The sequence below is a fragment of the Paenibacillus lacisoli genome, from assembly GCF_030580655.1.
In the GTDB taxonomy this organism is placed as follows: Bacteria; Bacillota; Bacilli; order Paenibacillales; family Paenibacillaceae; genus Paenibacillus; species Paenibacillus lacisoli.
Map to the genome: position 1 here is coordinate 57,672 of NZ_JAUQTB010000005.1, position 57,671 is coordinate 115,342.

A 57,671-nucleotide genomic window follows, 5' to 3' on the forward strand; every position below is an offset into this window, starting at 1 on the left:
CATCCGTCACCTTCGTGCTGCCGTTCAAAGCATACGAAACCGTCGATATGGAAACCCCGGCTTTTTTAGAGATATCTTTAATACTGACCAATTTCCCTCGCTCCTCTGTTTTGAAGCCCTTGACGTCATTCAAACCTTTACATCGGTAATGATTCATCTGAAGATCAGAGCCAATCCTATGGAAAAGGGCGATCCGGAAGGATCGCCTGAAGCCTTTTATATAAAAATCTCAACCTGATTATGATCCGGCTTCATTTCCTGTTCAAACAACTGCTTGCTGATTCGGACCCCGCCCTCGCGATAAGGGTTGTTCACAGCGCCAGCTTCCAGCTCCTTGCCGTTCAGCAGCACCCGGCGTCCGCTCTCTCCGTTTAGATGATAAACGAAGGTCACAGCCACACCATCATATTGGAACTCGAAATGCAGACCGTCCAGCTCCTCCGGCAGAACCGGATCCACGACGAGATCCTGCTCCTCCTGGCGGATGCCAAGGGCATTAGAAATCAGCTGGTTCATATAGATCCCCGGACCGCTGGAGTAAATTCTCCATCCGCCTTTGACCTGAACCCGGCCGCTGCGAAGGTCATCAAAATGCGACTGGGCTTCATAACGGGTATTGAATTTACCGTCTGAGCTGCTGAAATAGGCATTACTTTGGCGCAGTTCCGCGTTCGGCACGACATCACGGATTCCCACCGGATTAATGACATTCAGACCGTTCCACACCTCGTCGCTGCGGCCGATCTTCGCCATCGCTTCAATGAAACGGATATGGGCATGAACATACTGCAGTCCCACTTCACGCCCAAAGTTCGAGGCCTGCTCTGCACGTTTGAAATGAGTGCTTACACCGCCGGCATATTGAGCCGGACGGTTCATGAGGCGCACGCCATCCGGGAAGAACAGCTTCTCCTTGATCAGCTCATACAGGGACTGCGCATGTGCCGGCTCCAGCAGTCCTGCAATCATACTGCGCGTCATCGGCAGCAGACGGTACTGGATGCCCGTCTCCTGGTCGGTCGGATGCAGCATCAGTTTCACTTCCGCCGGATCCTCCATATACAAGAAGCCTGGAATGATGTCTGTGCCCAGCATGTACTTGTCATAATCGCGCTTGATGCCGTCTGCCAGTTCCTGCAGCTCTGCCGCCAGGTCCGGCTTGGCAGACTGAAGTGCACCCGAGAGCTGATTCATCGTCTGGTAAGTCAGCGCTACAGTCCAGCTGCTGACCATATACTGCTTGAGCTGGGCATTCGCAGGCTGCAGCGTATCGTCCCAGTCCCCGTCTCCATAAGAAGACAGGTATGTGTCATGCAGGAAATGGCTGCGGATATATCCGATTTCCTTGTTCACATGATCGAGCAGGGATGATGTGCCCTCGGTAAATTCGAACTTGTGTTTAACAGTATAAGGAAGCTCTTCCCCCAGAATTGCAAAGTCCTGTGTCGCCAGCAGATAATCACTCAGTACCTTCAACGGCCAGACGATAATATCCCCGTGGCTCTCCTCCTGCTGAACCTTGTAGTAATTATCGAACATAAACCACTGCGGCCAGTTGCCATCATCCTCATATTGATGGGAATAGACCATTTTGATAATATCGCGGACCTGTTCATATTTTTGCATCGCCATAAAGTACTCGGTCGGTCCCTGGCAGACGTCACGGGTTCCCCATGCCGCACCGCCATACTGCTCCAGTCCGTGCGGAACCGAATAATGAACGAGCATATTATGGGTGTACCACCAGGCCAGTGCGTTTACTTTGAACAGCTCTTCACCCTCGGCGCCGCCGGCATCGGTCAAACGGAATCCGTTCATGACCTCCCGGAAAAATTCGCGGTACGCTTCGATCTCATTCTTCGCGCTGCGCGCCTGAACCGGAAGGCTCTCCCCATTAAGCAGGCCCTGCATGGTCAGCGTCCATTCCGCGCTCTCTTCCAGCTTCAATGCCACCAGTGATCCCTCGCCGGACCGCACACCGCTTGCGATTGCGGTTTCGTCGCCAACCGTCACAACGGTGCCATCCAAACGCATCGTATATTTCAGGTTCGGATATGCTTCCTGTACAAGCCCATCCTGGCTTCCGTAAAAGGTCAGCACACCTGCCGACTCTGTCATCCGGACTGGCGTTTCGTATTCATTAACATTCATTGTCACTTGCGTAGTTACGAGAAACTTGTAGGCTCTTCCGCTCGTTGAGCGTACATGAAGCCGTACCTCCGGTGTATCTACGGTTGTGTAATTGGTGATGATCAGCGTATCGGTCTCGGTTTTATAGTACCAGCGCACATAGTTAAAGCCGATTTCATAGAGAGAAGGCATCGTCAAAAGGCGGTAGATTCCGTCAATCTCGATGTAAATCCGCTGTCCTGCTGTTTTAGGTACGTTCAGGGGACTGCGGGCGTTACTCATCATTTTGTTAAAGTTCGTGTTCCCCACAACCAAGTGAGAGTTAAAAATGCCATACATATAGGAAGTCGTAGTTACGGCACGGGTTCCCAGTTTGACATTATCCCCGCTCATCAAAATATGTCCGTGCGGGCGCTCTACCAGCAGCTCTTTTTCTTTCAGTACGACATGTTCATACGTATCTGTGAAGAATGCAAGCAGCTGTCCATTCTCCCTTTCCACCTGATGTCTTGACCTACTTGGGAATAGGGCTTCCAGTTCTTGTTGCGTCAAGGGAAGCGTCTGGAGCGGAGCGCCAATCTCATTATTCAGGCGGATCTGTGGAAGTTCACGCAGCGGTTCGCCAGCTGTCTCCAGGTCCTTTTGCACCTGCTCCCAGGCTTGCAGCACCTCTTCCCTATACTCAAGGGAGGTAACCGCTTCAGCATGATCCGGCTTAATCAGGCCGTAGAATACGAACCGGGATTCCCCGTCCAGCTTGACAGCTTCAGACTGCATTGCAATATATGCGAATTCATATTGATAGACTTCGTTGGCCAGGCACGGCTTACTGAGACAGACCGGCACATTCGTTTCCTTGTAGGAGAGACCGAAGAACTGGAAACCGTCCGTTGAATAGCCTACAGCGCGGGACAGCGAACCCTGCTGTATGTATGGGAATGCGCCGCCCTGCGGCTGGTTCTGCCGCGAGCAGACCACGTACCCGTAATCCGGGTCCTCAAATACGGTATGATCGATGTATTGGGACAGGTAGGCTTCATTGCTCCGTACAGCACCAGTGTCTGCATTACCCATATCCTGACCGTAAACGATGTCAATCTGAACGTCCTTCCCGGATGTACGGATATCCCAGAACCATACTCCTTTCGCGCTGAGAGTAAAGGTTACTGTGTATTTCACATTCTCTGCTTCGCCGTTCCAGGTAATGTGTCCCTCACCTGCGCTTACCCGGCTGTTCGAATGAATACCCAGCAGCGGATAGAAACGAATTGAAGATTCGTCATAAATCCGCAGATAAAGATTATTTAATGCTCCGTCCAGGGGACTGCTCATCATCTGGTTAATCATCGTTCTGCCGCTGACTGCCTGGAACAGGTCACCGCTCTCCCAGAATGTAAATTGCAGATCGCCAGCCTGGACGTGAAGCTTGGAATTCGTAATGGTTGTTGTCATGGTAGATTCATCCTCCTATCCTATCCCGAAAGCTCTTTTGGGCTTTGCAGCCGTATACAGTACTTTTTCATCATGTCATCATCCTGCTGTTCAGTTCTCTCCAGCCATGAATTTTCTCTGGTATGCGCATGGTTGGCGGCTCATTATGCCGGTCTGAACGGTTGAGCGAAGAGGGGCGTGCTGCCCTTTTCTCCTTTCTCAGGAGCTTGCACAAACCTGCTAGCCTCTTGTGCAAATTCCTCATTCAGAAGAACCGTCAACCGGTTCTCCCTCATGTGGACAGGCTGACCCTCGGATACAGCAGAGATCAGCCTGTCATCACGTGTGGAAGGAAAGAACCCGGGATGTATCAGTCTTGCTGCACACCGGGTTCCTTCAACTCGGACTGCCTTAACCATCAGATTTTATTAGGGATTATTGTGCAAATTTTTTGTTCAGATCATCAAGAACCGGTTGAACGAGAGATTGCTTGCCCTTCACCCAGTTTTTCCAGTTCGTTTCGAGATCCCCATCCTGCAGGATCAAGTGAGCGTACTCGTTCTGGTACTCAAAGGTTCCTTGGCTTTTTTCTTTGGAATCATACAGCTGTACATCCCAATCATAGGTCGCCAGCTTGCCGCCTTCCGTACCCAGCTTCGCTTTTTCCTGGAACAGCTTCACGGCACGGTCACGGTATTCTTTTTTAATTGCAGGGTTAATGGCACTGAAGTCATCGCCAAGAACGTATAGTCCTTCAAAACGGGCCGGGTATTTGTCTTCCAGGGAAGTTCCCTGCGGAAGCAGGCTGACCAATTCTTTGTTGTCGCCGTATTTCCAGTCCTTGCCTTCAAAGCCCATGTTCAGGAGCAATTGTCCTTCCTGGCTGGTCGAGTAATCAATGATATCCATGATACGCTCGAATTTCTCATCGCTGATGTCCGGCGAGAAGATCAGGGAAGACCAGAAGTTCGGCTGCTCCAGGTTGCGGTATTTACCGTCATCACCAACTACGAGCGCTGTGTGGACCAGATCATCACTGTTAACACCAAGGTTTTTCTTCATGTCTGTATCTACATCTTTGCGGTATGAAGCCAGTCCGCCGAGGGATGCAATTGCCGCTACACCTTTGACTCTGAAGTTATCGCTGGCTTCACTGCTCTTCCAGGTATAGAACTCCGGATTCATCAGACCTTCCTTGTATGCCTTCTGCATCAATTTCAGACCTGTCAATGTTTCGGGATCAGCTGGTCCCCAGTGGAATTTGCCGTCTTCCCCGCGGTAATAAGCAGACTCGACGCGGGAATGCTCGCTGTTCGCCATGATAATGTTAGTCAGGGCATCATCCGAGTTGTAGGAGATCGGAACCAGCTTGGAGCCCACTTTGCCCGGGTCCTTTTCTTTGACCAATTCGGCATAATGCATCAGTTCACTTGTTGTATAAGCATCTTTCAATTCAAATCCGACAGCTTTGGCCCAGTCCTTGCGCAGAGCGATAACGCCGATTTGATTGACGAGCGGATCTGCAGGTTTATTCTGGTAATACACCGGTTTAGGCAGAATGTACGTGCCGCCTGTCATTTCTTCCAGTTTGTCTCCAAGACCTGTCAGCTTGTAGGCCGCAGCCACGTTCGGCCAGCGCTCTTTCCAGTCATCCGGGAATTTATAAAGCAGCCCTTGATCGACATAGTTCATGAAGTCGCCGTGCACATAGTTCCAGCTCGCCACATCAGGCAGATCGCCGGAGTTAACCCACAGACGAAGCTTTTCCGGCCAGGAATCCCACTGCACATAGTTGTAATCCCAATCCACATTAAACTTGTCCATCCAATACTTGTGGAACTCATTATCCATCTGTCCGTCTTTAACTTCGATCGTTTGGGCTACGGAAATCTTCAGCTTGTCTTTGTAGTTTCCATCCGCATCCTTCTCATTTCCACCGGAACTTTTGCTATTCGAGCAGGCTGTTGCAGTCAGCATAACCAGTGACATCGCGACTGCCAGAAGAGGCTTGAAAGGCAGCTTTTTCTTCGTTTTCATGTTTTACCCCCACTTTGGATTTGTTTTTTGTGGTTCAACATTCAAGATGCAGCTAGGTTTTGATCGCCCCGGTCAACACCCCCTTGGCAAAGTGCTTTTGCAGCAGCGGAAAGAAGCACATAATCGGCACCATCGATACGAATACCGAAGCCATCTTCATTCCCGTGGAGAAACCGGATTTATTCAGCGAGTCTACACTGGATGCGTTCGAGACGTTAGTGCTGGATTCCACAATGATGGTCCTCAGGACATTCTGCAGCGGCAGCATATCCGATTTGCGCAGGAATATCATCGCGTCATACCAGCTGTTCCAGAAGGCCACACCATAGAACAGGGTGATCGTCGCCATAATAGGGGCTGCCAGCGGAAGCACAACGGAGAACAGAATTCTCCACTCACCGGCGCCATCCAGTCTTGCTGATTCCATCAAGGATTCCGGAAGCCCCTGGAAGTAGTTCATCATGAGAATCATGTTGAAGGCACTGAAGCTTCCGACCAGAATGACGGACCACAGTGATCCGGTTAAATGCAGCGACTTCATCACCAGGTACAGCGGAACAATACCGCCGTTGAAGATCATGGTAAACAGGACCAGGAAGAAGATCGGCTTCTTGCCCGGGAATTTGCTGCGGCTGAGTCCATAAGCCATGGTACTGGTCAGGAACAAGCTTAACGGCAGGCCGACTACCATGATTTTAATCGTGTTCCAGAAGCCGGTAAGAATCCTGCCATCCTGGAACAGCGCTCTGTAGGCATCCAGCGTCGGATGCTTCGGAAACAGCATCATCGGGTTGTCCGCATATTCCTTTTGCGAGGCGAAAGAAATTGCAATTACGTTCAGGAACGGAATCAGAATGACCAAGGCCATCACCAGCAGAACAGCGAACAGGAAGTAGTCCAGGAACGTCATTTTGCCAATCCGGTATTTATGCCGTTTAACAGCAGGGGTACTCATCTCTTTTGCACTCCTTTCTTAGCGGAATAATCCGTCTCCGCCCATCATTTTAGCTATCCGGTCTGCAGCGAGCAGCAGGATCATGTTCACGAGCGAGCGGAACAGACTGACTGCAGTAGAGAACGAGAAGTCCGTTGAAGACTGGAACGTAATCCGGTAAATATACACGTCCAGTACCTGGGATACATTCTGCGTCGCTGCATTCGCCAGGTTGAAAATTTGGTCAAAGCCGGCAGACATCAGGCCGCCCACATTCAGGATGAACATGACCGTAACGGTCGGCAGGATGTTAGGCAGTGTAATCCGGAAAATCTGCTGCATCCGTGAAGCTCCGTCAATCTGAGCGGATTCATATTGATCCTGGTCAATACCTGAGATGGCTGCCAGGAAAATGATTGCGCCCCACCCTGTCGATTTCCAGATATCGGTGAGGATCAGCATCGGCAGGAACATTTTCTCGGATCCCAGGAAGTTAATGGTCGGCAGTCCCAGCAGCTGCAGAGTACCGTTCAGCAGTCCGTCATAAGACAGGACATTGATAACGATACCGGATACGATAATCCAGGACAGAAACTGCGGGAACGTAAATACGGTCTGGAACAATTTCTTTGTCTTCCGCATCCGCAGCTCGTTTAGCAGAAGCGCCAGCAGGATCGGAAACGGGAATGTAATAACAAGCTTGATAATATTGACGTACAGTGTTCTCCACACCGCATCGGCGAATGCCGGGTCACGGAACACGTAAGTAAAGTTCTCCAGTCCGGCCCATGGGCTTCCCCATATCCCCATATTGGCTTTGTAATGCTTAAATGCCAGCGATAAGCCGCCCATCGGCAGATAAGCAAACAGGATCAGCCAGATTAATCCGGGAATAAGCAGCGTGTACGTCATGCGATGCTTCCAAATCTCCGTGAATATATTCGTTTTTTTGGAACTCGCCTTTGCGTTTTTGTTCGGCCCTACGGCTGCAGGTTTCAATTGGCATCTCCTCACTATTCTCGGGTCTTGTCTTCAAACAGAAAATTCTTCGGTCTTGTCTTCAAACAGAAAATCAAAAGCGGTGTGCAAATGCTCTTCCCAGAAGTGCCAGTCGTGTGTGCCCGGTCCTTCAACGTAACGAAAATCAAACGGGCTGTTCTCCATGTAACCGGCAAATTCCCGGTTCATTCCCACAAACGGATCCTCCGAACCACAGCAGCATAATACCGGTGGCAGCGTGCATCCTGCTTGAACCAGCTGTCCAGACAGCGCATACAAATCCTGCCCGGGCTTAACCGCAAGCTCTGTTCCGAACACAGCCTGCATCTCCCTGACCATGCCCTCCGGCATCGCCGGATCAGCCAGACGCTGACGGATATCGGTAACACCGGAGAAGGACACCACCTTGGCATACCGCTCCGGGTAGGTCAAGGCGCATTTCAGCGCACCATAGCCGCCCATAGACAGACCGGCTACATAGGTGTTCTGCGGATCGCTGTTCAGATGCAGCAGGCGTCCGCACAGATCCGGAAGTTCCTCCGTGATGTAGGAAAAGTAGTCCAGTCCGTATTCCATATCCGTGTAATAGCTCCTATTCACTTCCGGCATGATAACTGTGCATCCATACCTTGCCGCATACATTTCAACGGTGGTCAACCGCTGCCAGGTACTGGAGTTATCACCTGCACCGTGCAGCAAATACAGCGTGCTTGAAGTTGGAATTCCGGTATCGACTGGAGAAATCACATGGATGCTGGTTGTCATCCGCAGGGTTGGCGAACCTGTATCTATTTTTAAATGCGCCATATGTAACCCCTTTCATTTCAATTCTCTGTCGTGTGTCGACTTTGGCGAACATCTGCTCAACAAACAGTGAGCATCACGATTCGGCCCTCTCAGAAAATTGAAAGCGATTTTTTCGAATCGTTTCGATAACATCATAATCCTGATATCTGAACCTGTCAACAACCTTTTTAAAAAGTTTCATTCCGTAGTTTTTTTGTTTAAACCCTTTAAAAACACTGCTAATACGCAGAAAAATAATTCTTTCGCATTATTGGCAAGCGCTTTCATTTTACAATTGACAAAAATGCCTTATTTGTAATAATCTCAGGAATAAACATCAGGAATGGAAACGTTTCTATGGAAATTATCAATTTTCCCTCATGTATGCAGGATATAGCTGTATATGATGGCAGGAAAGGAAGTCATAAGGATATGTTTTTTCAACGATCCCGTTTTACACAACAGATTTCCAGCCGGAATCTGAATGTACTGTCTGCACGGGTGATCCAGCACGGCGAACTGCTTGATCAGTGGAACCCTGGAACCGATATCCGCAGGCTGCAGCATTCCGTAAGTAAATCCTTTACATGTATGGCTGTCGGTTTAGCGATCGCAGAAGGCAAGCTGTCCTTGGAATCACGTCTGACAGACTTTTATCCGTCCTTTGGCGGGCAGGTACAGAGCTCTCCTTCCCCCCCCGGCGAGTTATCCCTGTATCATCTGCTCTGCATGGCTTCAGGACATGACTCACCGCCCCTCTGGGCGGAAGAACGTGATACGCTTCAGGAAAAGGACTGGGTGAAATACTATCTGTCGCTTCCTCTGGACCGGCTGCCCGGAGAGACCTTTACCTACAGCAGCGGTGATACCTTTATGATCTCAGCGATGGTTCAGGCCGCAGTCGGAGAAACCGTGCGGGATTACCTGACTCCGCGGCTGTTCGAGCCGTTGGGAATCCATGATGTTCGCTGGGATACCTCTCCGCTGGGTATCACGCTGGGATGTACAGGACTCTGGGTTAGCTGCGAGGAGCTGAGCCGCTTTGGTCAGCTGCTGCTGCAGAAGGGGCACTGGCAGGGAAGGCAGCTGATTCCGGAGGAGTGGATCACTCTGGTTACGCGGAGACACATTGATACACCGGGAACGGCAGATTGGGGCGTCGGGTACGGCTGCCAGTTCTGGATGTGCTCCCATGGCGCTTACCGTGCTGACGGCATGCACGGACAATTCTGTATTGTACTTCCGGAACAGGACGCGGTAGTTGCCATTAACAGTGAAGAAGAGGATATGCAGGGGATCCTTAATGTAGTCTGGTCTGAAATTTTACCGCAGCTGTGAACTACGGCGTTCCTCATCAGAAAAAACGGTATCATCCGGGGATGATACCGTTTTTTCTTATTCATTTTATTTCCTTATTCATCCTCTTCCGCATACTGCTTATTCACAATCACGTCAGCCACTACCGGGAAATGATCCGAAGGCATTTTGCCCTCCCGATGATCAGTAATGATACCAAAGCGGCTGACCCGGACACCGCGGGATACAAAGATAAAGTCAATATCGCTGTCGAATAAAATATCATGCTCTGGTGCGGAAGCCACATAGTCCGGGAAAAGCCGGGCCGCCGTCTCGCGGGAATCGAAGCCCTGAAAGGTGAATGCAGGTCCAAAATGCCGGTATTCCGCCGCAGCCGATGCATCGCGCAGCAGCGGCTCGGCTTCGCCTTCTTCTCTGCCGGAAAGTATGCGGTAGGTCTCTGAATTATGGGTCACATTAAAGTCTCCGGTAAGCACCGCCGCAGGCAGTGGACCCATTTCTTTGATCCGCTGCTTAATCAGATGCGCACTTTCCTTTACAGCCTCCTGGCCAATATGGTCAAAATGTGTGTTGAGATGAACAAATTCCTCTCCCGTGTAGATATCACGGAACCGGCACCAGGTCACCATCCGAGTGCACCCTGCATCCCAGCCGAGCCTGCCTGGTGTCTCCGGCTCTTCTGACAGCCAAAAATGTCCCTGCTGCAAGGGCTCCAGCCTTCTCTTCAGATAGAAAATACAGGCATACTCGCCATCCTGCTTTCCATCCTCCCGGCCTGCGCCAATCCAGCCGTATTCAGGCAGCAGTTCCTCCAAATCCATCAACTGGTTATGCAGCACTTCCTGCATGCCGACGAGATCCGGACGGTGGAAGCGTACGACGCCCGCCACCAGCTCTCTGCGGCTGTTCCACATATTATCGCCTTCCCGGTCATAGTCATTCTTGATGTTATAGGTCATGAAGCGAAGCTCCAGGTCCGGGATCACATGATTATTGCTCATTCATAGGCACCTCATTCCCCAGATTTTTCTTCAGATCACTTGGTATGATCTGCCATGAACCTATCACTATCTCGGGGCCAAGTCAAAAAAGATGATCCTGCAAATGAAAACAACCTTACCCGACAAGCTGCCGGAATAAGGTTGTTATAGTCACATCAAGCTGGTTTGAACGGAAAGCTGTTACTTAACTAACTACCGGTTCAGCTTAGCGATCAGAGCGCGAAGTGCCTTCCCGCGATGGCTGATGGCCTGCTTCTGTTCCAACGACAGCTCTGCCATCGTCTTGCTGTACTCCGGCAGATAGAATAACGGGTCATAACCAAACCCGCCTGACCCGCCGCTCTCGGCTGTGATCCAGCCTTCCACCCTGCCGGATGCCTCCACCGATTCACCACTAACCGGATCATACAATACGAGCGCACATTCAAAATGAGCCGGGCTCAGCAGAGGCTGCTCCGTATCTTCACCGGCAAGCTTGGATTCGAGCACATCCAGTAATTTGAGATTATTCTCATCATCACTTGCACCTTCTCCCGCATAACGCGCCGAGTAGACACCGGGTGCTCCATCCAGGAGCTGTACACAGAGGCCGGAATCATCGGCAAGAACCGGAAGCTGCAGGGCGTCCCCCACCGCTTTGGCTTTCTTCATCGCATTCGCGGCAAAGGTATCCCCGTCCTCTATGATTTCAGGCAGCCCCTCATAGTCGTACATGCTCTTGACTTCCTTACCCAACGCGGCAAAAGCATGCGCAAATTCACGGACCTTGCCCTTATTCTTCGTGGCAACAATAACGACCGGGCTGTCCATTTTCATCATGCTTTCACACCTGCACTGCGCTGCGTAATTTTATCGGCGATCGGTCCCAGAATTTCTTTCTGGTGGCTGATCATCTCCTGGATCCCCAACTCGCCCAGGCTGATCAGCTGATTCAGCTCTTCACGGTCGAACGGGCTGTCCTCGCCTGTGCCCTGAAGCTCAACAAACTTACCGGCTCCAGTCATAACCACATTCATATCCACCTTGGCCTTGGAGTCTTCATCATAGTTCAGGTCAAGCACTGGAGTTCCATTGACCACCCCTACGCTGACCGATGCCAGAAAATCCGTAATCGGAAACGTCGACAGCTTGTTCTGCTGCGAAAGCTTGTTCATAGCCATGGCCATGGCTACAAATGCCCCTGTAATGGAGGTGGTGCGTGTGCCGCCGTCAGCCTGAATCACATCACAGTCCAGCGTTATAGTGCGTTCACCGAGTGCCGGCAAATCAACGACGGAACGAAGCGCACGCCCGATTAGCCGCTGAATTTCCATCGTACGTCCTGTCAGTTTGCCCCTGGCGGACTCCCGCTGGTTCCGCGAATGGGTCGCACGCGGCAGCATGGAATATTCAGCAGTCACCCAGCCTTTACCTTGGCCTTTCATAAAGGGTGGAACTCGTTCTTCCACCGTCGCTGTACACATCACCTTCGTATCGCCAACCTGGATGAACACCGATCCCTCTGCGTATTTATTTACATTGGCTGTTAAAGTAACCGGGCGCAGCTGGTCGCTGTTTCGTCCGTTAGATCTCATCTGTTCTGCCTCCTACGTATGCTTCTCATGAACCTTCTGTATCCATCCTATTTTACCAAAGAGGCTCTGCAAAAGCATCTTTACCTTGAATTAAAGAGGGATTTCATTCAAATGCTCCGGCTTCGCTACCGGCTTGCCGTAATCCTCGTTGCTCTCACCGAGGACAGTCTGTTCCCCGTTTAACTCAATTTTGACTTTGGCTGTCCGGGCGTTTCCGCTGTTATCCGCCGCTGTCAGAACGACACTCTGCAGGAATTCCTCCGGTATCTTTTGCCCTTTATCGAACATGCTGTCTTTCAGCGATACCGTAACAACACCATCTTCCGACTGCTTTACTGACTCCAGGGTGGTGCCGTCCGTCATCACCATATTTAATCCATCCTCCTGCTGCGGTCCCTGAATCAGCTCCTGCAGGGCCGCTTCCATCCGGTCAGTACGATCATTAACCAGGCGCGTGACCGGGACGTAATAAGTAACCCCTCCAGGCGAAGCTGCTGTAAAATAAACCGTCACCGGACGAGAAGCTGTTACGCTCACACCGTTGCCGATCTCCAGATTGATGCCGAGCGAACGGTTTAACGGCCGGTCCACCGGAATACCGCCCTGCGGCATTGCTGTCAGTTTTTGCCCGTCAACAGACAGCTGTACATTCTGAATATCCGGATTACCGGTGAGCGTCCAGGTGAGAGCCTCCAGTATTTTGCGCTCATCCTTGGCCTGATATTTCGTAAATGCCCCGGAGAAGTCGATGGACGCCGTCTTCTTTTCCTTATCAAGGGTCACTTTATTAATCGCCGTGCCCTGAGGAAGCACGCCCTGAAAGCCTTCCGGCAGAAGACCGGAGAAAGGCCCGCCCAGTACCAGACTTTCTAATGCTGTTTTGGCATCTGCTGTGCTGTCGCCGGAACCGATGGGCAGAGATACCGGAGCAAGTCTTCCATTCTCATCCTGGAGAAACACACTGCTCAATTCCCCGTCCGCTGCCGGAGCAGAGGCCTGTACAGCCTGTAGCATGGCGGCTTCCACCGAAGCCGGGGGCGGATCAACCGGTGAGGCACCAGGTTTACTGCCAAAACTGCAGCCTGACAGCACAACCGGAATCCCCAATAGGCCTATGACGGACCACGAGCGAAACGTTCCTGTGTTTATGAACCCGCGAAGAAAGTTTGTTTTCATTATTAATTCCTCCCTAAACCATTTTGACAGTTTGTACTTTTATGTATACGAGCTCTTTTCGAGAAAATGACTAAGGGGAAAAATTACCGTTTTTTTGGAATAGGTTACGAAGAAATGAAATCATTGTTATGAATATCTCATTTTTTTTCAAAATTCGACAATCAGCTATAACATTTCAAGTCGTTTTTTACGAAATATAATGAGTCGGACCATGGGTTGTAAGAACTATATCAGGGATGGTTATTAATACCTATCAACACTATCATTAGTTTTTTGCTCAGCTTTTACATATGTAGAGCAGTTGGTAATTAGTGAGACAGATTTTGCAGTAAATGTTTTCCTTCCCCTCTGTCCATTCTTGATGCATAATTTAATTGTTTTCCAGAATGTACCTCACCCAGAACCCTGCATCACACCAGCTCTTCCCAGCCTACTGGTTCGAACACCACTATAAATACAGGAGTGAACCCCGTGAGAAAGTCCAAGCTTAGAAACATGTCATTTTTCGCTAAGAATGTGACAGTATCATTCATTAGCACGATCCTGATCGGCGCTCTGCTGATCACCTCGAGTTATATTTTCCAGAGAAATGTCCTCATCGACCAGCTGCATGGGCAAATTTCTACTGTAACCGAGCATTGGGCTCAAGGCATTGACACGAAAGACGTAGAGCAGGCTGTGTCCGAAAAGAACTACAACGGAACTGTCACTGTGAAGCTCCGCGATTACTTTGATGACATCAGCAAGGACAATCCGAATGTAGCCCAGGCCTACATCTTCGGAACAGAGCTGCAGGACGGCACCAAAACCTCTGTTGTCGCCATGCCAACCTCTCTGATTAAGGCATTCTCGGAAAGTGAGCCTAAGCTGAACCCGGGTGACTTGTATCCCCAGCCGCAGGTGGTTGCAGATGGTATTGCCGAGATGCTGAACAATGACAAGCCTACTTTTACAAGCTTCTATGAAGACGGCTTCGGAACCTGGACCTCTATCCTTTATCCAATCAAGGACGACAGCGGCAAAATCTTTGCTTACTTCGCTGTTGATGTCGATGCCAGTGCCGTTCCGGCCGGTCTGCACAAGCTGCTGGTCAGCAGCATTTCCATTCTGGTCGTTGTGCTGATCATCTTCATGCTCCTTCAATATTTTATCGTCAAACGTACCATGGCTCCGATCCGTGCTCTCATGGCCGGTATTGATGAAGTGAGCCGCGGTAATCTGGATGTCCGCATTAAAACAGGCAATGACGATCTGGGACAGATCAATGACAAGTTCAATCTGATGGTCAGCCGTATGAACAACACGATGAATAAGGTACAGCAGACTTCCAGTGCCGTTACGGAAGCAGCACGCGAGCTGCTCGCCATCTCAGAGAAGAACAGCAGCAACGCCGTTGTCATCAATGACAACATTAACCATATCGAGAGCGGTGTCCGTACACAGGAACGCACGACGACCGACAATGCCCGTTCTGTCAGCGAGATGGCTACGGTTATCCAGACGATTGCTTCCAGCTCTGCCAATGTAGCTGATGAGGCTTATTCCATGGAGCAGCGCTCTATCCGCGGCAATGACGTTGTGAACAAAGTTGCTGAACAGATGACTTACATTACGAACTCTGTTACCGATACTTCCCGCGCCATCAAGCTGCTGGAGAGCCGTTCCAGAGAAATCGGAGATATTCTCGGCATCATTACAGGCATCTCCAGCCAGACCAACCTGCTGGCCCTGAATGCTTCTATAGAAGCAGCACGTGTAGGCGAGGAAGGCAAAGGCTTCGCCGTCGTTGCTGGTGAGGTACGCAAGCTGGCGGAGCAATCCGCTGAATCTGTAAATCAGATCTCCGGTCTGATTGAGGATATTCAGAAAGAAATCCGGCAGGCTGCCCAATCCATGGAACAAGGTATTACCGAGGTTGAAACCGGTCGTGAGGTGGCGGAACAGACCGGAGAACTGTTCGAGGATATCCTGCAAGCAACACAGAAAGTAGCATCCCAAATCCAGGAAGTATCCAGTGCTACCCAGCAGATTTCTGCAAGTACCCAAGAGTTGTCTGCGACAGCAGAAGACCTGTCCTCCACGGTCAGCAAAACAGCCGACAGCTGCACACAGATTTCCAAGGCGCTGGATGAGCAGACCTCTTCCCTTGGCTCGATCGTAAGCTCGTCCAACAAGCTGAGCGGCATGGCCGAAGAACTGGAAGATTTGATTCAGCATTTTAAAGTTCGCAAAGAAGAAACACCGAAGGAAGATTAATCAGCGTTGATAGCCCAAGTTTCAGACATGGAATAGAGAGACTATAGAAGAATGGAGAGAGGAAACCCATGGTCACACCAGACACAATTCAGCTGCCGGTCCTTCAAATTCCTTTTGACCAAGGACGCCAACAGCAGACTTACACTTACGATAGCGTGCAGATTGCGCTGCAGCCGGCTTTGTCGGAGGCACTGAGACAACAATACAACGAAGATGAACGCAGCACTTTTCTGCTTGCTGTGTACTTTGCGTGGCAATGCCGCCTTTCCGGCGGTGAAACCGAGTTAACTGCAGGGCTTCGCAGCAGCTCCGGAAACGGGGCGCTCGAAGCTATGGTGCTTGACCTGAAATCCATTTCCACCATCGCTCAGCTTCATCAGGCGGTGACCGAAGCTATGGCTGCCGGTCTGGTTCCTGTAACGGATCAGACGGTTGAAACCCTCTTTGGGTTCAACCAGCTGCATGCCGCTTCAGCTCCGCAAATTGTTAACTGGCACGTTGAGGAGAAGGAAGGGCAGTTCAGCTGTCATATTCAATATGACAGCTCCCTGCTGCGTGCAGAAACGATGCAGCGCTATAGTGATTACTACATTACATTACTAGACGCAGCCCTGCAGGATACGGAGCAATCTTTCCGGGCCATTGATATTCTCAAGGAATCTGATCGTGAAAAGTATGCGGAGCTGAATGCAACGGATGCAGCTTATGATCAGCGTCAGACCTATCATGGCATGTTTGAACAAGCGGTTACCCTGTATCCGGACCACAAGGCCATTGCCTCTTCAGAAAAAGTTTACACTTATGAGGCCCTGAACGAGCAGGCGAACCGCCTTGCTCATCACCTGCTGTCCCGGGGAGTAGTTAAAGGCGACTTTGTCACCATCTTTATGGACCGCAGCCTGGAGACCGTCATTTCTCTGCTCGGTATTATGAAGGCAGGCGGTGTCTATGTACCTCTGGACCCTGCTCACCCTTACGACCGTAACAGCTATATCGTGGAAGATACCAAATCACCGTTCATTGTAACCAAGTCGGCGTATCGGGAGCAGGCGCTGCAGCTATCCGGGGATATTCCTACCCTGCGCGGTGTCATTGCCTTGGACGAGCTGCGTGCTGATCTTCCTTCCCACAATCCTGATTTGCCGATTGAAGCAGATGATCTGGCTTACGTCATTTACACCTCGGGCACTACAGGAAAACCTAAAGGAACTCTTCTTGCCCACCGCGGTGTCGTTAATCTTGGCGAGGTCGTCCGCACCAGCTGCGACATTCAGCCGGAGGATGTACTGACCCAGTTTGCCACATACAGCTTTGATGCATCCATTTGGGACACGATCGGCGCCTTGTTCTACGGGGCACAGCTGTACCTGCTGTCTGCCGATGAACGGGTGTCGGTTGAAGATTTTGCAGATGCCATTGAACGGACAGGCACGACGATCATTACGATCCTGCCTACCGTCTTTTTCAACCAGCTGGCAGCTCACTTGTCCGATGAAGGCTTCCGCAAGCTGGAGAAGGTCAAGCTGATTACGATTGCTGGCGAGGCTCTGTACGGGGAACAGGTTCGAGCCTTCCAGCGAAAAGTAGGTGACCGGATGGGAATCATGAACATTTACGGACCTACCGAAGCAACTGTGGTAACGACTCTCCATAGAGTGGATGGTCTTGTTCCGGATTCACTGGTCAACATTCCGATCGGCAAGCCGATCCATAACTATAAAGTGTACATCGTGAATGAGGAGAACCAGCTCGCTCCGGTAAACGTTCCGGGTGAAGTGATCATTGCTACGCCGGCTCTTTCACGCGGTTACCTGAACCAGCCTGAACGGACGGCCCAGGTATTCGTCAGCAATCCATTTACCGAGGCAGATTCCCGGGCTCACGGCTCGGTCTATAAGTCCGGAGATATCGCAAAGCTGCTGGATGACGGCACGATTGAATATGTGGGACGCCGTGATTCCCAGCTCAAAATTCGGGGACACCGGATTGAAATCGGGGAAATTGAAGATAACTTCGCCAAAATTGACGGTGTGAAAGATGCTGTCGTCGTCGCTAAAAAAGAAGCGGACGGCCAAAATATGCTGGTCGGCTACTTTACTTCTGTTGACGGCTCCGCTATCGCTTCGACGGATATTAAGGCAGAGCTTACGGACAAGCTGCCTTCCTATTTTGTACCTAAATATATCTGCCAGCTGGATGCTATGCCGATCTCGCCAACGGGTAAAATCGACCGGAAATCCCTCGTCTCCTATCCGCATGAAGAGCAGGAACCGGAAGGGCCATGGGAAGCACCGCAGACCGAGACCGAGAAGCTGATTGCAGCAGCCTGGGAACAGACCCTGGGCAGAGCCCGCGTAGGTCTTCATGATGATTTCTTCCGGATCGGCGGCGATTCCCTGTATATTATCCATACATTGGTCATCCTGAAGCCTGCTTTCCCGGGACTGAAGATTGGTCACTTTTATGAATACCGGACACTCCAGGAACTGGCCCGCTTCGTGGATGAGGCGGGTGCACAGGAAGAGCAGCGGACGGCTGTAAAACCGGCTGACGGAAGCTATATCGATCTGAATGAACATCCGGTAGAACTGGTCGCAGGCGCCTCCCTCTCCACTGTGCGTACGCCGGAGAAAGTGCTTCTGACCGGTGCAACCGGCTATCTAGGCTCTCATCTGCTGTATGAGCTGCTCCAGCAGCCAGGCCTTCAAGTTTATGCCCTTGTCCGCCGAACGGCGGAAGAATCGGGAATGGAGCGTCTCCGCTCCACTTTCATTCGTTACTTTGGAACGGATGCAGCACGGCTGATGGAAGGTCGCGTTGAAGCTGTCGAGGGTGACCTCGAGCAGGAGAAGCTGGGTCTGAAGCAGGAACAGATCGACATGCTGATCGGGAATGTAGACAGCATCCTGCACAGCGCGGCCGATGTCCGTCATTTCGGTGACTCGGCTCAATTTGCCCGTACGAATGTGGCAGGGACCGAATTCCTGCTGGAACTGGCTTCTGCCAGACCAGGCGTATCTTTCCATCATGTGTCGACGCTTGGCATTCCGGAGGACCTAGCCCTGAGCGGACAATGGGATGAGGTTGTAGAGCTCGGGTATTTCCCAGATGACATGCATGTAGAGAATGTCTATACAGACAGCAAGCTCGAAGCCGAGAAGATCCTCTTCAAGGCAGCGGGCCAAGGCGTGCCAGTCAGCATTTACCGTGCCGGCAACCTGTCAAGCCGCTCGGCAGACGGCTTCTTCCAGCACAATATTGACAGCAACGCCATGTACCGGATGGTCAAAGCCATGCTGCTGCTCGGCAAGGCACCTGCAGCCGACTGGCAGATGGATTTTACGCCGATCGATTATGCAGCACGTGCTATCGTATCGCTTGCTCTGAATCCGGATAGCAGCGGCCGGGTCTTCCATATCTGCAATCCGCAGCCGCTGGCTTACAGTGAGCTGATCGCGTACATCAATCAATGCGGTTATGCTGTTGAAACCCTGCCATTCAGCGAGTATCAGCAGTGGCTGTTCGATGCAAGCATCGAGAAATCACAGGAAGGCGTCCAGCTTGCGATCGCTCAGCTCGAAGGTGACGGAGCCAAAGACTTTGCTTACCAATACGGCTGCCCGGTAACGAAGGCGATGCTGCAGCCAGCGGGTGTCAGCTGCCCTCCTGCGGATTTGTCTTTTGTTCGCAAAATGATTCAGCATGCGGCATCCATCCAGTACTTCCCGGCATCTACCGCCGTTGATCAGGAAGCGGAACTGATGACTCCTTAAAAATTCTTTAGAAACAGCGGTACCTTAGGGTACCGCTGTTTTGTATGATTTGAAATGACACCGTTGCTAAATTTGCAGCTAATAGCCGATACTACCTTCACCGGCCCTGCAGGCCAGCAACCTGATCTGAGGTGAACGAACACGATGAGACCAAGCGTTAATTTGGAGCAAATGCCGTACAGCCTCAACAGCCAAAATGTAGCCGATGCAACCCTCGCTTGGCTTGACCAACGGGGGGTCGTGCCGCGTGATATTGCTGAGCTGGTCCTCCTGCTGCAGCAGAAGTATTTCCCTGATCTTACGGTGGAGGAATGTGAAACCCATGTCGTTCAGGTGCTCCAAAAAAGAGAGGTTCAGAATGCAGTGTTAACCGGGATCCAGCTGGATCTGCTGTCCGAGCAGCGAGCCCTGCTGGCACCGCTTCAGGATATGGTCCAGCATGATGAGAGCCTGTACGGGGTCGATGAGATTCTGGCCTTCTCTATTATCAATGTCTACGGAAGCATCGGCTTCACAAATTACGGATATATTGATAAGCTTAAACCCGGTATTCTTGCCAAATTAAACGACCCTACTGACGGGCGTATTCATACTTTTCTGGATGACCTGGTAGGAGCGATTGCCGCCGCTGCGAGCAGCCGGATTGCCCACCGCAAGCAGGCTGAACATGAACAGCAGCCGGAAGAGAACGCTATGTTGGAGGGATACGGGAATCCGGCAGCCATACCGTAATAGACAGCCAGGGGGAAACGATACATGGAACAGCTGCGTTTGATGCAAATGACAGACCATGAGCAAATGATGGCCTTATGGGAGAAAAGCGACGGCGTTGTCGTCAGTGAAGCAGACACACCAACAGAGCTGGCCCAGTTCCTGCAGCGGAATCCCGGGCTGAGCTATGTCGCCGAACAGGACGGACAGATCATTGGTACGGTGCTTGGCGGTCATGACGGACGACGAGGCTTTCTGTATCATCTGGCGGTAGAGCAGGCTCATCGCGGCAGACGTCTGGGCCAAAGACTGGCCGAGGCCTGTCTCCACAGCTTAGCCGAGCAGGGTATTACGAAATGCCATATCTTCGTTGTCGCTGACAATGAAGATGGACAGCGTTTCTGGACCCGCTGCGGTTGGGAGAAACGGGACACCTTCTTCGTCTACTCCAGGTCACTGGCCTAGCGGCTATGAAAACGGCATCCTTCAGGGCGTTCGTCCATCTCCGCTTCCCCGCGCCGGACAAGCTCGATCAGATGAGCCAGCGCTTCAGACATGGCAAACCGGAATTGATGAATGCCGAGCTTATCCCCGAATAAGCGAATACATACTTCATAGCCCGACAGGGCTCCTTCCTGCAGCATTGCAGCAATCCGGGTCAACCGCTCTTCATGGTGCTGAAGCAAGGCCTCTGTTCTCGCCTCAAAATGACCAAATGGATTGCGGTGTCCCGGATAAGCGTTCTGCACCTTGAGATGCCCCAGCTTCTGCAGTCCGTTCAAGTAGGAATGAAGCGGCTGCGGATCACTTCCCGGCAGCAGGCTTACATTCGGTGAGATCTGCGGCAGAACGGCATCTCCGCACAAGATCAGCTGCAGCTCCGGCTGATACAGGGATACATGGCCCGGTGCATGTCCGCCTGTCTCTACAGGCTTCCACAGCCGGCCACCCATCATCAGCGGTTCGGCTTCGTCTAAGAACTGGACATGGGGTGCCGGTGTCACCTGGCTGTCAAAGCTCTCCAGATGCTCACGCAGCGGTATCTCTAGTGCTGAGGGCATTCCATGCCGGCCAAACCATCGCGGCATATCTTCATTCAAGGAGGATTCCGATCCCCACATGTAGTTGGCTTCCTGCCAGCTGCGCTGTGACATTAAGACCGGAGCGCCGCTGCGTTCCTGCATCCAGCCTGACAATCCATAATGATCAGGATGATGATGGGTTAGGACAATCTCATGAATATGCGTATATTGGATACCGAGCTTATCCAGCACTTCATCCCATTCCTTCTCCGTCCCTTCACTGCGCGGACCCGGATCAATGACGGTAACCCTACCGTCTATACCCTGAACCAGATAGCTGTTCACCCAGCGCAGCGGAAAGGACATCGTAATCTTCACCTGTTTAATTCCGTCTTCCCATTCTGTGATTTCAGGCATTTTCTTCATTCTTATTCTTCCTCTCTCAAGCCCAGCCGCATGTGCTATACAAAGTGGCTCTTAATGTAAATATCTATATGTATATCGTGCCTGCAGCCTTCCTGCAAGCTGGATGCTGCGGTATCTATGAGCTGCACCCCGCCTGCTGAAGATCCTGCAAACCATCGAGTTCGGACCCTCAGTTGGGCCGGGTCCCTGCAAATATCATACGCCGTGACCCTTCCGGGTCGTAGTCCCTTTCATCGTAATCACCATGCACCTCATCTACCTGCAGGCCTGCCTTATCCAGCATAAACCGCAGTCTCTCCTCCTCGTACAGCTTCACCCGCTCGTGATAGATGCGCGGTTCTTCACTGCCGCTGGAAATCCGGATATCCTTGATGACAAAACCGTTCTTGATACTGCGTTCCTCCACAATATGATGCCCGTCTTCCTCCCGCTCGGAGCAGAGGACAAGCGTATTTTTAACGTATACCGGATTCATATAATCAATCAGAAAAGCCCCGCCCGGCTTAAGCAGCCGCCGGATTTCGCGCAGCACTTTCATCTGTTCCTCATCCTCACGGAAATAACCGAACGATGTAAACAGATTAACGACGGCATCAAATTCCAGATCCAATGGTACCTCGCGCATATCTCCGTGAATCCAGTTTACATGATCCGAAGGGTCACTTGCGCGTGCTTCCCTCAGCAGGACATCCGACAGATCGACTCCGGTTACCTGGTATCCCGCATCAGCCAGAGCCATCGAATGACGCCCCATGCCGCAGCAAAGGTCAAGCACCCGGGCTCCCTGCGGAAGATCAAGCCAGGACACCATTTGTTTTGTTTCCTTCCGGGCCCCCTGGACATCCCGGTGTTTATACACGAGCAGATAGTCTTCGCCAAAGCTTTTTTCATACCAATCCTTCATTATTATCCCTCCGGAGCACCTGTAATCATTGTAGCATTCCAACTTTGCTTTTCGTCCAGCCAGTTGGATTCGTTCCCTATATATTGTACCCTTGAAGAGAATAATCGAACGCTTAAGGGAGGTGCAGGCACATGCCGCACATCGGACTGACAGGCTGGGGAGACCATGAAGACCTGTATCCTGCCGGTACCAAGCCCAAGAATATGCTGGGGATCTACAGCAGCTACTTTACAGTCGTCGAGGTGGACAGTTCCTTCTATGCCGTCCAGCCCCGCGATCGGATGGCCCGCTGGGTTTCCGAGACACCGGGTGAGTTTCAGTTTATTGTCAAAGCCTATCAGGGTATGACCGGCCATCTGCGCGGTAAACCCTACTTCAGTAATGACGATGATATGTATACCGCATTTCTTGAATCTATTAAGCCTATGAGGGAAGCGGGCAAGCTGCAGGCTGTCCTGTTTCAGTACCCGCCCTGGTTTGACTGCACCCGCGAACACGTCGCCTTGTTGAGAGAAACCCGGCGCAGAATGGGAGACATCCGCTGTGCGCTCGAATTCCGTCATCAGAGCTGGTTTTCCGATGCCTTTAAGACCCGTACACTGCAATTTATGCGGGATGAGCGCTGGATTCACAGCATATGCGACGAACCGCAGGTCAGTCCGGGCTCCGTGCCTACTGTCCTCGAAGCAACAGATCCGGATCTGACCATCGTCAGACTGCATGGCCGCAATGCCTCGGGCTGGCAGCAGAACGGCGCCGAGAACTGGCGCGAGGTGCGGTATCTGTACCGGTACGACGAAGCAGAGCTGGAGGATTGGCGGCAGAATCTGCTGCAGCTGTCCGGGCAGAGCCGAGAGGTCAGTGTTATTTTCAATAATAACTCCGGCGGCGATGCGGCAGCCAATGCAACCCGGCTGATGGCGATGCTTGGCCAGAACCCTAAACCGCTTGTTCCACCGGACAGCACGCAAGGGGAAGAACCGCCTGAACAGCTGAGTCTGTTCTGAAGCCGAAATGATTCCGGTCCTGCCATTTAACAGGATCAGAGAATCAGCCGATAAAAGAAGAGATACACCAAAACGCTTCGGCAGAAGCCTGGTTTATGGAGGTTCCTTTATGGATATTGCTGCAATGTCAATGGCGATGAGCCAGACCCAGCTTGCACAGCAAGCATCGATTCAAGTTCTGAATATGGCCAAGGAACAAGCACAGAGTCAGGGACAAGGCCTGGTACAGCTGCTGCAATCCAGTCCCAGTCCGCACCCTAATCTGGGAAGCAGACTGGACATCTCGATCTGACCCATAGTGGAAAGAAAGAAAAAGGCTGTCTTTCCGCAGTTTTACAGCGGTTAAGACAGCCTTTTTTTCAGCCAGGTTTGAGAAAATCGATAAATAGATAAGTTCGTTCATCACCATGCAACACCATCAGCAGACGCCGATGGTTGCCTGTCATTAATTTTTGATCGTTACGGTTTTGGTATCCGGGTTCCACTGGACAGTACCGCCGAACCAGCTTGGCAGCGCCGACAGCGGAATCATGACATGGTTATTCTGGTACCGGGACGGGACAACCAAGGCCACCTTGGTTCCATTCAGCTTGGCCGCCTTACTGCCTACCTGATGAACAATGGTACGCTGCTTCCGCGGCAGGTTGAGCGTTACTGTTTCGCTGCTTCCGTTCCACTGGATACCAGCTCCAAGCGCAGCTGCGGTCTCTCTCAGCGGGATGTAGGCCCGCCCTTCATCCACAATCAATGGGTCATTCAGCTTAACAGACGTTCCGTTAATAACCAGCTTGCCCCCGTTGATCACATGGCTGACCGGGGCCGTGCTGCTGCCGGCTGGCGAGGTCAATGGATAACCTGCTTTGACCGCGATCGCCTCCATGCTCAGATTCGAGCTGATGATAACAGCCTGGGTATTGCGGTTCACCTGCGGAAATAACCAGCGAATCTCCTCATTATGCATCCGGATACAGCCGGAGCTTACATATTTGCCAATGGAGCTCTCATTGTTGTTGCCGTGAATGGCGTAGGTTGTTCCCGGCGTTCCGTTAACCTCCAGTCCAAGCCACCGGTCACCCAACGGATTCTTCGGATCACCACCTGCGATATGCTCTTTATAATAAGGGCGGTTCTTGATCTTGCTGACAATCCGGAAAGTCCCTTCCGGGGTGAGGCTCTTGGTTCTGCCCGTACCAACCGCAAAGATGCGGACAAGCTGGCCGTTATTGAAAAATGCAAGCTTGTTGGTCTTCTTGTTCACAATAATCAGCTGCTTGCCTGTACTGGCTTCCGTAGCCGCCGGTGAAATTCCCGTCAAACCGAGCACCAGCAGCAGGCTCATCATGATCATGCTTATGCGTTTCATCGTAAAACAGTATCCCTCCTTGTGTCTGTTCCCCTTTGTGCGGATGTCCCGGCTTTATGCATACTCTTCATCCGGAAAGGATATGCCTGTGTACATCCATATTTCGGAAAATTCACACATGCCTCATACTAAACGTTTTAAAATACGAATGGTTGCACTTTTCTGCGCGAAATTTAATAGAGCCTGTCCTTTCTCTCTTGCTCTCAAACTGTTCATTTACTAGAGTCAGCACCGTCCTGAAGAATCCATCACAAAAAGCCCGCTCCAAGGAGCAGGCTTAAGAAGGTTTCATGATATTTGGTGCTCACACTTAAAGTTTGCGGGCCGTCAGCGTAAACGTTTTGGGTATGCCCTTGTCGAATACATCGGAAGACTGATTCGGCAGTTCTTCCAGCACCTGAATGAACAGACCTGCCGCCGCAACAGCGGTTACGATCTCACCCAGCGTCCAGTGCCGCAGCTGCACCTTCTGTACGTCAGCCTGCCGCTTCTCTTCCGGCAGAAATTTATAAAAGGACACTTCCGTCTCATGCAGGGATGAATCGAAGTAATCACCGGTCACTTTATGCTTACGGATGTTGGCTGTCGTTCCCCGTGAGCTGATGAGTTTGGTGGATACAGGATGGAAATCCTGCAGCACAAAGGTCCCGCCGGAGCGAAGCAGCTTGGCCACCACTTCAAACAGCGGCTGCAAATCCTGAAAATAATGCAAAATCCCGAATTCCATAAACGCAACATCACAGGTCCCATTGAGGATGGTTTCCGGCAGCTGCAGTACATCAGCCAGTACATAATCGAGCTTCACACCGGCTGCGGCAGCCATTTCCTCTGCGTACACCTTATTATCTTCCGAGAAGTCCACGATGGTAACTTCACCGCCCAGCAGCGCCAGTGCAATCCCCTTATTGCCGTTGGACCCCAGCAGATTCACAATCTTTTTCCCGCGGATCTCCCCCATATACTGCAGAGCACTGCCGACCCGCTTCGCCGGATCCGCCTTAATCTTGGCAGCCGCCTCTTCCGGTGTGCCGAACCGGTGCAGCCAGGCTTGATAGGCGCCTGAATTCCATGCTTGTTGATTCTGATGTCCTGATTCCAATCTGTTCCCTCCATCGAGCTGTCATCCATTAGTCAATCTTACTTGTGCCATCATACTATACCCTTGTCCAAACATCCAATCTCTCATGCGGTCTGTAGAGCCTAGGATTGCAATCGATATACAACAAAATTGGAAAAACGACATCATTAATGACAAAACTGACATGATTTTTAATGTTTTTGACTGGATTCTAGTGGTTTAATAGATAATATCTAATCTATAAGGTAACGTCGGCAGTCATATTGCAGAACAGGCCAAGGGCCGGATTTACAAGATTTAAAGGAGCACGAGGCATATGCACAGAAAAATCCAAGTACAACAGGCGATGGTGGCGCAGAAGCCCGTGATCATTCATTTGATCAGCGGTGAGACCTATGAAGGCCTATGTCAGGAGCATGAAGATCCGCAGCTCTTTCAGGTACTGACTGAGAAGGGCATTATTACAGTTCCCTATTGGGCTATCAAGCGGGTGATTCAGCCCAAATCATCCTCTCCTGCCCCGCTCTCAGACTAAGGGCACAGGTAATAGAGGCCGTTCTCATACTGGAACGGTCTCTTCCTCATGTACGGCCGCTGTATGCCGCGCTGCGGATCCGGTCTGTCTCTGCAGAACATTTGAGCATGCTTTAGGATGAAATTCACGTTCACACTGCATCCCACCTAGCCCGCCTCCACCAGGAAGCGGGCTAGGGTTCATATACACCCGGGTCTCAGTTTAGATTTTCTTTTCCTGCTGAACTGTGCATCTTGCTTATCCATTCGCTAAAATAAATCACCTCATGGGATGAAGCATCTGGCTTATCATTCAGCAGCGCAATCAGCTCCAGGCTGTTCCCGTCCGGATCATCAAAATAGATGCTGGCCGCCGGCATCCAGGTATGAACAAGCGGCTCCACCGGCTCACGTCCAAAGGCCGGCGTGGGCTGGATTCCTGATTGCCGCAGCCACTCTATTCCCTTCCCGATCTTTTCCAGCGCCACTTCAAATGCATAATGCCGCAGCTGTATTTCCTGGTTCTCTTCCACTTCCTGTACGCCCAGCATTTGTCGGCCTTTTCCAATATAGAAAAAAGCCCTTCTCCGATGTTCAATTACATGGGCCAGTTCCAGTCCAAGCTTCTGATAAAAGGCAATGGAACGCTCCAGGTTGGCGGCTTGGATGTGGGTCTCATAAAGGCTTGTAATCATTTTTATACCTATCCTTTCATACACCACAGTCGGCTTATATTCTCGGCTTATGCCTATACCCATATTAAAGACTGTGTTCATTCTCTGCGTCAGCCAAAGAGATGATTTTTCATACGAAATCCTATCCGACCTTTGACGTAGGGAAAACCATGCTGAATTTATCGCTCCGATAGGGTTGACTCTCACGTTTCGTGATACTTTAAAGTACATAGCGAAGGGAGAGGATTCACCTTGAAGATCAAAGAAGCCGCTGATCTGGCTGGCATCAGCGTCCGTACGCTGCATCATTACGACGAGATCGGGCTGCTCGTGCCCGATCAGGTGACGGAAGCCGGCTACCGGCTGTATTCAGAGGATAATCTGGAGATGCTGCAGCAGATTTTACTGTTCCGGGAGCTCGGTTTTCCACTGCGGCAGATTCAGGATATCATTCATAATCCGGACTTTGACCGTCAGGAAGCGCTCGAGATGCACAAGGGCATTCTCCTGGAACGGCGTGCCCGGCTGGACAAAATGATCCATACACTGGAGCAGACGCTCCTGCACACGAGAGGGGAAATGAACATGTCAAGCCAGGATAAATTTAAGGGATTTGATTTCAGCAGCAATCCGTATGAACAGGAAGCCCGTGAACGCTGGGGGAACGGCCCCGTAGACCGGGCCCATGCCAAGACAGCATCCATGAGCCAGGAAGAGCAGGATGCTGTAACATCCAGCATGAATACCATCTACCGCAGGCTTGCCCTGCTGCGCCATCAGCCAGCGGACTCTGCAGAAGCCCAAGCGGCGATTGGAGAGTGGTACCGGCTGCTGAATACGATGGGAACCTATTCACTTCAGGCGTTCAAGGGTCTGGGGGAGCTGTACGTGCAGGATGAACGCTTTACCCTTAATATGGATCAATTCGGTGAAGGGCTGGCTGCCTTCATGCGCGATGCGATGGCGTTCTATGCCGATCAGCAGGAGAACAGGGAGCCTTAGGTGTCCACGATTACAGGGCTTTATTTTCATGAATCGGGAAAAAGGTGTAAAATAGAGAAATCTATCGTATAAGGAGGATCCATCACTTATGGATTACCAAAGTTATTTCGCCAACCAACGTGACGAACATCTGAAAGAGCTGCAAGAATGGCTGTCCATTCCCAGCATTTCTGCCCTGTCCGCACACAAGGAAGATGTGAATCGCGCTGCACAATGGGCTGCCGATACCCTGACCCGGGCCGGTCTTGAGCATGTTGAAGTTCATCCGACAGCCGGTCATCCGATCGTGTACGCCGATCATCTGCATGCTCCTGGCAAGCCAACCATTCTTATCTACGGCCACTATGATGTGCAGCCCGTGGATCCACTGAACCTGTGGGAGACGCCTCCATTCGAGCCTTCCATTCGCGACGGCAAACTGTATGCGCGGGGAGCGACCGATGACAAAGGACAGATCTTCCTACATATCAAAGCTGTGGAAGCCATCCTCAAACAGGAAGGCGAGCTGCCGGTAAATGTCAAATTCTGTATTGAAGGAGAAGAGGAGGTATCCAGTCCGAACCTGCCGCTGTTCCTGAACGATAACCAGGAGAAGCTAGCAGCGGATGCAGTGCTGATCTCAGATACAGCCCTGCTGGAGAAAGGCAAACCTGCCATCTCTACTGGTCTGCGCGGCCTCTGCTCCCTTGAAGTTTCGATCAACACAGCGAACACGGATCTGCACTCCGGCAGCTTCGGCGGCGGTGTGCCGAACGCGCTGCATGCCCTTGTAGAGCTGCTTGCTACCCTGCATGACAAGCAGGGCCGTGTCAGCGTAGACGGCTTTTATGAAGGCGTGCCTGTCCTGTCTCAGGACATGCGTGATGAGTTCGCCAAGCAGAATTTCAATGAAGACAAGCTAAGACAAGATCTGGGTCTCGACGAGCTCTTCGGCGAAGAAGGATTTACCTTCGTGGAACGTACCGGCGCCCGTCCAACACTGGAATTGAACGGCGTATACGGCGGATTCCAGGGTGAAGGCACCAAGACCGTGATCCCGAAGGAAGCTCATGCCAAAATTACATGCCGTCTGGTCGGTGACCAGGATCCGGAATATATTCTGGACCGGATTGAAGCGCACTTGATTGCGAATAATCCAATCGGCGCCAAGCTGACGATCGTCAAGGGAGAGAAAGCCTTTGCTTTCAACACAGACCATTCCCATCCGATGCTGCAAAAAGCAGCCGATGCCTTCGAGAAGGTCTACGGTACACGCGCCCTGTTCACCAAGGACGGCGGCTCCATTCCGATTGTGGCCACCTTGTCCCATGTGCTGAATGCACCAGCTGTTATGATGGGCTTCGGTCTTCCGGATGAGAACCTGCATGCCCCGAATGAGCATTTCAACCTGGAGAACTTTGATAAAGGTCTCCTGACCATCGTAGAATATTTGAAGCTCGTGTAATGTCAAAAGCCTTCCTCCCGTACTGCAATGCAGGACGGGAGGAAGGCTTTTATTATTTATAGAGGCAGCATGCCCTGTCGTTCCGCTATGACCTTGCAGTTCTTGCATACCCCTGCAACACTGCCCTGTTCTCCCGCATAGAAGGTCAGACGCTTATGCTCCTCCCTGCAGTATGAACACTTCTGTATATGACCCCTGCCTGTTGATCCTGATCCCGCACCGGATGAGGCTCCTGCCATATGCAGGTCATTGCGGCTGCCCCGGGACGATGCGAGCCGTGAAGCACGGCGCCGGCTGTATTTCTTCATTGACACCACCTGGGCAGGATGATTCCTGCGGCGGAAGCCCATAAACAATAACGGCATACAGGCAATCAGCGCGACCAACAGGATGGATATATATATCATGCATTAACACCTTTCTTGCCTGGAATAGAAACTAGGCTTTTGCTCATGTCTAAGCTCATTCTATCACAATTCCGGTGCTAAATCGGCATATTTCAGGATGATTTAACTTAAATGTAAAGATTGCTGTTAAGCCCTTACATGAACTCGTTCAGAATTCGTTCAGAACCGGCTGTTACAATTATTGGATGACAATGAGGAACCAGGGGGTCACAAACACATGATAACCGCCAATGTACTGTACCCGGATATTCAGGGTCCGGAACAGCTGATTCGGCTTGTTGAAGCCACAGGCCATATTCAGGTCAGCGGCGCAGCATCCTCCATCACAGACATAATGGCACATCTGCAGACCACGCAGCCGCATCTGTTATTCATTCATACCGTGTCCATCAATTCTGCCAGCTGGTATACGGCCGATCTGATCGCCGAGCAGTTTCCAGAGCTGAAGATCGTCATTACTCGTCTCGGCTCTAGACAGCTTCACTGCATGAAGCATGAAGCATGAACAGCCCCCTGCTTACTGAACCAAAAACCATGGTGCATCCTTCATACATCGAATCATACAAAGCGCCACGTTATAAAAAGGCTGTCCCCATCGGTTCATGGACACAGCCCGGGGTACAGCCCTTCTATATTTTTCACGTTGCAATTAATGAGCGTCACGCTTCTTCTCGAATCCCAGCCGTACGGCCTCGAACCAGACCACATGTCCCTTGTCGTTCGGCTTCACACCGTCTACAAGAATGGTATCCAGGTTGTCCTTATACTGCGAGCGGTAATAGGCATATACGTCCATATAGTTCCATTTTTTTGCTTCTGCCAGTTTTTTCGCTGCCGCGGCGTAATCGTCCATCGTTAATCCGATGTTGTTCCTGATGTCCTTCTCAACCCCTTTCGGGTTGGCAGACAACAGAACAATCTCAGCTTCAGGCAGCTTGCTGTGCAGGATCTGAACCAGTGCCTTAATGTTACTCATGCTTGTCTCCACTGGTACAGCCTGACTGTGATCGTTCTGCAGTGAGGTTTCCAGAAGGACGACCTGCGGTTGCTGCGATATGACGGCTTCATATTTCTTCTCCTCCAGCAGGGAAGATGTGCTGTAACCGGCATAACCGCTGCTATAAATCTCGGTATTGAACAGCCCCTGATCTACACGGAGATAATTCAGCAGCTGGCCCACCCAAGAGGCAGCAAAGCTGCTGGCCCCCGCACCTGCACTTACACTGCTGCCCAGCGTGGAGATCCGGATCGGCGTCTCATCATGATTCTTTTCCTTCAATGCAGCCATGTAGTGCAAGTCATCGAGAATAGAACGCGGCTGATGGACAGGGCTGTACCGGGCCACCTTGGCCTCGACTCGCTGCGCCTCACTCTGATCCACCTTCTCCGCCATCCGTTCTCCCTGCTTTTCATTCGATGCTAATACCGTATCCCAATGCCTGCTGCCAAAAAAGAGGATGACCAAAAGTGCAAAAGCTCCCACAACCGTCGCTGCCGCCATACCTGTGAAATTTCTTCTCATGATCAATCTCCTATCCTATCTTTATGATACAAATCGTATCATGATAGACAGAGGACTGCAAAGGGGCTTTTTTTGCTGAAATCTTGCGGATCCCGTCCCTCTGCAGCGAATCTATCAATTAGAGAAGGTGTACCAAGCCAGGATCAGCACGGCACACAACATCAGCAAATAGAATACAAACAGCACACTCAAGCCTGCAGCACCGAGGTAACGGATGATCCTGGCGAGAAAAGCTTTCATACGTTAATCCAGCTTCACACTCTGGTTCATTGTCGTCCAATCAGCACCGATAATCCCCAGCCGCCAGACGGCAATGCCTTTGAGACCGTAACGTTTGGCCAGCCCGATCTTCGTGTCAACCGAATCGGCATTCTCGCTGCTCATGGAAATACCCAGTACAAGCTTGTCCCTGGAAGCCTGCTTCAGTGCAAGACGAACAGCTTCATCCACCTTGGCATCCGGCTCAGGGCTCTTCTGATCTCCATAGGCATATGCCATCAGGATCAGATCATCGGCCAGCTTCGCAAGTGTTCCGTAATCATAACCGCCGTAAGCGCCATTCGGCGGCGGTACCGCCACACTCAGCTTAAGACCCTTGGCATGCAGCTCGGAGGCTATATTTTTCACAAACGTATTATACTGAGCCTTCACCTTGGCTTTGTCTCCCGTTAACCCTAGACCCTCCAGATCAAGAACTACACCCTTGAAGCCTTTGTCCGTAGCTAGTGCCGATATCTTCGATATCGTCTCCTTCTGCAGCTGCTCATTCTCGATATTCTGGGTCAGCTGCCCTTTGCCGTCGACCCCGTATACCATCAGGTATGGCGTGTCACCGATCTGGCTCGTCTGCTGTACCAGAGATTCTGGTGTTACGGCTCCCGCTGCCTGCGGCCAGCCGAACTGGTTCGCCGGGCCTGAAGTTGTAAATTGGCCGTTCTCGTCAATATGACTCCAGCCGAAGGCGACTGCATCAAATCCCGGCATCAACGAACTTTCATCATACGAAGAAATAGCATAGAACCCCAGCGTATACATATCTTCACGCGGAGATGTTATGGATACCGTCTTGGACGCCTGATTCCACTGCACCTGGGCGCCAAACTGCTGGCTGAAGAAGCTGAGCGGGATCATCGTGCTGTTGGACAGCGTCTGCGGAGCGGCCGCCAGCGGTATCTTTACCCCGTTGACGAGAGCGGTCTTGCTGCCCAGGGTCAGAACGACCTTCTGGCTTCCGCTGTTTCCGTTCTTGGTTGCCGTAATTTGTTTCAGCTGCTGGTTCCAGGTCACCATAATCCCCAGCGCCTCCGAGATCGCCCGGAACGGCACCATCGTGGTCCCCTTCATGACAGCCGGCTGGACCGGGAACGGAAGCGGGTATCCGTCCAGCAGGATGCTGACTTTCCCCGCTGCCGCTGCATCCACACTTGTCCCTGTAGACATGGAAGCTCCACCGGCAAGCAGAGAGCAGCATAGCAAAAGTTTGGTTATTGTTTTCATCAATTGCAGCTCCTTTTCTCGCTAAGATTAGATCGTACGCAACATGAGCAATGATAGATTCATAGGCGCACTTATACTAGTCTAAACGTCTGCCGTGCACAAGGAGTTACAGGGTTTTCATATTTTTCTATTCAATCATAGGACTGGAAGTGGCTCATCAAGAGCAATCTGCAGCATAAAAAGCCCTCTTTGAACTCCTTTCAGTGTGAAAGGAGCAAGAAGGCTCCGAGGCCCCGCGGGAACGAAGCTCCGTCAGATTTTTAACTCCCCGAGCTTAATCAGCTCGACAACTGCCTGCGAACGACCCTTTACATTCAGCTTCTGCATCACGTTAGAGATGTGATTTCGCACCGTCTTCTCGCTGATGAACAGCTGCCCGGCGATATCGCGTGTTGTTTTGTCCTGCACCAGCAGTTCAAATACTTCACGTTCTCGATGGGTTAACAAAAATTTGTTCTTATGGTCGCTACCCTTCAAAGTCACCCCTCCTTGCCCGGGTTTATGTGATGTAACAAGTTAGGGATACAGTCAAATCATAGTATGTCAGCTGTGTTGGGTTGGTTCGGTGCAGGCATAAAAATGGGCTTGCATGCATAGGCGGTCCGCATACTTGACCAAACGAAAACGAAAGCGCTATACAGCACTTTAAGATATGCACCAAAAAAACCGCCACCAAGTGACGGTTCTTCGGTCCAAAACCTGAGTATCAGTTCTTAATCTTAAATTTCTCCACGGCCGTCTGCAGCTCTTCGGCCATACCTGAGAGATGCTGAGCTGAAGCGGCAATCTCCTGGATCGCGGCCAGCTGCTCTTCCGTACCTGCCACCACATCCTGAATGCTGACCGAAGCCTCTTCGGAGATTTGCGTTACGTCAGCCATATCGGCCAGCACCTTGCCTGCATTCCGGGACATGGTATCCGAAGATACCGATACGGACTGAATCTGCTGAACGACTTCCTCGATCGACGAATAGATCTCTCCGAACACTTTGCCCGTCTCATCGACCATCCCTATGCCTTCCCGGACTTCATGATATACAGCGTCCATCGAGACAGCGGCAGCAGCAGCCTCCTGTTCAATCGCACGGACCAGCTCCGTAATCTGCAGAGCCGATTGGTTGGACTGCTCCGCAAGCTTACGGATTTCAGAGGCGACTACGGCAAATCCTGCACCATACTCACCCGCGCGGGCAGCTTCTATTGAAGCGTTCAGGGCCAACAGATTCGTCTGTGAGGCAATACCGGTAATCACCTCTACAATCTGAACGACCTGAAGGGACCGCTCACGGAAACCTTCAATGTCTTTGGCCAGATTCTCCACCTTGCTGCCAATGGAATTCATCTGCAGCACAGCCGTCTGAGCCGTCTCGTTCCCCTGTTGAGCACGGGCACTTGTCTCCGCAGATGACAGGACAACTTCTCCTGCATGACGGGACACCGTACCCAGCTGTTCAATCATGCCATCCATCTCTTGACTTGTTGAACGAATGGAACGAACCTGTTCAGCTGCACCGTGTGCAACCTGCTGGATAGATTCTGCAGACTGCTCGCTCGACTTGGAGCTTTGATCCGCACTTGCAGCCATCTCTTCCGCTGAAGAAGCCAGCTGGTCTGTCGTGTCTCCAACCTTCTCAATAATCTGTTGAAGAGAATCCGCCATGTTATTAAATGATATCCCCAATCGGCCAAGCTCGTCCGAACCGATATTCTGAACACGTTCGGTCAGATCGCCTTCGCTGATTCGCCCGGAAACGGTATGCAGGCGCTTCAGCGGCTTGAGAATGGACGTGAGAATCCACAGAACAAGGAGACCTCCGATTATCATGGAAGCAATCAGCACAATCAGCGTGATTCTCAAAATAGGTGCCGCCTGTTGGGTTACTTCATCCTGATACATCGTTCCTGCAATTTTCCAATGCGTCAGCTTGTTGGTCGTGAAAGCCATCTTCTTCATATCTTTATTCTCATAAAGGTAATCAAAATAGCCGCTGTCACTCTTGTAAAGATTATTATTCTGCACATTATCCGGCGCCTTCGTACCAGCCTCTTTGGTCGGATGGGACACAAAATTTTTGTTGGCGTCCATAATATAAGCATATCCCTCGGAGCCAATTTTGACTTTTTGGGTGATTTCACTGATTTTGTTCACCTTCACGTTGATGGCGGCCACACCATGCCCGTCTTCCGTCGTTCTGGCGACGGTGACAACCAGGTTTCCGGTAGCCTTCGACACGTAAGGGGAGGTTATGATAACATCTCCTGCTGTCTTCATCGCTGAAGTATACCATTCGCGGACTCTGGGGTCATAATCTGCCGGATTTGCAAAGGTAGAGGGAGAGTTCATATATAATCCTGACTCAGTCCCCACATAAGCGAGTTCCACTTCAGGGTGTGCCTGCATAAAAGAATCCAGGATTGTTCTGACAGGAGCACTGTCCCCGACGTTTGAGCCGTTCAACGGTGTAACATTCGAAAGATCCGTCAGACGCCCCAGCCAGGCAACTTCCTGGAATTTGGCAGATACATATTCATTAATAATATTATTGAGCCGGTCCACATTCTCTTCAGCTGCAGCAATCATCTGCTGATCGATCTTCTCCTTGGCTGTCTGGAAGGAGGTCCAGGAGATCAAAATCGTCGGGATGAGAAGAATGGTGAGAAAGGAATAGATCAACCGGCTGCGGATGGATAATGAGCGTTTCGTTCCTTCTTGGATCCTTTCTTTTCGCCGAGATGGTTTGAATTTTGCTTTTGTTATTGTCACAATAGTGCTCCCTTCTTGTTGCCCAATCACCGTATGATCAGGAGTCTTGTCGGCCGTTTACTGAGTAAATATCGGTTAGTTTGCTGGATAAATTAAGTTATCAGCACAGTGAGCTTTCAGAATTTCATTTTCCTCCCACTAAGAATCTCCCTTATACTATGAAAAAAAGGAGGTATCCCCCTATGTACGAGCATCTGGTGATCTTTAAATTTAATCAACAGATTACACCTGAGAAACAGCAGGCACTGCAGGATCAGCTGCTGTCCTTCCGCGGACAGATTCCCGGCATCATCGACATGAGCGCCGGTGTCAATGTTACCGAGGAGGTCCAGAACATCCGCGGCTTTACGTTGGGACTTCGGGTAACTTTCGAGGATTTGGATTCACTGCGGGCCTATGGTCCGCATCCGCTGCATCAGGCATTCGTGGCGTCCCTTGACGGTGTCCTGGAGGAAGTTGTTGTGGTTGATTACCCTACGCTATAACCTGCTTCTTCCCGGTATCCCCTGTGTGAGCTTGAGACTCTCTCATTCATGCAGGGGATTTTTGGGTAGCGTAATTGACAAGAGGCAAACCTGTAACTAATATTGTTACATAAGCAATTGATCTGCTAAGGAGGGTTTATATATGAAAATTTTGGTTACCGGTGCAACCGGCCATCTGGGTTCCCTTGTCGTTGAAGCACTACTGAAGAAGGCTCCAGCTGCTGATCTGGCTGTCAGCGTCCGTAATCCGGAGAAGGCCGCCTATCTAGAGGCACAGGGTGTCGATGTCCGTTACGGTGACTTCACCCGGCCGGAGACATTAACCGCTGCCTTTGCGGGCATCGATCGTCTGCTTCTGATCTCGTCTGACAGCGGCAACCGGATCGACATGCATCAGGCGGCTGTTACCGCTGCCCGGCAAGCTGGTGTCCGTTTTATCGCATACACCAGTCTGAACCATGCTCCAGAGAGCACACTCTCCCTTGGAGTCGACCACCGCGCTACCGAAGAAGCCATTCTGAAGAGCGGCATTCCCTACTCGTTCCTCCGCAACAACTGGTACGTCGAGAACGAAGCTGGAACGATCCTGGCCGCCGCCCAAGGTGCCCCCTGGGTACATGCCAACGGCAGCGCGAAGATCGGCTGGGCAGCCAGAGCGGATTATGCACAGGCTGCTGCGGCTGTGATTGCTGGACAAGGCCATGAGAATACCATCTACGAACTCTCCGGACCGCTGCGTACACAAGCAGATCTGGCCGCGATAACGGGCGAAGTGCTCAGCCGGGATATTCCGGTACAGAACGTGGATGATGCGGCTTACGCCAATATGCTGCGCGGTGCCGGACTGCCTGAGGCCACTGTAGATATGGTTGTCGGTATGCAGGAAGCCATTCGTGAAGGCGCACTGGCCTACGAGAGCAGTACGATGGAACAGCTGCTGGGAAGACCGCTGCTTCCTTTGCGTGAAGTCATTCAGTCCATCATCGGCAAATAATTATCTTTGTCAAACAAATAAACGGCGGTCTGTCCTGGTTCTTGCCAGACAGACCGCCGTTATTTTAAATATTATGATTTGACCAACTTCCTTTACTGCAGCTGCAAGACCATCATTTCCTCATCTACATACGTATTCCCGATCTTCAATGCACGCAGATCCGTTCCGTATGTACGGAAACCTAGCGACTGGTAGAGACGTTTCGCCGGTTCATTGGCAGACACCACCGTCAGATAAATCTGTTCTGTCCCTTCATAAGCCCTGGCCTGCTCAATGACTGCATTCATCAGCAGACGGGCGATGCCTTTTCCCCTGTGAGCAGATGAAACATACACTGCATAAATATTGCACCGATGCCGCATTTTCATGCTCGATTCACGCACCAGGGTTGTAATGCCGATTAACTCCCCGTTCTCCCACGCTCCGAAAGTCAAAGCGTCCCCTCCCGCCAGGCGCTGTTCGAACGCCTCTGAGGGCATGGCGCCTTCCTCTTCCGCACTCGAACCATAAGCTTCGGGATGGGTGCGCAGCGCCTCCAGCCGAAGTTTACGGTAAATCTCTGCGTCTTGAGGTACTAATATTCGAATATCCATCTTGGCCTCCTGCTGTTTCTTCTAATCGTTCATGTTAGTGATACCCGTTACTTCTGCGCCCGCCGTCTCTGCGACCACTCCATGAACAGCCGGTAATCTTCCTTGACCACGTCCGCATACGATAAGGCCCAGCCGGCCACATAATGACAAAAGGACTCCTCATCCGGTCCCATCGCATACAGGATTTCCCGTTCACTGTGATAGGACAGCATGCCATCCTCCAGATCCTTGTCGGCCCGGGCATGAATTTTGGCCGTGATCCGTCCCATCGTCTTCAGCACAGAGCCCAGATCGGCCGCTGCTTCCAGGCTGTCCAACCGCAGCCTTTTCTTATAAGGGGACCGCTCCCGGACATAGTAATCGCGGCCTCCGATCGTCAAGCAGCCCAGGTACGGATCCGCCGCGTGATGCATCGCCTGCTGTGTCTGTACGACGCGTTTTCCCTGATGGCCGAAGGCTCCCCAGAACGATTCGCTGAACGGCATGAAATACGCAGGCACCGGGACGCGGACTTCTTTGACCTCCAGAACGATATCCTCCGGCCCTTCCCCTTCTACTGCCGCATCCGCCTCAATCAATACATAATAGCGGTTTAATCCGATAGAGGCGGTACCCGAGCCGCGTTTGACAGCAATGTCCTTGATCGTATAATGCTCCGGCGTCCAACGGCTGTGATCTGCTATAGATTCAACATAACCGGGCCAGGCGGCCAGCAGCTGTTCGCGCTCCTCCGGAGTCGGTTCGACCAGTTCGTCCGTGTCCTGAAACTGCCGGGTGCTGTCCAGCATGACGGCTGTTATTTTCTCCAGCAGATGTCCCTCCTGCCTCTTGTGCAGCTTGCGCAGCAGCCTTTTCACCGGCCCTTTCGCCCGCTCCTCATTCATGAGGAAGGAGGCGGGATCGTCTTCCCCTTTGGCAAAACGCCGGATCTGTTTGCTGTATGCTTTGATATAAATATGCACAAGCTTCTCCTGCTCCTCTGCAGACATCCCCTTCATATCTCCCACTAGAGCAATGCTGACCGCCATCCGCAGCAGATCATACAGATAGGAACCCAGATATCCTTCGTCAAAATCGTTCACATCATACTGAATGCCGCCTGTACGCGTCCGAAACGCCCCGAAATTCTCGAAATGCAAGTCACCCTGAATCCAGGTGGGCCGTCCGGCCGTCGTATGGAACGGGAACCATTCCTGTGTGACGTCAAAATAAAACAAATAGGCGCTCCCGCGGTAAAAAGAGAACGGGCTTTGCGCCATTATGCGATACTTTTCCACTCTGGCTTCCCGGTCCAGCTTCATCAGCTTGCCGTCAAATTCCTCAAATATCGCCCGCAGCTGCTGCCTGCGCAGCCGGCTCCGGGTACGTGTGACCTGCTCGGTTACTCTGATATCCATGCTTCTCATCTCCTTGGAAAGGTACAGCAGCTGATGATGATTCAGGTTGATGGTTACAAGAGCACACCTGCTATTGTCTACATTGTAGGCCATGCGGGAACCGGATACAATTTCCCATTTGGCCGTTTTCCCTCTTGAAATGGGGCTCGGAATTGGTTTAAGATCAGTGTGAAAATAATTTTTACCATAAAGTATATTTATAAGAAAATATTTTTCTATGATATCGAATTCTAAACTGAATGATCGAAAGAGGTTGTGCTCATGTCCACTATTCTTCAGAATATCAGCCGTCAACTGGACCGGCTCTCCATTCAGGAGCAGAAGCTGGCCCGCACCATCCTGAATGCTCCCGCCGAGGTAACGCGTCTGGGAATCAGGGAGCTGGCTGAATCGTGCGGCATTAGTCCTGCTACGGTCACACGTTTCAGCAAGTCGCTGCATTTCAAGGGCTATCCCGATTTCAAAATCAGCCTGGCTGCCGAGCTCGCACAGCCCGCAGGCACAGCCACCTACCAGGATATCGTTGCCGGTAACTCGCTGTCAGATATTGCATCTGCCATTGAAGCCAATCACTTGGCCTCCATCACAGATACGACCCGCCTGCTCGACATGGAGAAGCTTCAGCGTGCCGTTCAAATACTGTGCGACAGCCGGCGGATTGATCTATATGGTATGGCGACTTCGTCCATTGTCGCTCAGGATTTCAGCCAGAAGCTGGTCCGGATCGGCAAATACAGTCTGGCACAGTCCGACCCCCATATGCAGATCACCTCCGCTTCCGCACTGGGGTCTGGTGATGTGGCCATGGCCATCTCCTATTCCGGTGAAACCCCAGAGACCATTGAGGCACTGACATATGCCAAGCGAAATGGCGCTTTTACCCTGTCGCTGACTTCTTATGGCTCCAATCCGCTTGCAGGCCTGGCGGATATCGCCCTCTTCTCCTCTTCGCTGGAGGAAGGAATGCGGCGCGGGGATATGGCTTCCCGGATCGCCCAGCTTCATGTGATCGACATTCTGTTCACCAGCATGGTCAGTGCCCGATTCGATGAATACACCCCCAAGTTAGAGCAGTCCTACCAGCATGTTCAGAGCATGAATAAACGCCAGAGAGGAAGATGAACGTATGAACGTATGGACTTTTGAGAAGGAAGAAGATCTGAATGCAGCCGGTGCCGGCCTGATTGTCAGTCTGCTGCAGGCACATCCTCGTGCCACATTAGGGCTTGCAACAGGCAGTTCACCCGTTGGTATTTACCGTCATCTGATCCAACTGCACCGGCAGGGAATGGTCAGCTTCTCGCGCGCCTCTTCCGTTAATCTGGACGAATATGTAGGGCTGGAAGAAGGCCATCCCGAGAGCTATCGGTCTTTTATGGATCAGCAGCTGTTCTCACATATCGATATTTCCCGGGAAAATACGTTCGTGCCCAAAGGCAGCGCTGTGGATCTGGAGGCTGAGTGTGAAGGGTACGAGCAGCTGCTGGAAGAGAAAGGCCCGGTGGATCTTCAGCTGCTGGGCATCGGACATAACGGGCATATCGGCTTCAATGAACCGGGAGATCATCTGACCGGAAGAACCCATGTCGTTGATCTGCAGGAGCAGACCCGGCAAGCCAACGCCCGTTTCTTCCCATCCATGGATAACGTGCCAAGACAGGCGATCACCATGGGGATCGGTACAATTCTTAAGGCCCGCCAGATCGTGCTGGTTGCCCGCGGCGAGGAAAAAGCAGAGATCGTTCACCGCGCCTTCCGCGGGCCCATCACGACTCAATGCCCCGCTTCGCTGCTGCAGTGCCATCCCAATACCATTGTCCTGCTCGATCAGGCAGCGGGGAGGTTGTTTCAATGAGCCAAGAGCCATCTAATGACACGCAGCTGCTGCTGGGAAGAGTTCTTGCACCGTCAGGGTTCATTAACCAAGGTGCACTTCTGATCGAAGACGGTAAGCTCGTCTTTGTCGGCGCCGAAGATGAACTGCCAGGCGTGTATGCGGGCCTGCCTGCCTCCCAGGTGACGCTGACCGGGGGTACTTTGATACCCGGATTTATCGATATTCACGTACATGGCGGCAGCGGTTATGACTTTATGGATGCTGCCCCTCATGTTCTGGATGCCATTACTTCCTTCCACTGCTCCCAGGGTACAACCGCTATGCTGGCTACGACGGTAACTGCACCTAGGGATCGTCTGAGTGAGGTGCTTGACCATGTCCACGCCTACATGCAGAAGGAAATGCCTTATGCCGCGCTTGAAGGCGTACATCTGGAAGGCCCCTTTATCAGTCCGTTATGGAGCGGAGCCCAGAATCCGGCGCATATCGCGGCACCGACTACCAGTTGGCTCGAGTCATGGGAGCAGCAGTACCCCGGCCTGATCCGGCAGCTTACCCTGGCTCCAGAGCGGGAAGGCGCACTGGAAGTTATCGCCTGGCTTAAGCAGCATCAGATTATTGCGGCATTAGGACATACGAATGCAGCTTACGAGGAGGTTGAACGCGCGGTGGAAGCCGGTCTGCACCACGCCGTGCACACCTTTAACGCGATGACGCCGCTCCATCACCGTCAGCCTGGCGCCGTAGGCGCCGTACTGGGAGACAGCCGCATCAGTGCGGAGATCATCGCAGACGGTATCCATGTCCACCCGGCGGCTATTCAGATTCTGGCAAAAATCAAACAGGAAAACAACCTGGTTCTGATCACGGATGCCATATCTGCCGCAGGACTGGAAGATGGGCCTTATACACTTGGGGATCTGCCGGTCCTTGTACATGACGGAGTTGCCCGCCTGGAGGATGGCAAAACCCTTGCCGGCAGTACGCTGACGATGATCCGCGGTTTTCGTTATCTCGTACAAACCGTAGGGTTAAGTATAGAGGAGGCTTCTCATGCAGCCAGCGGTACCCCTGCCCGGCTGCTGGGCATCGACCACCGGACCGGTTCATTGGAGGCCGGCAAGCAGGCAGATCTGCTGCTGCTGGATGAGCAGCTGGAGCTGCAGGGGGTCTGGGTGAAGGGGATACAAAAGTTGAAGTAGTAAACTGAGGAACCGGGCTTATCTTCCTTTACGTTCGGTTAGCGAAAATCTTGGTTATGAGGTTTAGTGGAATACCGATACCTCCTCAATCCTTATTTCATCGCCTGCCATGCAAAAGGCAAGGCCGGCTGAACCTAACAAAAGCACCTCCTCCGAGGTCCCTTTAACGGAAAAAGCATCGCTGAATCAGGATCGCAGGAGTCAGTTTCTTTATTTTCCGGATAGTTCTGCGTCAATAAGGATAGAACATTACGCTGTTCTCGCCAATAAACTGTACAGCATTGTAAACATATATAATGAGGGCAATGAACCCGTTGATTTTATGTTTAAATCCGGTTCCCAGCAAATTATTTATCAAAGGCTGCTGGCCAAGAATGAATGGAGTGAATTAAGCAGAATGCCTGCTTGTGTTCGTTCTGACGGGATGACCACGGCTCCTGAACAAATTACGCAGTCTCGCATTGCGAAAAGAACCAACCTGCAATCTTCGGATGGTTCCTATTCCTGCCGTCTTCCTACTGGAAAATCGGATTCGTACGTTATTGAGGGACCTGTTGAGGGATTGAATGAGTTTATGGTAAGCGGGACTGTGACATCTGCAGATTCAACCGTCGGGCTGACTCACACGGCTTCCCCTTATATCATCCAATATGATACGACGAGAGAGCTGGGAATAAAAAAATAATCATTTATGTACACCGGAACCTTTTAGTCTTTCCGGTGAATGAAACAAGCAGAGAGCCTGGTGTATGCCACGAATGCTCTCTGCTTGTTGGTTGATTTAACGCTGCATACCAGATGGAGCAGTCATACTGCCGTTACGGCCGGTATTATTTGTGGTTCCGTTCATCGGACCATAACCGGCCGGATTTGCTGGACGGCCTGTCAGCGATTGACGGCTGCCTGGGAAAATCCGGTCCATAAAGTTAGTAAAATCACTGCCGGCTTCGTTAATCATGCTGCCGTTACCGTTACTGTACGTAGAGAGACGGTTCACAAACTCCGGATGAGTTGAAATATACACGCGTTCTACAGAAGGTGCATACTGCTTCACTTTATTGGAGATTTTATGCTTAAGTGCGCTAGGAAGAGTGTCATTCGGGCTGCCAACCACGTTACTGGATGGAGCCGTACGGTTTGACGGAGCCATATTGTGCGTCGGAGCCGTTGTACGGCCGGTCAGGTTTTCCGCTCCACGCTCCAGTGTGTTGCCGGTTCCTCTGACAACGTCACCAGCACCTCTTGCAATATCGCCAACGCCTCGTCCAACATCGCGGGTCGCATTGGTCAAGCCGCGAACCATGCCATACGAACCTGTACCCAGCGTACCGTAGAGACCGCGGTCACGGTCACTTGGTCCGTTATCCGTTACACGGCTAGGCAGATCACGTGTGCCGTTACCTGTAATCCCAGGCGCAGTTCCACTCGTGGTGTAAGGTGCACGCGTACCTGTCATTCCATGAACGCGAGTTCCGCCCATATCACGAGTGCGTTCGTTAGCACCAAAGCTTTTAGCTCCATAGGTATTGGCTTTGGACTTGCTGCCCGGTGTCGTTACAGCCACATAAGCATTACGGCCATCAATGACAACATGAGCGGTATCCACATCCGTCATTTCCGAAATCCGTTGGGACAGTCGACGGTCCACGCGCATATTGTGGGTCATCCCGGCACCTTCACCGCGCAGATTCGTGCCATCGGTACCGTTGGACAAAACGCCATAGCGGTTAAGTCCGCCTTCCATACCGCCGTTTACGCCGTCACGTACACTATTGGTACGTACATTACGGTTGCCGTTATCCCGGTCGCCACAGCCCGCCAAACCAAGCATGCTGACCATCATGGCTGCGGAGAGAGACAGGCTGAGCACTTTCGATCCTTTAATTCCTGGCATCGAATCATCCTCCAATTTGTATTTGAATGAGTTCAGGTGACAGGAATAGAGTGCGCTCAGGCCGGGGCCGCTATTCAGAAAGGATATGGGGTGCTTGGAGGATTTCACCTTATTGCAGGGCATCTCTATGGATCAGACAGATGATAAAAAGAGGACAGCTGCACAGCCGTCCTCCATAAAGAGTGAAACCCTTCAACTTGAATTAAACCCGTCTGCGCATATGCACAAACGGGATATCACCTGCAGGACCGCGGCTCATAAACTCCTCCACATAACGGAATCCGCTGCGCTCATAGGTTTGAATCGCACGCTCATTGAAGGCTGCAACCGCAAGCTGCAGGCCCTTTCTGGGTCCGCCGCTCATAGCATAAACGACGGCTTCCTCCACGTAGCCTGTCCCCCACCCCATTCCTGTGAGATCCGGCCGCAGGCCAAGCCCGAGGTCCAGCCAATCATCATGATACAGGCCTCTGCTGTACCCGCCGGGTACACGTGCAGCAGACCCGGTGCAAATATAACCTATCAGCTCCCCCGACCGGTCAAGGGCAGCACGGTAATCGCCGGTCAGCATTTCAGCCAGCTCCTCCGCTCCGCTCCCTATCGTATACATCGAATATGGGGGCGGATATATCCAGGTCCCGATGGCTTCTGCATAACTGCGTGTCATCGGAACCAGATCATATAACCTGCCTTGTACGGGTTGGGCCAGCTCGATCGTCATATGAATATCGAGCGGCTCAAGTTCATACAGATCCGGATCCCTATACTCCGCGAGACGGCTCCCGCTGCTCTGATAGAAATGTACTGCTGATTGGGTTTCCGTAGAAGAAATGTACAAATAACGCGCCCCTCGGGATACCGCCTCTCTTTTGAGACAGCCCATCAGTCTGCGGCCAATAGCTCTGCGGCGGTAATTTCGGGACACGTACATCAGATCCACCTGCAAATGATCGTGGTCCTTCCCGCGCCAATCTGCAGCCAGCAGACCAAAGCCTGCAAGGACAACACCATCAAAGGCCCCGTAAGCGTGTCCCCCATGCTCCAGCACCTCACGAAAACGGCTGATCATTTGATTCTGTTCCGCTTCGCTCCAGCCTGGCGTCTCATGACCTGCCTGCTCCTGAATTAGCTGATCGCCCCGCATTAAATACACAGACTCGATTTCCTCCGAACGGTCAATCTGCCGGATCAGCTCGGCTTCATCTTTTTTCATTTCCCGGATATGTATCATACATCTCCAACCTTTCCCGTTATTCCGGATAAATATATGTATGTATAGCCCTTCAGCAGCCCTTGCGCTGATCTATCAAGTATACCTGCCAGACCCGGATTCGACTACAAAAGGCAGAGCGGATGCCTTTTAAGGGCATCCGCTCACTTCATCGTTCCTGATAGCCTGCTCGGACAAGGCCGTCCTTCAAGGGTATTGAATCGGCGGGAGGGTCCGGATCACTTCCGGTTTATAATTGTACTGATAGGTACCGTCGCCCAGCTGCCCGAATTCATTTTTACCCCAGCCCCAGACTTTGTGGTCCTGTGCAAGGCCGAAGGCATGGTTCGTTTCGACGCTGATCGCCATGAAGCCGGAGCCAATCTGGCGAGGCAGCATGATCTCGGCTGCCGCCTGTGCGCCCAGTCCCAGCTGACCGGAACCGTTATTGCCCCAAGACCAGAGTGTGCCGTCACTCTTCAGCGCATGAGAGCCGTAACCGCCGGCCCCGATGGCCTTAACCTGGGTTAGGCCCCTAACCTGCACCACTGTTCTGCGTTTGACCGTCGTGCCGTCGCCCAGCTCTCCGGCGCTGTTGTCTCCCCATGCCATGACGATGCCGTCGGAACGCAGGGCCAGGGTGTGCCCGATCCCGGAAGAGACTGCTTTAATCTGTGACAGTCCATTCACCTTCTTCGGAACGAGCGATTTCATCGTCGTTCCGTCACCCAGCTGGCCGAATATATTGCTGCCCCACGCCCATACCGTTCCATCATTTTTGACAGCAGTCCCATGATAATTGCCACAGGAGATCAGCTTGACCCCTGAGAGTCCGCTCACTTTTACGGGCGACAGCTGCATCAGACCTGTCCCGTCCCCCAGTTCACCCGAGCTGTTGCCGCCCCACGCCCATACAGTCCCATCCCTGCGGAGCGCTAGACTCTGACTCGTACCGGAGCTGATCGCGATAACCTGTGTTATTCCCTTGACTTGTACCGGTGTCAGTCTTTTCGTCCGAGTACCATCACCCAGCTGGCCGGAGCTGTTGTCACCCCAGCCCCAGACGGTACCATCACTTCGTAGAGCCAGTGAGAAATTCGTTCCCGAACTGACAGCTATGATACTGCTGAGGCTCCGGACCTGTGTCGGATAGATACGATTAGACGTGCTTCCATCTCCCAGTTGACCAAAGTTGTTGGTTCCCATTGCCCATACGGTGCCATTGCTATAGAGCATCAGTGTATGCGTGCCGCCTGCTCCCTGATCGGCAAACACCCGTGCCGGTCCAGCTTCCGCTTCCTCACCGGTGAACATCAGAAGCAGAAATATCAGTACCAGTCCGGATTGCAGTGAACGCTTCATGATCGAATCCCTCCCTTTCATAACCGGATCGCTCCAGAGTTCCGCAGCATTTTTCAACATTCCGGATTGTACATGCTGCTGTATCTCATTCTATGTATGCGCTCCCCGATTCGAAATAGTCAGATATAATCAATTCCTGTTTCAGGTTATTAGAGCCTGTCTGGATACGCTTAACAACGAATATAGGAAAAAAGCACCCCTAACCGGCACAACGGTTCAGAGATGCTTGGCTTATGCTTCTATTTTGATATATCAATAAATCCTTTGCCGAACACATCATTCACATCGTGGATCGTAACAAAGGCGTCTTTGTCCGTTGCTTTGACAATTTTCTTCAGCATCGACACTTCCTGCTTGTTGATGACAATGTACAGTACTTCTGCAGGCGTCTTCGTGTAATATCCGTGGCCGGACAGTACGGTAACACCGCGATCCATCACCACATTCACCTTCTCGGCGATGGTATCCTGATGTTTGGAGATAATCGTAACTGCCTTTTTCGGATTGATGCCTTCGATAATAAAATCCATTGTTTTGGTACCCACAAAGAGCATAATAATTGTGAACATCAGCTTCTCCGCCCCAATAATGAAGATGGAGGCACCAGCCACCACCAGGTCGAAGAACAGCAGCGCATAGCTGATATTCCAATCCAGATACTTATTCGCAATCCGTGCCAGAATGACGGTTCCGGCCGTCGTTCCGCCGACCCTCACAATCATGCCGATGCCGCCCCCGATCACAAGTCCGCCAAAAATAGCGTTTACCATCATTTCATCTGACCCGAGCGACCAGCCCGATGTGAGATGAAGGAAAAAGGAATTCGCAGCGACTGCCACAATTGTGTAAGCCACTGAATTTTTGTCCAGAAATTTATATCCGATCAAGAGCAGGAATGCGTTAATAATCAGATTCGTCCAGCCTGGAGACCATTCGAACAGATAATATAAAATGATCGTCAGTCCGGTTACGCCGCCCTCTCCAAAGTCATGAGGAATAACGAATAGATTAACGCCGATCGCAAACAAAAATGCACCTGCAATAATAAAGAAAATATCCATGGTTCTTTTTTTCATTTTCATCCCCAGCCACCTCAAATAAGCATTCACCCAGGCCTTCAGGCATGCTGATCCTGTATCTGTCATTCTTTGCAGCCAGCTTTCAGAGCTGTTGAAATTCCGTTAACCTTTGGGCCTTTCTCATCTAATCACGGAATCGCAAAGTTCTCAAGCGAGTCCGCTAATATGCTAGCAGTTTAACAGAGTGCAGTATTGAAAATAACAGCAGAATAGCAATGTCAGATTAATGACAGATACTGCGGACTATGTTACAGTACGAAAGGCACGCGAAGGTCAACATCTTCCATGCAAATGCACTACGATTCTATGATGGAGGAACCACTACATGCTTACTGACCCTTCGAAATCCCGGTCTGCGGACCGTCATTCCCCCTTGATACAGAACCGGGCGGCCGCCGCCGGATGGCTGCTGATCCTCGGGATTATCCTTGTTGCCACAACCATGCGGGCACCGCTCACATCAGCCGGCCCCCTGCTCGCCGATATCGCTGGAGAACTGGGGATCTCCAATACTGCCGCAGGCATGATTACCACACTGCCGCTGCTGGCGTTTGCCCTGATGTCTCCCTTCGCACCGAAGTTAGCCAAGCGGTATGGTATTCCTGCCGTGCTCTTCGGCGCAATGATCCTGCTGACCGCCGGAGTCCTGCTGCGTTCTTCCGGAGGTGCGGCTGCGCTGTTCATAGGCACCGGTATGCTGGGCTTGGCCATCTCCGTCTGTAATGTGCTGCTCCCAAGCCTGATCAAGCAGCGCTTTCCGAGCCGGATTGGCGTAATGACCGGCGTCTATTCCGCGTCCATGAATCTCTGCGCCGCAGTGGCTTCGGGCATCAGCGTTCCGCTGGCGGTCCGCGCCGGACTGGGCTGGAAAAGCTCGCTCGGCATATGGGCAATCCTGTCAGCAGTCGCACTGGTGCTGTGGCTGCCGCAGCTCAAAGGCAGCCGGCCGCCCCAGGCTGCTGTTCATCGTGCAGATGCCCGTCGGACTAGTCTGTGGCGTTCTGCCCTGGCCTGGCAGGTTACCCTGTTCATGGGCTTTCAATCTGTTATTTTCTACTCCCTGATTACCTGGCTGCCCGCTGTGCTGATCGAACAGGGGCTCTCCAGTGATACGGCAGGCTACATGCTGTCTGTCATGCAGCTGGTCTCCCTGCCCTTTGCATTCATCGTCCCGATCTGGGCCGGACGGATGCAGAGCCAGCGTCTGCTCGCCATCATTGGAGCTGCGGCCTTCCTCATCGGCATTCTGGGTCTCAGTCTCGAACTCAGCCAGTGGGCTGTGCTGTGGGCCGTGTCGCTCGGTATAGGCGGGGGCTTCTCCTTCAGTGTTGCCATGATGCTGTTCAGCCAGCGGACCCGCTCCTCCCTGGAAGCGGCCGAGCTGTCCGGTATGGCTCAGTCCGTCGGTTATCTGCTGGCCGCCTGCGGTCCGCTGCTGGTCGGTTATCTGCACGACCTTACGCATCATTGGTTAACTCCGCTGCTGCTGCTCGGCACAGCCAGTGTCATCCTGATGCTGGCCGGATACCTTGCCGGACGCAGCCGTTACGTCTCCTGAACCAAAAGGGTTCCCCTGCTCGCTCGCGCGAACGGGGGAACCCTTTTGACATCCTATTAGAAAGTTCAGCTTTTTAGCGAATACTCATACAGACTGAAGTCGTCTTCTTCTCCCATGAACATAAAACCGCAGCTCTGGTACAGGTGATTCAGCTTCTCGTTGGTATGGCCGCAGTCCAGACGCAGCCGGTCCTTTCCCGTATAATGAACATGGCTCTGTGCCCACTTCAATATATTGCGGCCCAGGCCGGACCTTGCATAATTCCGGTTCACTGCCAGACGATGCAGATATACCGCTGTATCCTCTTCGGGATGCTCGACCTTCCACAGCCTCCGGTCCCAGTCGCTCGGCTGCTGCTGAAGAATCACCATTCCCGCCAGTTCGCCGCTGATCTGATCCCTGAACAAGATAACCTCCTCCCTGCGTATCGCAGCCGGAGTATCATGACTGTCTTCGCCTTTCAACAGATTGCTCCATTGGGTAGAACCTGTGCTTTGCAGCCAGCGCGCCGTGTCCAGCAGTAAGTCCCTTACCTGATCCTGATCCTCCTGGGAAGCCGGTACAGCCTCGATCCCTTCCTGAACTTGTTTCTCCCTGATCTCTATAGCCGTCATATTATTTCCTCCCCGTTCCTTCTGCTAGAGTAATCCTAGCAACAGGGAGCGGAGCATGTCAATCTTAGCTGCTAACGCTGCTGTACATAGGCCTCAAGCGACTGCTGTGCCCGGAACCTCGATACATTGAACGACGGCCAGCCTGTATTTTCCTGTCTAATCTCATCTAGTTTTTGCTCCAGCTTCTTATTGAATGCGTTATGAATGTAAGGGCTGCCGTCATTCTCGACCAGCTTCACCAGCTCAGGCACAGCATCTGCGGACAGTTCAACCAGATAAGCCGGATCCAGGGTACGGTTCACCTGATAACGCTCAACATTTGCTCTTACCACCCAGGCATCCCAGGATACATAATTGATGACCATATAGGCTGCAAGACTAACAAGCATAAAGCACGGAGCCAGCGGAAGACGGGTTACAGCGATACGTACGCCGGTAATCAGGAGCATCACTGCCAGATAGATCATAAAGGCATGCACCAGGAAACGTGTATACGTGTATACGTGTAGCCGTATGCCTCTTCATACATAGCCAGTTTCATATAAGCGGAGAACAGCATCACACCGGAACAGCCGGCAAGAATGAAGAGCATGAACTGATTCAACCGCTGCAGCACGAGGCGTGCATGGTCCAGAGCATAACGAAGCGTGATTAGGAGCAGGGTGAAATTGAGCGAGCTGACCAGGATCAGTTCGAAGAACCCTTTGCGTGCATAGGCTGCATAGGTCATATCCTTGGGAAGAAGGCCTTCCCATGCCCCGAAAAAGTAACTGAATTGAATAACGACAAACAGGATATAGACGGCATTCACCATAACCAGAAGCGTAAGCATGATGACCGGATCAATAGCAAAATCAGAACGCTGGCTATAATCCTTCCCCTCTGCCTTCACATTCTCCCCAGTGGGCGGTGAGGTCCTTCCTTCATTCCACAATTCCTCTGCAAACGTAAATCTCTTCGGCTGCAGCAATCCCCAGAGAAATGCTGCAAGACACAGCCCTGCGATCAAAATCCAGAGCAGCCGGGCCAGGACCGAACCGAAAGACAGACCGGTCAGGTGGCGCGGAATCAAAGACAGGACGCGGCCGAAGTTGCCATCGGCAGAGACCAGCAGTGTAATGACGATGGCTAGAAATGGAATTGCAATAACCAGGCCGGCGGCGATCTTTCGAAGGACCGTATACCGGCCAGCCTGAGGTTGACGTCCCAACTGGTCCCGTATTAACCCGAACGCCGTACCCCAATGAGACTCAGCCCGCCTTTCCTCTCACCCAAGAGATACACCAGCTGGGCCGAGATCATAACCGGAATCAGCAACAGATTCAGGGCTGAGAACATAGAAGCATCGAATAATGCATATCGCAGTGACAGCAGCAGGACAACGGGCAGGATCAGCAGATTAAAAGGACTCCACAGGCGGGGCTTCAGCCGCGGGCGAGAGAACAAATATATGTAGGAATAAAACAAGACAACGAACAAAATTACGGATACGCCCGGCTGATGCCCGTAAAACAGATACTGATGCGCACAAGCCAGCAGCATGGCGGTACCCAGCACCTTCACAGACGGGCGTGCTTGAACTTCTTCAGACATAACACTGCTACCTCCACTTCGTTTACTTGGTTTGCATTTCTAGAGTCAGGTTCATTGTATCTGTTAAAATAAGAAGATAAAGCGAAATAATTCCATACGAAATTTCCGGTTTTAAAATTTATAGTTTCGGTATAGAGGAGCAGGACTATGAAGATACACAACCAGTTTCTGAAGCTGTATCAGCTGCATGCAGGAACGGACGAGCTGTCTGTGACGCTGGGCGAGATTGCCGGCGTTCTGGACTGCACACAGCGTAATGCGCTTATGATTATCCGCAAAATGGAGAGCCGGGGCTGGATCTCCTGGCAGGCCAGACGGGGACGGGGACGCCGCTCGCAGCTGACGTTTCTGATCGGGCCGGGTGAGGTTGCTGCGGAATCCATGATCCAGGCTGTGGAGAGAAGGGAGATCAAGCAGGCCGTAGATGACATCCGGACATATGCGCGTTCGGCCTCCATGCAGGAGCATCTGCAGGGATGGCTGCTGCAGTATTTCGGCCATCATACGACTCGGGGAGAAGGTCAGAGCCAGGTCGATACGCTCCGCATCCCGCTCCGGCAGCAGCTGCACACGTTTGATCCGCTGTCGATCAACCTGCTTGCCGAATCGTTCGTAACGAGCCACATCTTCGACGGGCTGGTCCGCCGTGATGAATGCGGACGAATCCTGCCTCATTTGGCACTTGGCTGGGAGATCAGTGAGGACCGCACCCGCTGGTCCTTCGTTCTGCGCAAGGAAGTTTTCTTTCACAACGGAAAGCTGCTGGCAGCCGATGATGTCGTCTTCAGCATTAGACGGCTGATGCAGTCATCCGGCCGCATGCTGTACAGCTTTATCGTCCGCAACATCTTGTCCGTTCAGGCATCCGGCCCGTCGGAGGTTGAATTTACACTGAAGGAGCCGAACGAATTGTTCCTTCCATTTCTCTGCACCAGCCGTGCGGTCATCGTACCGCGTGAACTGGATCATCATCCTCCGGCGGTATTCGCACGATCACCAGTTGGAACGGGTCCCTTCAAGCTGGCTGATTCCGATCAGGGACTCTGTGTACTGGAAGTGTTCCGCCAGTATTTTCGCGGACGTGCCCAGCTGGACAGGGTCGAGATTGTTCAGCTTCCCTGGAATCTTGGCAGCGATGAGGAGGATAGTCCGGATCAGACGTCTCCCTTCCATATCATTCATCATCCGACGACTCCCGGAACTACGTCCTCATCCGGAGGAAACTCGTCCGGCTCACATATCCAGTCTGGATCCTATGTACGTAAATTCATTACCTTCAATACGCAAAAGACAGGCCCGCTTCAGGACACGGCCATCCGGGCATCCATCTGCCGTATGCTGGAGATGGACCGTTTCAACAGGGACTCTGATGCTGCCTTCCGCGATAATATAAAGCCGGGTTCATCGGGAAGCCTGCCATTACCGGTGGAGCTGACCTTGGCCACCATCCCGCAGTATCGGCAGGAAGCCCGCACTCTGGCGGACCTGCTGGAGCGTAACGGCTGCTCGTGCCGACTTAACGTGCTGTCCGTCGAGGCATTCAAGGGTTCCAGCCGGATGGAAGCGGATCTGATCCTCTTCTCGCTGATTCGGGATCAGGATATGCACCTGCGTCAGTATGATCTGTACGAAACATTAGCCGGACACGTCGAGCCCCACAGCCGGATTGATATTGAGCGCCTGCTTCGCCAGGCTGCCCAGACGTACGAGGAAGCCGCCCGCACGGACTGCTTCCTCCAGATCGAGGAGCGCCTGATCCAGGCGCATCAGCTTCATATTTTGTATGAACGGCCCGTTCAGACTGCCTATCTGCCTTCTGTACGCGGTGTCAGCTTTAACAGCCAGGGCTGGGTCGATCTACGCCATATCTGGTTCCCGCCCAAGAGGTAGAAGAGGAGAATAGTCCCGTTTGGCAGCAACTTTTTATGGTTAACCTATGAAGGTATGGAAAAATATGATAATCACGAGGAGGCAAAACTGTGTTCAATCGCATGGATGAGATTATGATCGAGATTCCAGATGTTGAACGGCCGGATCCTAACGCTGCTGCCGCTATTCAGGAGCTGCTCGGGGGTAAATTCGGTGAAATGTCCACACTCAATAACTATCTTTTCCAGTCCTTTAATTTCAGGAATAAATCAAAGCTGATGCCTTTTTATGACCTGGTCACGAGTATTACAGCCGAAGAGCTTGGGCACGTCGAGCTGGTCTCGCACGCGATCAATAAATGTCTGCAAGGCTCCACGTCTTATACGGAACCGGATGCAGGTCCACTCGGCTCTGTGAAGGACGCCCGGTTCTCTTATCATTTTTTGGCCGGCGCCCAAGGGGCTATGCCGTTCGATTCTATGGGAAATCCGTGGACGGGGACCCATGTGTTCAACAGTGGAAATCTGGTGGAAGACCTGCTGCACAACTTCTTCCTGGAATGCGGCGCACGAACACACAAAATGAAAGTCTATGAAATGACGGATCATCCTGCAGCACGCGAGGTCGTAGGTTTCCTGCTCGTGCGCGGCGGGGTTCATGTGGTCGCTTATGCCAAAGCACTCGAAATGGCCACTGGCGTAGACGTGACAAAGCTTGTTCCGATCCCTTCCCTAAGTAATAAATCTTTTAGTGAAGCACATAAATATGAGGACAAAGGGGTTCATACGAAGCTGTATACCTGGAGTGACAACGACTTCACGAGCATAGATCAGATCTGGAAAGGCAGGCATCCGGAAGACGGTCTGCCACTGGAAGTGCTGAAAGGCTCTCCGCAGGGCGTTCCCGTGCCTGAGAACCCTCCGCTGGACGAGGAATTTGCTCCCGGCATCTCCATGGAGGATTTTGAACTGATTGCGAAAAGGCTGAAAGCATCAGGAAATATCAGGGACTAAGTGAATATCTGATGAAATGAAGGAGCATCGGGATGATGCTCCTTTTCTGCTTCAAGGAAACATTGCACTTCGACCAAAAATAATTTACGAACACCGTAACCTTTATTATGGTTCCAGCGTCAATAGGAGGTGGAAAACATTTCAATCCTTTGAAGAAACAGGAGTGAACACGGATGAAAAAAATGTTATCGGCAGCAGCCGTCAGCATCCTGCTGGCCGCCTCGCTCGGGCAAGCCCCGGCCGCGGACGCTGCACAGCCTATTCAGATTTACATTAACGGTGTCCAGCTGAAGACCGCCAAGGCACCCACTATGATCGGGAACCGCACCCTGGTTCCGCTTCGCGCTATCTTCGAGGCTCTTAACGCAGAAGTATTATGGAATCAGAAAACGCAGACAGTAACAGCAACCAAAGGCAGCCGCACCGTCGTGCTGAAGATCGGCTCCAAAACAGCTATTGTCAACAACGGAAGTGTCCAGCTGGACGTCCCCGCTAAAAATTTGAACGGTTACACGATGGTTCCTGTCCGTTTTGTAAGTGAAGCCCTTGGAGAAGACGTCAAATGGAACCCGTCCACCATGACGGTCACGGTCACGACCGATGATGAAGTCACGCCGGTAGCCTCGGTGGTGACGTCTGTCACCGGCAGCAGCGGGAACGGCGGGGACCTGGAGGTTTCTTTTACCCGAGTGAGTGATGAATCTGTTGTAGATCACTATCGCATTATCGCGGTGAAGGCAGCGAACGCCTCCTCTTTTACACTAGATAAAGCGCGCAGTCTGAACAGCAACAATTATACACCTGTGTTTACCAGCGGAACCGATCCGTCCATCCCGCTGAACAGCCAGACCCGGGACAGTGACGGCGACGTGCTGCGCAGCAGTCAAAGTTATGTATTCTATATCATGACCGTCGGCAATGACCTGGCCGGCAGCCGTACCGCCCTATCCCGTCCGTCTGCGGCTGTCCAGGTTCCATCCGGTATCGTGCCGGTTAACGCTCCTTCCGGCGTGGCTGTCAGCGATGTGTCGGACTACGGCGATGGACGCGATCTGTCCGTCAGCTTCAACCGTGCCCAGAACGAGGCCAATATTGCTCAGTATCGTGTCTTTGTTGTAAAAACCAGGGATGCCGGCAGCTTCAACAACAACACGGCTAACCAGATCGGCTCTTCGAGCTATACCGCCGTTAACAAAACCGGCGGCAATCCGAAAATTATATTGGGCAGCAGTTCCCGGGATACAGCGGGTGAACTGATCCGCACCGGTGTGCCGTATACCGTCTTCGTGCAGTCCATCAGCTCAAATTCAAGTACAGCGTATAACAATCTGTCTGCGTCTTCGGCCTCCATTACACTGAATGGCAGCTCCGTTCCGGTCCCGGTCATTACGTCGGCAGCAGATGTCAGCAATTACGGGGACAGCCGGGATCTGCGCGTGGAGTTCAACCGTTCTGCGGATGAATCCCGTATCTCGCAGTATCGCGTCTTCGTGGTGCGGCAGAATGCAGCGAACAGCTTCAATATTTCGGCAGCACTGAGCACACCCTCAGGGCGTTATGTGGACATACCGAAGACAGGAGGTAACATTCAGCGTACCCTGCCGGCAGGCCTGCAGGATTCTCAAGGCAACACGATCCGTAACGGCGAGGTGTACCGCATTTTCGTCATGGCCGTCTCCAACAATCCGAACAGCTACTCACATGCACTTGCCTATTCCAGCCTTGTTGAATTGAAGAACTCTTCCGTGGGTACAGCCAGCCGTGTCAGTGTCAGCGATGTGAGTGATTACAATGACGGACGGGATCTGGAGATCGCCTTCAACCGGGCAGCGAATGAGACCAATCTGGATCACTATCGTGTGCTGGTCGTCAAGTCGGCCAATGCCAACCGTTTCGATCTGGAAGATGCCAAAGGCGTATCCGGATCCAACTATACGAAAGTGAATCGTACCGGCTCCAACCTTCGTCTGACACTCGCTTCGGGAAGCCGGGATGTGGACGGCTCACTCCTTCGCAGCGGTGTGAGCTACCGGGTATTTATCCTGTCCTCCGGGGGCGGCTCCGGTACAGGCAGTTACGCTCTGTCTGAGCCTTCGTCCGAAATTACATTAAGCTCCCAGTTCTCGGTTGAAGCTGCACGGAATGTCAAAGCGTCGTCCGATCAGGGAAATATAAAAGTCACCTTCGATAAGCCCGGCTCTGAAACAGGTATCGCCTATTACGAAGTCATTGCTGTTCCGTCAAGTTCGGCATCCGGCTTTGATCTGCAGGACGCGGAACGTGTTACTTCCGGCCGTTATATTACACTGTCCGTCAATGATCCGAAGACGGTCACCCTGTCGACCTATGATGTGGATGCGAATGGCGGCAGCCTGAAGGAAGGCGCCGCGTACCGGATCTTCGTCTTGTCCGTGGCTGACGGCAAGAAGGCAACCGTAAACCGGCTGTCCTCTCCTTCGGCAGAGGTTATGCTGGAGAAGAGAAATTAACCACCACTAAGAAAAAGGCCCTTCTCATTGAGAAGGGCCTTTTTCATGCTTGATCTGATATTCTTAACTAGTACTCCACACCGCGTACTTTCGCGAACACCAGCGTATCCCTCAGCTTTCCGTCGATGTCACAGCTTTCAAGCCGCAGCAGCGCTTCCTGTGTAAAGCCCAGCCTTTCCGCAACCCGCCGGCTGCGCACGTTGCGGGCATCACAGCGAATCTCAATCCGGTTCGCCTGCAGCTTTTCGGCCGCAAAAGTCGTAATCCGGTCAACCGCTTCCGTAATATAACCCCTGCCGCTGCAGGAGGTGCGAATCCAGTAGCCGATCTCGAAGCGCCGAGCCTTCCAGTCGATCCGGTGCAGACCGCTGCTGCCGATGAATTCACCTGATTCTTTATCGAACAGCAGCAGCCGCAGGTCGGACCGGTCCAGAAACTGATGCCGCCCCTCCCGCACTGTAATTTCGGACTGCTCTAGTGTCGGCAGCTCCCGCGCCCACGGCATCCATGGCTTTAGCTCTTCAGCACTCTCATATACAGCTGCATGAACGGCTGCTCCATCCCCATATTGAGGTGCACGGATCTGCAGACGCTCGCTCTCAAAGCATTCGGGAAAAGATAGCATTAACGGATGAACCTGCTCTTTAAGTTTGATATCTGATGGTTTCATATCTGCTGCGCTCCTGTCAATGTGAAATCAGGCCCGATCTTACCTGTTGTACCGACAAGCGTAA

The 57,671-nt window shown here is 52.0% G+C and carries 53 protein-coding genes (1 of these 53 only partly in view); 21 read left to right on the forward strand and 32 right to left on the reverse strand.

What is annotated here, in order from left to right; genetic code table 11:
- The 6 genes from Q5741_RS10910 to Q5741_RS10935 all read right to left on the reverse strand — a co-directional run.
- Positions 1 to 91, reverse strand: the 5' portion of a protein-coding gene (locus Q5741_RS10910; RefSeq protein ID WP_305024120.1) for a LacI family DNA-binding transcriptional regulator. The gene continues 896 nt to the left of window position 1, outside the view; the window shows 91 of its 987 coding nt (coding positions 1-91); the start codon lies at positions 89 to 91; its stop codon lies beyond the left edge, outside the window.
- A gap of 125 nt (positions 92 to 216) precedes the next feature.
- Complete coding sequence (locus tag Q5741_RS10915) at positions 217 to 3,582, reverse strand: GH36-type glycosyl hydrolase domain-containing protein (protein WP_305024121.1); 3,366 nt, start codon at positions 3,580 to 3,582, stop codon at positions 217 to 219.
- A gap of 414 nt (positions 3,583 to 3,996) precedes the next feature.
- Positions 3,997 to 5,598: a type 2 periplasmic-binding domain-containing protein gene (locus Q5741_RS10920; protein ID WP_305024122.1), complete on the reverse strand. Its 1,602-nt coding sequence runs from the start codon at positions 5,596 to 5,598 to the stop codon at positions 3,997 to 3,999.
- Positions 5,599 to 5,650: 52 nt separating this feature from the next.
- Positions 5,651 to 6,553, reverse strand: coding sequence for a carbohydrate ABC transporter permease (locus Q5741_RS10925; RefSeq protein WP_305024123.1), 903 nt, complete (start codon positions 6,551 to 6,553; stop codon positions 5,651 to 5,653).
- A gap of 18 nt (positions 6,554 to 6,571) precedes the next feature.
- The gene (locus tag Q5741_RS10930) at positions 6,572 to 7,531 is read right to left on the reverse strand and encodes an ABC transporter permease (protein ID WP_305024124.1); all 960 of its coding nucleotides are present in this window, start codon (positions 7,529 to 7,531) and stop codon (positions 6,572 to 6,574) included.
- A 33-nt stretch (positions 7,532 to 7,564) separates the two neighbouring features.
- The gene (locus Q5741_RS10935; RefSeq protein WP_305024125.1) at positions 7,565 to 8,338 is read right to left on the reverse strand and encodes an alpha/beta hydrolase; all 774 of its coding nucleotides are present in this window, start codon (positions 8,336 to 8,338) and stop codon (positions 7,565 to 7,567) included.
- A 411-nt stretch (positions 8,339 to 8,749) separates the two neighbouring features.
- Between Q5741_RS10935 and Q5741_RS10940 the strand changes: the two genes are divergently transcribed.
- A complete protein-coding gene (locus Q5741_RS10940; protein ID WP_305024126.1) occupies positions 8,750 to 9,655 on the forward strand; it encodes a serine hydrolase domain-containing protein in 906 nt (301 codons plus the stop codon).
- A 74-nt stretch (positions 9,656 to 9,729) separates the two neighbouring features.
- Here Q5741_RS10940 and Q5741_RS10945 read toward each other — a convergent pair whose 3' ends face one another.
- The 4 genes from Q5741_RS10945 to Q5741_RS10960 form a co-directional block, all read right to left on the reverse strand.
- Complete coding sequence (locus Q5741_RS10945; protein ID WP_305024127.1) at positions 9,730 to 10,635, reverse strand: endonuclease/exonuclease/phosphatase family protein; 906 nt, start codon at positions 10,633 to 10,635, stop codon at positions 9,730 to 9,732.
- 192 nt (positions 10,636 to 10,827) lie between these two features.
- Complete coding sequence (gene rdgB / locus Q5741_RS10950; protein ID WP_305024128.1) at positions 10,828 to 11,451, reverse strand: RdgB/HAM1 family non-canonical purine NTP pyrophosphatase; 624 nt, start codon at positions 11,449 to 11,451, stop codon at positions 10,828 to 10,830.
- Positions 11,451 to 12,209 (reverse strand): ribonuclease PH, encoded by a 759-nt coding sequence (gene rph / locus Q5741_RS10955; RefSeq protein ID WP_305024129.1) that lies wholly within the window; start codon positions 12,207 to 12,209, stop codon positions 11,451 to 11,453. The genes rdgB and rph overlap by 1 nt, the downstream gene beginning before the upstream one ends.
- Positions 12,210 to 12,299: 90 nt before the next feature.
- Complete coding sequence (locus tag Q5741_RS10960; protein WP_305024130.1) at positions 12,300 to 13,385, reverse strand: GerMN domain-containing protein; 1,086 nt, start codon at positions 13,383 to 13,385, stop codon at positions 12,300 to 12,302.
- A gap of 495 nt (positions 13,386 to 13,880) precedes the next feature.
- Between Q5741_RS10960 and Q5741_RS10965 the strand changes: the two genes are divergently transcribed.
- From Q5741_RS10965 to Q5741_RS10980, 4 genes are all read left to right on the forward strand, one after another.
- A complete protein-coding gene (locus tag Q5741_RS10965; protein ID WP_305024312.1) occupies positions 13,881 to 15,641 on the forward strand; it encodes a methyl-accepting chemotaxis protein in 1,761 nt (586 codons plus the stop codon).
- Positions 15,642 to 15,709: 68 nt separating this feature from the next.
- The gene (locus tag Q5741_RS10970; protein ID WP_305024131.1) at positions 15,710 to 19,414 is read left to right on the forward strand and encodes a non-ribosomal peptide synthetase family protein; all 3,705 of its coding nucleotides are present in this window, start codon (positions 15,710 to 15,712) and stop codon (positions 19,412 to 19,414) included.
- A 144-nt stretch (positions 19,415 to 19,558) separates the two neighbouring features.
- Positions 19,559 to 20,146: a phosphatidylglycerophosphatase A family protein gene (locus Q5741_RS10975; protein WP_305024132.1), complete on the forward strand. Its 588-nt coding sequence runs from the start codon at positions 19,559 to 19,561 to the stop codon at positions 20,144 to 20,146.
- A gap of 24 nt (positions 20,147 to 20,170) precedes the next feature.
- The gene (locus Q5741_RS10980) at positions 20,171 to 20,590 is read left to right on the forward strand and encodes a GNAT family N-acetyltransferase (RefSeq protein WP_305024133.1); all 420 of its coding nucleotides are present in this window, start codon (positions 20,171 to 20,173) and stop codon (positions 20,588 to 20,590) included.
- On the opposite strand, the gene Q5741_RS10985 is transcribed toward Q5741_RS10980, so the two are convergent.
- Both Q5741_RS10985 and Q5741_RS10990 read right to left on the reverse strand, forming a co-directional pair.
- Positions 20,587 to 21,573 carry an MBL fold metallo-hydrolase gene (locus Q5741_RS10985; protein ID WP_305024134.1) on the reverse strand — a complete coding sequence of 329 codons (987 nt, stop codon included), beginning with the start codon at positions 21,571 to 21,573 and terminating at the stop codon, positions 20,587 to 20,589. The genes Q5741_RS10980 and Q5741_RS10985 overlap by 4 nt on opposite strands.
- Before the next feature lie 169 nt (positions 21,574 to 21,742).
- The gene (locus tag Q5741_RS10990) at positions 21,743 to 22,477 is read right to left on the reverse strand and encodes a class I SAM-dependent methyltransferase (RefSeq protein ID WP_305024135.1); all 735 of its coding nucleotides are present in this window, start codon (positions 22,475 to 22,477) and stop codon (positions 21,743 to 21,745) included.
- A 131-nt stretch (positions 22,478 to 22,608) separates the two neighbouring features.
- Here Q5741_RS10990 and Q5741_RS10995 point away from each other — a divergent pair, with 131 nt between their 5' ends.
- Both Q5741_RS10995 and Q5741_RS11000 read left to right on the forward strand, forming a co-directional pair.
- Positions 22,609 to 23,484, forward strand: coding sequence for a DUF72 domain-containing protein (locus Q5741_RS10995; protein ID WP_305024136.1), 876 nt, complete (start codon positions 22,609 to 22,611; stop codon positions 23,482 to 23,484).
- Between the two features lie 109 nt (positions 23,485 to 23,593).
- Positions 23,594 to 23,776, forward strand: coding sequence for a YjfB family protein (locus tag Q5741_RS11000; protein ID WP_305024137.1), 183 nt, complete (start codon positions 23,594 to 23,596; stop codon positions 23,774 to 23,776).
- A gap of 153 nt (positions 23,777 to 23,929) precedes the next feature.
- Here the strand turns inward: Q5741_RS11000 and Q5741_RS11005 are convergent, their stop codons facing one another.
- Positions 23,930 to 24,847, reverse strand: coding sequence for a L,D-transpeptidase family protein (locus tag Q5741_RS11005; RefSeq protein WP_305024138.1), 918 nt, complete (start codon positions 24,845 to 24,847; stop codon positions 23,930 to 23,932).
- 310 nt (positions 24,848 to 25,157) lie between these two features.
- Positions 25,158 to 25,946, reverse strand: coding sequence for a class I SAM-dependent methyltransferase (locus tag Q5741_RS11010; protein ID WP_305024139.1), 789 nt, complete (start codon positions 25,944 to 25,946; stop codon positions 25,158 to 25,160).
- 295 nt (positions 25,947 to 26,241) lie between these two features.
- On the opposite strand from Q5741_RS11010, the gene Q5741_RS11015 reads away from it, so the two are divergent.
- A complete protein-coding gene (locus Q5741_RS11015) occupies positions 26,242 to 26,460 on the forward strand; it encodes a hypothetical protein (protein ID WP_305024140.1) in 219 nt (72 codons plus the stop codon).
- Between the two features lie 196 nt (positions 26,461 to 26,656).
- Here Q5741_RS11015 and Q5741_RS11020 read toward each other — a convergent pair whose 3' ends face one another.
- Positions 26,657 to 27,133, reverse strand: coding sequence for a VOC family protein (locus Q5741_RS11020; RefSeq protein ID WP_305024141.1), 477 nt, complete (start codon positions 27,131 to 27,133; stop codon positions 26,657 to 26,659).
- A gap of 231 nt (positions 27,134 to 27,364) precedes the next feature.
- On the opposite strand from Q5741_RS11020, the gene Q5741_RS11025 reads away from it, so the two are divergent.
- Positions 27,365 to 28,114, forward strand: coding sequence for a MerR family transcriptional regulator (locus Q5741_RS11025; RefSeq protein ID WP_305024142.1), 750 nt, complete (start codon positions 27,365 to 27,367; stop codon positions 28,112 to 28,114).
- 88 nt (positions 28,115 to 28,202) lie between these two features.
- Entirely contained in the window at positions 28,203 to 29,558 is a 1,356-nt protein-coding gene (locus Q5741_RS11030; RefSeq protein WP_305024143.1) for a dipeptidase, read from the forward strand.
- 56 nt (positions 29,559 to 29,614) lie between these two features.
- Here the strand turns inward: Q5741_RS11030 and Q5741_RS11035 are convergent, their stop codons facing one another.
- Positions 29,615 to 29,965 (reverse strand): hypothetical protein, encoded by a 351-nt coding sequence (locus Q5741_RS11035; RefSeq protein ID WP_305024144.1) that lies wholly within the window; start codon positions 29,963 to 29,965, stop codon positions 29,615 to 29,617.
- A 217-nt stretch (positions 29,966 to 30,182) separates the two neighbouring features.
- Between Q5741_RS11035 and Q5741_RS11040 the strand changes: the two genes are divergently transcribed.
- Positions 30,183 to 30,470 carry a hypothetical protein gene (locus tag Q5741_RS11040; RefSeq protein WP_305024145.1) on the forward strand — a complete coding sequence of 96 codons (288 nt, stop codon included), beginning with the start codon at positions 30,183 to 30,185 and terminating at the stop codon, positions 30,468 to 30,470.
- 144 nt (positions 30,471 to 30,614) lie between these two features.
- On the opposite strand, the gene Q5741_RS11045 is transcribed toward Q5741_RS11040, so the two are convergent.
- The 5 genes from Q5741_RS11045 to Q5741_RS11065 form a co-directional block, all read right to left on the reverse strand.
- Positions 30,615 to 31,487: an SGNH/GDSL hydrolase family protein gene (locus tag Q5741_RS11045; protein ID WP_305024146.1), complete on the reverse strand. Its 873-nt coding sequence runs from the start codon at positions 31,485 to 31,487 to the stop codon at positions 30,615 to 30,617.
- A gap of 114 nt (positions 31,488 to 31,601) precedes the next feature.
- Complete coding sequence (locus tag Q5741_RS11050; protein ID WP_305024147.1) at positions 31,602 to 31,727, reverse strand: hypothetical protein; 126 nt, start codon at positions 31,725 to 31,727, stop codon at positions 31,602 to 31,604.
- Between the two features lie 3 nt (positions 31,728 to 31,730).
- Positions 31,731 to 32,984, reverse strand: coding sequence for a stalk domain-containing protein (locus Q5741_RS11055; protein ID WP_407074348.1), 1,254 nt, complete (start codon positions 32,982 to 32,984; stop codon positions 31,731 to 31,733).
- Between the two features lie 252 nt (positions 32,985 to 33,236).
- Positions 33,237 to 33,461 (reverse strand): helix-turn-helix domain-containing protein, encoded by a 225-nt coding sequence (locus tag Q5741_RS11060; RefSeq protein ID WP_305024148.1) that lies wholly within the window; start codon positions 33,459 to 33,461, stop codon positions 33,237 to 33,239.
- Between the two features lie 229 nt (positions 33,462 to 33,690).
- Positions 33,691 to 35,748: a methyl-accepting chemotaxis protein gene (locus tag Q5741_RS11065; protein WP_305024149.1), complete on the reverse strand. Its 2,058-nt coding sequence runs from the start codon at positions 35,746 to 35,748 to the stop codon at positions 33,691 to 33,693.
- 182 nt (positions 35,749 to 35,930) lie between these two features.
- On the opposite strand from Q5741_RS11065, the gene Q5741_RS11070 reads away from it, so the two are divergent.
- Both Q5741_RS11070 and Q5741_RS11075 read left to right on the forward strand, forming a co-directional pair.
- Positions 35,931 to 36,233, forward strand: coding sequence for a Dabb family protein (locus Q5741_RS11070; RefSeq protein ID WP_305024150.1), 303 nt, complete (start codon positions 35,931 to 35,933; stop codon positions 36,231 to 36,233).
- Positions 36,234 to 36,375: 142 nt separating this feature from the next.
- Positions 36,376 to 37,227 (forward strand): NAD(P)H-binding protein, encoded by an 852-nt coding sequence (locus tag Q5741_RS11075; protein ID WP_305024151.1) that lies wholly within the window; start codon positions 36,376 to 36,378, stop codon positions 37,225 to 37,227.
- Positions 37,228 to 37,319: 92 nt separating this feature from the next.
- On the opposite strand, the gene Q5741_RS11080 is transcribed toward Q5741_RS11075, so the two are convergent.
- Positions 37,320 to 37,820, reverse strand: coding sequence for a GNAT family N-acetyltransferase (locus tag Q5741_RS11080; RefSeq protein ID WP_305024152.1), 501 nt, complete (start codon positions 37,818 to 37,820; stop codon positions 37,320 to 37,322).
- Positions 37,821 to 37,867: 47 nt separating this feature from the next.
- Positions 37,868 to 39,217: a DUF2252 domain-containing protein gene (locus Q5741_RS11085; protein ID WP_305024153.1), complete on the reverse strand. Its 1,350-nt coding sequence runs from the start codon at positions 39,215 to 39,217 to the stop codon at positions 37,868 to 37,870.
- Positions 39,218 to 39,478: 261 nt separating this feature from the next.
- Here Q5741_RS11085 and Q5741_RS11090 point away from each other — a divergent pair, with 261 nt between their 5' ends.
- From Q5741_RS11090 to Q5741_RS11105, 4 genes are all read left to right on the forward strand, one after another.
- Complete coding sequence (locus Q5741_RS11090; RefSeq protein WP_305024154.1) at positions 39,479 to 40,339, forward strand: MurR/RpiR family transcriptional regulator; 861 nt, start codon at positions 39,479 to 39,481, stop codon at positions 40,337 to 40,339.
- 4 nt (positions 40,340 to 40,343) lie between these two features.
- The gene (gene nagB, locus Q5741_RS11095) at positions 40,344 to 41,072 is read left to right on the forward strand and encodes a glucosamine-6-phosphate deaminase (RefSeq protein ID WP_305024155.1); all 729 of its coding nucleotides are present in this window, start codon (positions 40,344 to 40,346) and stop codon (positions 41,070 to 41,072) included.
- A complete protein-coding gene (gene nagA / locus Q5741_RS11100) occupies positions 41,069 to 42,256 on the forward strand; it encodes an N-acetylglucosamine-6-phosphate deacetylase (protein WP_305024156.1) in 1,188 nt (395 codons plus the stop codon). Before nagB ends, nagA begins: the two co-directional genes overlap by 4 nt.
- 322 nt (positions 42,257 to 42,578) lie before the next feature.
- Positions 42,579 to 42,941 (forward strand): hypothetical protein, encoded by a 363-nt coding sequence (locus Q5741_RS11105; protein ID WP_305024157.1) that lies wholly within the window; start codon positions 42,579 to 42,581, stop codon positions 42,939 to 42,941.
- Positions 42,942 to 43,037: 96 nt separating this feature from the next.
- On the opposite strand, the gene Q5741_RS11110 is transcribed toward Q5741_RS11105, so the two are convergent.
- From Q5741_RS11110 to Q5741_RS11125, 4 genes are all read right to left on the reverse strand, one after another.
- A complete protein-coding gene (locus Q5741_RS11110) occupies positions 43,038 to 44,150 on the reverse strand; it encodes a YhcN/YlaJ family sporulation lipoprotein (protein ID WP_305024158.1) in 1,113 nt (370 codons plus the stop codon).
- A gap of 202 nt (positions 44,151 to 44,352) precedes the next feature.
- On the reverse strand, positions 44,353 to 45,363 hold the full coding sequence (locus Q5741_RS11115) for a GNAT family N-acetyltransferase (RefSeq protein ID WP_305024159.1): 1,011 nt from the start codon (positions 45,361 to 45,363) through the stop codon (positions 44,353 to 44,355).
- 204 nt (positions 45,364 to 45,567) lie between these two features.
- Entirely contained in the window at positions 45,568 to 46,722 is a 1,155-nt protein-coding gene (locus tag Q5741_RS11120; RefSeq protein ID WP_305024160.1) for an RCC1 domain-containing protein, read from the reverse strand.
- Positions 46,723 to 46,961: 239 nt separating this feature from the next.
- Positions 46,962 to 47,798 carry a YitT family protein gene (locus Q5741_RS11125; protein ID WP_305024314.1) on the reverse strand — a complete coding sequence of 279 codons (837 nt, stop codon included), beginning with the start codon at positions 47,796 to 47,798 and terminating at the stop codon, positions 46,962 to 46,964.
- 328 nt (positions 47,799 to 48,126) lie between these two features.
- Here Q5741_RS11125 and Q5741_RS11130 point away from each other — a divergent pair, with 328 nt between their 5' ends.
- A complete protein-coding gene (locus tag Q5741_RS11130; RefSeq protein WP_305024161.1) occupies positions 48,127 to 49,359 on the forward strand; it encodes a CynX/NimT family MFS transporter in 1,233 nt (410 codons plus the stop codon).
- Positions 49,360 to 49,424: 65 nt separating this feature from the next.
- Here Q5741_RS11130 and Q5741_RS11135 read toward each other — a convergent pair whose 3' ends face one another.
- The 4 genes from Q5741_RS11135 to Q5741_RS11150 form a co-directional block, all read right to left on the reverse strand.
- Complete coding sequence (locus tag Q5741_RS11135) at positions 49,425 to 49,973, reverse strand: GNAT family N-acetyltransferase (protein WP_305024162.1); 549 nt, start codon at positions 49,971 to 49,973, stop codon at positions 49,425 to 49,427.
- A 71-nt stretch (positions 49,974 to 50,044) separates the two neighbouring features.
- Complete coding sequence (locus Q5741_RS11140; protein ID WP_305024163.1) at positions 50,045 to 50,440, reverse strand: DUF4153 domain-containing protein; 396 nt, start codon at positions 50,438 to 50,440, stop codon at positions 50,045 to 50,047.
- Positions 50,437 to 51,183, reverse strand: a complete 747-nt coding sequence (locus Q5741_RS11145) for a DUF4153 domain-containing protein (RefSeq protein WP_305024164.1) — start codon at positions 51,181 to 51,183, stop codon at positions 50,437 to 50,439. The genes Q5741_RS11140 and Q5741_RS11145 overlap by 4 nt, the downstream gene beginning before the upstream one ends.
- 11 nt (positions 51,184 to 51,194) lie before the next feature.
- Entirely contained in the window at positions 51,195 to 51,566 is a 372-nt protein-coding gene (locus tag Q5741_RS11150) for a hypothetical protein (RefSeq protein WP_305024165.1), read from the reverse strand.
- A gap of 147 nt (positions 51,567 to 51,713) precedes the next feature.
- On the opposite strand from Q5741_RS11150, the gene Q5741_RS11155 reads away from it, so the two are divergent.
- From Q5741_RS11155 to Q5741_RS11165, 3 genes are all read left to right on the forward strand, one after another.
- On the forward strand, positions 51,714 to 53,456 hold the full coding sequence (locus tag Q5741_RS11155) for an ABC transporter substrate-binding protein (RefSeq protein ID WP_305024166.1): 1,743 nt from the start codon (positions 51,714 to 51,716) through the stop codon (positions 53,454 to 53,456).
- Between the two features lie 89 nt (positions 53,457 to 53,545).
- Positions 53,546 to 54,448 (forward strand): manganese catalase family protein, encoded by a 903-nt coding sequence (locus Q5741_RS11160; protein WP_305024167.1) that lies wholly within the window; start codon positions 53,546 to 53,548, stop codon positions 54,446 to 54,448.
- A 173-nt stretch (positions 54,449 to 54,621) separates the two neighbouring features.
- Positions 54,622 to 56,937: a copper amine oxidase N-terminal domain-containing protein gene (locus Q5741_RS11165; RefSeq protein ID WP_305024168.1), complete on the forward strand. Its 2,316-nt coding sequence runs from the start codon at positions 54,622 to 54,624 to the stop codon at positions 56,935 to 56,937.
- A 67-nt stretch (positions 56,938 to 57,004) separates the two neighbouring features.
- On the opposite strand, the gene Q5741_RS11170 is transcribed toward Q5741_RS11165, so the two are convergent.
- On the reverse strand, positions 57,005 to 57,607 hold the full coding sequence (locus Q5741_RS11170; protein WP_305024169.1) for a GNAT family N-acetyltransferase: 603 nt from the start codon (positions 57,605 to 57,607) through the stop codon (positions 57,005 to 57,007).
- Between the last annotated feature and the right edge of the window lie 64 nt (positions 57,608 to 57,671).

Excerpts from the sequence above, each read along its gene's own strand:
- Q5741_RS11155 (WP_305024166.1), top strand. The coding sequence starts at position 51,714 with ATGAAGATACACAACCAGTTTCTGAAGCTGTATCAGCTGCATGCAGGA.
- Q5741_RS11125 (WP_305024314.1), bottom strand. The coding sequence starts at position 47,798 with ATGAAAAAAAGAACCATGGATATTTTCTTTATTATTGCAGGTGCATTT.
- Q5741_RS10980 (WP_305024133.1), top strand. The coding sequence starts at position 20,171 with ATGGAACAGCTGCGTTTGATGCAAATGACAGACCATGAGCAAATGATG.
- Q5741_RS11005 (WP_305024138.1), bottom strand. The coding sequence starts at position 24,847 with ATGAAACGCATAAGCATGATCATGATGAGCCTGCTGCTGGTGCTCGGT.
- Q5741_RS11115 (WP_305024159.1), bottom strand. The coding sequence starts at position 45,363 with ATGAAAAAAGATGAAGCCGAGCTGATCCGGCAGATTGACCGTTCGGAG.
- Q5741_RS11020 (WP_305024141.1), bottom strand. The coding sequence starts at position 27,133 with ATGATTACAAGCCTTTATGAGACCCACATCCAAGCCGCCAACCTGGAG.
- Q5741_RS10935 (WP_305024125.1), bottom strand. The coding sequence starts at position 8,338 with ATGGCGCATTTAAAAATAGATACAGGTTCGCCAACCCTGCGGATGACA.
- Q5741_RS11130 (WP_305024161.1), top strand. The coding sequence starts at position 48,127 with ATGCTTACTGACCCTTCGAAATCCCGGTCTGCGGACCGTCATTCCCCC.
- Q5741_RS11140 (WP_305024163.1), bottom strand. The coding sequence starts at position 50,440 with ATGATCTATCTGGCAGTGATGCTCCTGATTACCGGCGTACGTATCGCT.
- Q5741_RS11105 (WP_305024157.1), top strand. The coding sequence starts at position 42,579 with ATGTTTAAATCCGGTTCCCAGCAAATTATTTATCAAAGGCTGCTGGCC.
- Q5741_RS11110 (WP_305024158.1), bottom strand. The coding sequence starts at position 44,150 with ATGCCAGGAATTAAAGGATCGAAAGTGCTCAGCCTGTCTCTCTCCGCA.
- Q5741_RS10960 (WP_305024130.1), bottom strand. The coding sequence starts at position 13,385 with ATGAAAACAAACTTTCTTCGCGGGTTCATAAACACAGGAACGTTTCGC.
- Q5741_RS11080 (WP_305024152.1), bottom strand. The coding sequence starts at position 37,820 with ATGGATATTCGAATATTAGTACCTCAAGACGCAGAGATTTACCGTAAA.
- Q5741_RS10995 (WP_305024136.1), top strand. The coding sequence starts at position 22,609 with ATGCCGCACATCGGACTGACAGGCTGGGGAGACCATGAAGACCTGTAT.
- Q5741_RS11035 (WP_305024144.1), bottom strand. The coding sequence starts at position 29,965 with ATGATATATATATCCATCCTGTTGGTCGCGCTGATTGCCTGTATGCCG.
- Q5741_RS11090 (WP_305024154.1), top strand. The coding sequence starts at position 39,479 with ATGTCCACTATTCTTCAGAATATCAGCCGTCAACTGGACCGGCTCTCC.
- Q5741_RS10925 (WP_305024123.1), bottom strand. The coding sequence starts at position 6,553 with ATGAGTACCCCTGCTGTTAAACGGCATAAATACCGGATTGGCAAAATG.
- Q5741_RS10920 (WP_305024122.1), bottom strand. The coding sequence starts at position 5,598 with ATGAAAACGAAGAAAAAGCTGCCTTTCAAGCCTCTTCTGGCAGTCGCG.
- Q5741_RS10985 (WP_305024134.1), bottom strand. The coding sequence starts at position 21,573 with ATGAAGAAAATGCCTGAAATCACAGAATGGGAAGACGGAATTAAACAG.
- rph (WP_305024129.1), bottom strand. The coding sequence starts at position 12,209 with ATGAGATCTAACGGACGAAACAGCGACCAGCTGCGCCCGGTTACTTTA.
- Q5741_RS11015 (WP_305024140.1), top strand. The coding sequence starts at position 26,242 with ATGCACAGAAAAATCCAAGTACAACAGGCGATGGTGGCGCAGAAGCCC.
- Q5741_RS10965 (WP_305024312.1), top strand. The coding sequence starts at position 13,881 with ATGTCATTTTTCGCTAAGAATGTGACAGTATCATTCATTAGCACGATC.
- Q5741_RS10940 (WP_305024126.1), top strand. The coding sequence starts at position 8,750 with ATGTTTTTTCAACGATCCCGTTTTACACAACAGATTTCCAGCCGGAAT.
- Q5741_RS10945 (WP_305024127.1), bottom strand. The coding sequence starts at position 10,635 with ATGAGCAATAATCATGTGATCCCGGACCTGGAGCTTCGCTTCATGACC.
- nagB (WP_305024155.1), top strand. The coding sequence starts at position 40,344 with ATGAACGTATGGACTTTTGAGAAGGAAGAAGATCTGAATGCAGCCGGT.
- Q5741_RS10990 (WP_305024135.1), bottom strand. The coding sequence starts at position 22,477 with ATGAAGGATTGGTATGAAAAAAGCTTTGGCGAAGACTATCTGCTCGTG.
- Q5741_RS10915 (WP_305024121.1), bottom strand. The coding sequence starts at position 3,582 with ATGACAACAACCATTACGAATTCCAAGCTTCACGTCCAGGCTGGCGAT.
- Q5741_RS11120 (WP_305024160.1), bottom strand. The coding sequence starts at position 46,722 with ATGAAGCGTTCACTGCAATCCGGACTGGTACTGATATTTCTGCTTCTG.
- Q5741_RS11000 (WP_305024137.1), top strand. The coding sequence starts at position 23,594 with ATGGATATTGCTGCAATGTCAATGGCGATGAGCCAGACCCAGCTTGCA.
- Q5741_RS11030 (WP_305024143.1), top strand. The coding sequence starts at position 28,203 with ATGGATTACCAAAGTTATTTCGCCAACCAACGTGACGAACATCTGAAA.
- Q5741_RS11075 (WP_305024151.1), top strand. The coding sequence starts at position 36,376 with ATGAAAATTTTGGTTACCGGTGCAACCGGCCATCTGGGTTCCCTTGTC.
- Q5741_RS11150 (WP_305024165.1), bottom strand. The coding sequence starts at position 51,566 with ATGTCTGAAGAAGTTCAAGCACGCCCGTCTGTGAAGGTGCTGGGTACC.
- Q5741_RS11170 (WP_305024169.1), bottom strand. The coding sequence starts at position 57,607 with ATGAAACCATCAGATATCAAACTTAAAGAGCAGGTTCATCCGTTAATG.
- Q5741_RS11050 (WP_305024147.1), bottom strand. The coding sequence starts at position 31,727 with ATGAAAGCTTTTCTCGCCAGGATCATCCGTTACCTCGGTGCTGCAGGC.
- rdgB (WP_305024128.1), bottom strand. The coding sequence starts at position 11,451 with ATGAAAATGGACAGCCCGGTCGTTATTGTTGCCACGAAGAATAAGGGC.
- Q5741_RS11085 (WP_305024153.1), bottom strand. The coding sequence starts at position 39,217 with ATGGATATCAGAGTAACCGAGCAGGTCACACGTACCCGGAGCCGGCTG.
- Q5741_RS11055 (WP_407074348.1), bottom strand. The coding sequence starts at position 32,984 with ATGAAAACAATAACCAAACTTTTGCTATGCTGCTCTCTGCTTGCCGGT.
- Q5741_RS11165 (WP_305024168.1), top strand. The coding sequence starts at position 54,622 with ATGAAAAAAATGTTATCGGCAGCAGCCGTCAGCATCCTGCTGGCCGCC.
- Q5741_RS10970 (WP_305024131.1), top strand. The coding sequence starts at position 15,710 with ATGGTCACACCAGACACAATTCAGCTGCCGGTCCTTCAAATTCCTTTT.
- Q5741_RS10975 (WP_305024132.1), top strand. The coding sequence starts at position 19,559 with ATGAGACCAAGCGTTAATTTGGAGCAAATGCCGTACAGCCTCAACAGC.
- Q5741_RS11135 (WP_305024162.1), bottom strand. The coding sequence starts at position 49,973 with ATGACGGCTATAGAGATCAGGGAGAAACAAGTTCAGGAAGGGATCGAG.
- Q5741_RS11045 (WP_305024146.1), bottom strand. The coding sequence starts at position 31,487 with ATGAGAAGAAATTTCACAGGTATGGCGGCAGCGACGGTTGTGGGAGCT.
- Q5741_RS11040 (WP_305024145.1), top strand. The coding sequence starts at position 30,183 with ATGATAACCGCCAATGTACTGTACCCGGATATTCAGGGTCCGGAACAG.
- Q5741_RS11070 (WP_305024150.1), top strand. The coding sequence starts at position 35,931 with ATGTACGAGCATCTGGTGATCTTTAAATTTAATCAACAGATTACACCT.
- nagA (WP_305024156.1), top strand. The coding sequence starts at position 41,069 with ATGAGCCAAGAGCCATCTAATGACACGCAGCTGCTGCTGGGAAGAGTT.